Source organism: Carnobacterium sp. (genome assembly GCF_040274945.1).
GTDB lineage: Bacteria > Bacillota > Bacilli > Lactobacillales > Carnobacteriaceae > Carnobacterium_B.
In genome coordinates, this window is record NZ_JBEMAR010000005.1 from 1 (window position 1) to 57,671 (window position 57,671).

At 35.7% G+C, this 57,671-nt stretch carries 46 protein-coding genes, 7 tRNA genes, 1 rRNA gene, 2 pseudogenes and 1 riboswitch (1 of these 57 running past the window's edge); of the genes and pseudogenes, 50 read left to right on the forward strand and 6 right to left on the reverse strand.

All coding sequences use genetic code 11. The features are described 5' to 3' along the window. Window positions 1–90 precede the first annotated feature (90 nt). From ABS916_RS06250 to ABS916_RS06320, 15 genes are all read left to right on the forward strand, one after another. Window positions 91–163, forward strand: a tRNA-Thr gene (locus ABS916_RS06250). A 257-nt stretch (window positions 164–420) separates the two neighbouring features. Next, a complete protein-coding gene (locus tag ABS916_RS06255; protein ID WP_350451077.1) occupies window positions 421–1,416 on the forward strand; it encodes a zinc-dependent alcohol dehydrogenase family protein in 996 nt (331 codons plus the stop codon). A gap of 89 nt (window positions 1,417–1,505) precedes the next feature. Further along, a complete protein-coding gene (locus tag ABS916_RS06260) occupies window positions 1,506–1,784 on the forward strand; it encodes a GNAT family N-acetyltransferase (RefSeq protein WP_350451078.1) in 279 nt (92 codons plus the stop codon). 206 nt (window positions 1,785–1,990) lie between these two features. Further along, window positions 1,991–2,062: transfer RNA gene (locus ABS916_RS06265), tRNA-Glu, on the forward strand. A gap of 21 nt (window positions 2,063–2,083) precedes the next feature. Then, a tRNA-Thr gene (locus ABS916_RS06270) sits at window positions 2,084–2,157 on the forward strand. Between the two features lie 40 nt (window positions 2,158–2,197). Further along, a tRNA-Tyr gene (locus ABS916_RS06275) sits at window positions 2,198–2,281 on the forward strand. A gap of 4 nt (window positions 2,282–2,285) precedes the next feature. Next, window positions 2,286–2,357, forward strand: a tRNA-Gln gene (locus ABS916_RS06280). A gap of 38 nt (window positions 2,358–2,395) precedes the next feature. Then, a 5S ribosomal RNA gene (gene rrf, locus ABS916_RS06285) occupies window positions 2,396–2,511 on the forward strand. Between the two features lie 26 nt (window positions 2,512–2,537). Beyond that, window positions 2,538–2,613, forward strand: a tRNA-Val gene (locus tag ABS916_RS06290). Window position 2,614: 1 nt separating this feature from the next. Then, window positions 2,615–2,687: transfer RNA gene (locus ABS916_RS06295), tRNA-Lys, on the forward strand. 175 nt (window positions 2,688–2,862) lie between these two features. After that, on the forward strand, window positions 2,863–3,702 hold the full coding sequence (cdaA, locus tag ABS916_RS06300) for a diadenylate cyclase CdaA (RefSeq protein ID WP_350451079.1): 840 nt from the start codon (window positions 2,863–2,865) through the stop codon (window positions 3,700–3,702). Next, the gene (locus ABS916_RS06305; protein WP_350451080.1) at window positions 3,702–4,868 is read left to right on the forward strand and encodes a CdaR family protein; all 1,167 of its coding nucleotides are present in this window, start codon (window positions 3,702–3,704) and stop codon (window positions 4,866–4,868) included. The genes cdaA and ABS916_RS06305 overlap by 1 nt, the downstream gene beginning before the upstream one ends. Before the next feature lie 53 nt (window positions 4,869–4,921). Beyond that, entirely contained in the window at window positions 4,922–6,280 is a 1,359-nt protein-coding gene (gene glmM, locus ABS916_RS06310) for a phosphoglucosamine mutase (protein WP_350451081.1), read from the forward strand. 232 nt (window positions 6,281–6,512) lie between these two features. Then, window positions 6,513–7,199, forward strand: a complete 687-nt coding sequence (locus tag ABS916_RS06315) for a DUF554 domain-containing protein (RefSeq protein WP_350451082.1) — start codon at window positions 6,513–6,515, stop codon at window positions 7,197–7,199. Window positions 7,200–7,296: 97 nt separating this feature from the next. Further along, window positions 7,297–7,476: riboswitch (Lysine riboswitch) on the forward strand. A 99-nt stretch (window positions 7,477–7,575) separates the two neighbouring features. Beyond that, entirely contained in the window at window positions 7,576–9,318 is a 1,743-nt protein-coding gene (locus ABS916_RS06320; protein WP_350451083.1) for a Na+/H+ antiporter NhaC family protein, read from the forward strand. 59 nt (window positions 9,319–9,377) lie between these two features. Here ABS916_RS06320 and ABS916_RS06325 read toward each other — a convergent pair whose 3' ends face one another. Beyond that, window positions 9,378–10,067 (reverse strand): zinc metallopeptidase, encoded by a 690-nt coding sequence (locus tag ABS916_RS06325; protein ID WP_350451252.1) that lies wholly within the window; start codon window positions 10,065–10,067, stop codon window positions 9,378–9,380. A 237-nt stretch (window positions 10,068–10,304) separates the two neighbouring features. Here ABS916_RS06325 and ABS916_RS06330 point away from each other — a divergent pair, with 237 nt between their 5' ends. The 3 genes from ABS916_RS06330 to ABS916_RS06340 all read left to right on the forward strand — a co-directional run bounded on the left by ABS916_RS06330 (window position 10,305) and on the right by ABS916_RS06340 (window position 16,255). After that, window positions 10,305–12,977: a cation-translocating P-type ATPase gene (locus ABS916_RS06330; protein ID WP_350451084.1), complete on the forward strand. Its 2,673-nt coding sequence runs from the start codon at window positions 10,305–10,307 to the stop codon at window positions 12,975–12,977. Between the two features lie 202 nt (window positions 12,978–13,179). After that, window positions 13,180–14,535: a DUF1576 domain-containing protein gene (locus ABS916_RS06335; protein ID WP_350451085.1), complete on the forward strand. Its 1,356-nt coding sequence runs from the start codon at window positions 13,180–13,182 to the stop codon at window positions 14,533–14,535. 328 nt (window positions 14,536–14,863) lie between these two features. Continuing rightward, window positions 14,864–16,255: an L-cystine transporter gene (locus tag ABS916_RS06340; protein WP_350451086.1), complete on the forward strand. Its 1,392-nt coding sequence runs from the start codon at window positions 14,864–14,866 to the stop codon at window positions 16,253–16,255. 62 nt (window positions 16,256–16,317) lie between these two features. Here the strand turns inward: ABS916_RS06340 and ABS916_RS06345 are convergent, their stop codons facing one another. The 3 genes from ABS916_RS06345 to ABS916_RS06355 are packed head-to-tail and all read right to left on the reverse strand — an operon-like array spanning window position 16,318 to window position 19,126. After that, window positions 16,318–17,544: an ABC transporter permease gene (locus ABS916_RS06345; RefSeq protein WP_350451087.1), complete on the reverse strand. Its 1,227-nt coding sequence runs from the start codon at window positions 17,542–17,544 to the stop codon at window positions 16,318–16,320. A 14-nt stretch (window positions 17,545–17,558) separates the two neighbouring features. Then, a complete protein-coding gene (locus tag ABS916_RS06350) occupies window positions 17,559–18,248 on the reverse strand; it encodes an ABC transporter ATP-binding protein (RefSeq protein ID WP_350451088.1) in 690 nt (229 codons plus the stop codon). A 14-nt stretch (window positions 18,249–18,262) separates the two neighbouring features. Then, window positions 18,263–19,126 (reverse strand): efflux RND transporter periplasmic adaptor subunit, encoded by an 864-nt coding sequence (locus ABS916_RS06355; protein WP_350451089.1) that lies wholly within the window; start codon window positions 19,124–19,126, stop codon window positions 18,263–18,265. A gap of 193 nt (window positions 19,127–19,319) precedes the next feature. Between ABS916_RS06355 and ABS916_RS06360 the strand changes: the two genes are divergently transcribed. The 15 genes from ABS916_RS06360 to ABS916_RS06430 all read left to right on the forward strand — a co-directional run bounded on the left by ABS916_RS06360 (window position 19,320) and on the right by ABS916_RS06430 (window position 37,330). After that, complete coding sequence (locus ABS916_RS06360; RefSeq protein WP_350451253.1) at window positions 19,320–20,054, forward strand: metallophosphoesterase; 735 nt, start codon at window positions 19,320–19,322, stop codon at window positions 20,052–20,054. Between the two features lie 39 nt (window positions 20,055–20,093). Continuing rightward, window positions 20,094–21,071, forward strand: a complete 978-nt coding sequence (locus ABS916_RS06365; protein WP_350451090.1) for an ABC transporter ATP-binding protein — start codon at window positions 20,094–20,096, stop codon at window positions 21,069–21,071. Between the two features lies 1 nt (window position 21,072). Further along, window positions 21,073–22,590, forward strand: a complete 1,518-nt coding sequence (locus ABS916_RS06370) for an ABC transporter permease/substrate-binding protein (RefSeq protein ID WP_350451091.1) — start codon at window positions 21,073–21,075, stop codon at window positions 22,588–22,590. Window positions 22,591–22,659: 69 nt separating this feature from the next. After that, a complete protein-coding gene (locus ABS916_RS06375; protein ID WP_350451092.1) occupies window positions 22,660–23,496 on the forward strand; it encodes a metallophosphoesterase in 837 nt (278 codons plus the stop codon). Between the two features lie 155 nt (window positions 23,497–23,651). Then, the gene (locus ABS916_RS06380; protein WP_350451093.1) at window positions 23,652–25,829 is read left to right on the forward strand and encodes a Tex family protein; all 2,178 of its coding nucleotides are present in this window, start codon (window positions 23,652–23,654) and stop codon (window positions 25,827–25,829) included. A gap of 175 nt (window positions 25,830–26,004) precedes the next feature. Beyond that, a complete protein-coding gene (locus ABS916_RS06385; protein ID WP_350451094.1) occupies window positions 26,005–26,457 on the forward strand; it encodes a SprT family protein in 453 nt (150 codons plus the stop codon). A gap of 32 nt (window positions 26,458–26,489) precedes the next feature. Beyond that, window positions 26,490–27,911: a glycosyl hydrolase family 28-related protein gene (locus tag ABS916_RS06390; RefSeq protein WP_350451095.1), complete on the forward strand. Its 1,422-nt coding sequence runs from the start codon at window positions 26,490–26,492 to the stop codon at window positions 27,909–27,911. Between the two features lie 80 nt (window positions 27,912–27,991). Beyond that, window positions 27,992–29,470, forward strand: a complete 1,479-nt coding sequence (locus ABS916_RS06395) for a nicotinate phosphoribosyltransferase (RefSeq protein ID WP_350451096.1) — start codon at window positions 27,992–27,994, stop codon at window positions 29,468–29,470. A gap of 127 nt (window positions 29,471–29,597) precedes the next feature. After that, on the forward strand, window positions 29,598–30,425 hold the full coding sequence (nadE, locus tag ABS916_RS06400; protein ID WP_350451097.1) for an NAD(+) synthase: 828 nt from the start codon (window positions 29,598–29,600) through the stop codon (window positions 30,423–30,425). Between the two features lie 131 nt (window positions 30,426–30,556). Beyond that, window positions 30,557–31,501, forward strand: a complete 945-nt coding sequence (locus tag ABS916_RS06405) for a glycosyltransferase family 2 protein (protein WP_350451254.1) — start codon at window positions 30,557–30,559, stop codon at window positions 31,499–31,501. A gap of 37 nt (window positions 31,502–31,538) precedes the next feature. Continuing rightward, entirely contained in the window at window positions 31,539–33,437 is a 1,899-nt protein-coding gene (locus ABS916_RS06410) for an LTA synthase family protein (protein ID WP_350451098.1), read from the forward strand. 74 nt (window positions 33,438–33,511) lie between these two features. After that, window positions 33,512–34,642 carry an N-acetylglucosamine-6-phosphate deacetylase gene (gene nagA / locus ABS916_RS06415; RefSeq protein ID WP_350451099.1) on the forward strand — a complete coding sequence of 377 codons (1,131 nt, stop codon included), beginning with the start codon at window positions 33,512–33,514 and terminating at the stop codon, window positions 34,640–34,642. 33 nt (window positions 34,643–34,675) lie between these two features. Next, entirely contained in the window at window positions 34,676–35,383 is a 708-nt protein-coding gene (gene nagB, locus ABS916_RS06420; RefSeq protein WP_350451100.1) for a glucosamine-6-phosphate deaminase, read from the forward strand. A gap of 10 nt (window positions 35,384–35,393) precedes the next feature. Further along, window positions 35,394–36,110, forward strand: a complete 717-nt coding sequence (locus ABS916_RS06425) for a GntR family transcriptional regulator (protein WP_350451101.1) — start codon at window positions 35,394–35,396, stop codon at window positions 36,108–36,110. A gap of 140 nt (window positions 36,111–36,250) precedes the next feature. After that, on the forward strand, window positions 36,251–37,330 hold the full coding sequence (locus ABS916_RS06430) for a glycosyltransferase family 4 protein (protein WP_350451255.1): 1,080 nt from the start codon (window positions 36,251–36,253) through the stop codon (window positions 37,328–37,330). Between the two features lie 50 nt (window positions 37,331–37,380). On the opposite strand, the gene ABS916_RS06435 is transcribed toward ABS916_RS06430, so the two are convergent. Both ABS916_RS06435 and ABS916_RS06440 read right to left on the reverse strand, forming a co-directional pair. Continuing rightward, window positions 37,381–38,430 (reverse strand): LCP family protein, encoded by a 1,050-nt coding sequence (locus ABS916_RS06435; RefSeq protein ID WP_350451102.1) that lies wholly within the window; start codon window positions 38,428–38,430, stop codon window positions 37,381–37,383. A 153-nt stretch (window positions 38,431–38,583) separates the two neighbouring features. After that, window positions 38,584–39,222 carry a YigZ family protein gene (locus ABS916_RS06440; protein ID WP_350451256.1) on the reverse strand — a complete coding sequence of 213 codons (639 nt, stop codon included), beginning with the start codon at window positions 39,220–39,222 and terminating at the stop codon, window positions 38,584–38,586. A gap of 194 nt (window positions 39,223–39,416) precedes the next feature. On the opposite strand from ABS916_RS06440, the gene ABS916_RS06445 reads away from it, so the two are divergent. The 17 genes and pseudogenes from ABS916_RS06445 to pstB form a co-directional block, all read left to right on the forward strand. Continuing rightward, complete coding sequence (locus tag ABS916_RS06445) at window positions 39,417–40,268, forward strand: DegV family protein (RefSeq protein WP_350451103.1); 852 nt, start codon at window positions 39,417–39,419, stop codon at window positions 40,266–40,268. A gap of 130 nt (window positions 40,269–40,398) precedes the next feature. Further along, a complete protein-coding gene (locus ABS916_RS06450; protein ID WP_350451104.1) occupies window positions 40,399–41,748 on the forward strand; it encodes an ATP-dependent helicase ComFA in 1,350 nt (449 codons plus the stop codon). A gap of 110 nt (window positions 41,749–41,858) precedes the next feature. After that, entirely contained in the window at window positions 41,859–42,431 is a 573-nt protein-coding gene (locus ABS916_RS06455; RefSeq protein ID WP_350451105.1) for a ComF family protein, read from the forward strand. 136 nt (window positions 42,432–42,567) lie between these two features. Continuing rightward, window positions 42,568–43,110 carry a ribosome hibernation-promoting factor, HPF/YfiA family gene (gene hpf / locus ABS916_RS06460; protein WP_350451106.1) on the forward strand — a complete coding sequence of 181 codons (543 nt, stop codon included), beginning with the start codon at window positions 42,568–42,570 and terminating at the stop codon, window positions 43,108–43,110. 289 nt (window positions 43,111–43,399) lie between these two features. Beyond that, window positions 43,400–45,782 (forward strand): annotated as a pseudogene (gene secA / locus ABS916_RS06465) (preprotein translocase subunit SecA); the annotation flags it as partial. Window positions 45,783–45,847: 65 nt separating this feature from the next. Next, window positions 45,848–45,928: pseudogene (locus ABS916_RS12885) on the forward strand (SEC-C metal-binding domain-containing protein); the annotation flags it as partial. Window positions 45,929–46,037: 109 nt separating this feature from the next. Further along, a protein-coding gene (prfB, locus tag ABS916_RS06470) for a peptide chain release factor 2 (RefSeq protein WP_350451108.1) occupies window positions 46,038–47,151 on the forward strand; the annotation gives its coding sequence in 2 pieces (ribosomal slippage) (window positions 46,038–46,109 and window positions 46,111–47,151; 1,113 coding nt in all). A 368-nt stretch (window positions 47,152–47,519) separates the two neighbouring features. Then, on the forward strand, window positions 47,520–48,206 hold the full coding sequence (gene ftsE / locus ABS916_RS06475) for a cell division ATP-binding protein FtsE (RefSeq protein WP_035021387.1): 687 nt from the start codon (window positions 47,520–47,522) through the stop codon (window positions 48,204–48,206). Further along, complete coding sequence (gene ftsX, locus ABS916_RS06480; protein WP_350451109.1) at window positions 48,196–49,083, forward strand: permease-like cell division protein FtsX; 888 nt, start codon at window positions 48,196–48,198, stop codon at window positions 49,081–49,083. Before ftsE ends, ftsX begins: the two co-directional genes overlap by 11 nt. A 54-nt stretch (window positions 49,084–49,137) precedes the next feature. After that, on the forward strand, window positions 49,138–50,346 hold the full coding sequence (locus ABS916_RS06485) for a C40 family peptidase (protein WP_350451110.1): 1,209 nt from the start codon (window positions 49,138–49,140) through the stop codon (window positions 50,344–50,346). A gap of 228 nt (window positions 50,347–50,574) precedes the next feature. Further along, on the forward strand, window positions 50,575–51,753 hold the full coding sequence (locus tag ABS916_RS06490; RefSeq protein ID WP_350451111.1) for a PDZ domain-containing protein: 1,179 nt from the start codon (window positions 50,575–50,577) through the stop codon (window positions 51,751–51,753). Between the two features lie 48 nt (window positions 51,754–51,801). After that, the gene (locus ABS916_RS06495; RefSeq protein ID WP_350451112.1) at window positions 51,802–52,530 is read left to right on the forward strand and encodes a response regulator transcription factor; all 729 of its coding nucleotides are present in this window, start codon (window positions 51,802–51,804) and stop codon (window positions 52,528–52,530) included. Continuing rightward, window positions 52,527–54,302 (forward strand): two-component system histidine kinase PnpS, encoded by a 1,776-nt coding sequence (pnpS, locus tag ABS916_RS06500; RefSeq protein ID WP_350451113.1) that lies wholly within the window; start codon window positions 52,527–52,529, stop codon window positions 54,300–54,302. Before ABS916_RS06495 ends, pnpS begins: the two co-directional genes overlap by 4 nt. 302 nt (window positions 54,303–54,604) lie before the next feature. Further along, window positions 54,605–55,507: a substrate-binding domain-containing protein gene (locus tag ABS916_RS06505; protein WP_350451114.1), complete on the forward strand. Its 903-nt coding sequence runs from the start codon at window positions 54,605–54,607 to the stop codon at window positions 55,505–55,507. Between the two features lie 239 nt (window positions 55,508–55,746). Continuing rightward, complete coding sequence (gene pstC / locus ABS916_RS06510) at window positions 55,747–56,607, forward strand: phosphate ABC transporter permease subunit PstC (protein WP_350451115.1); 861 nt, start codon at window positions 55,747–55,749, stop codon at window positions 56,605–56,607. 2 nt (window positions 56,608–56,609) lie between these two features. Next, window positions 56,610–57,425, forward strand: coding sequence for a phosphate ABC transporter permease PstA (pstA, locus tag ABS916_RS06515; protein ID WP_350451116.1), 816 nt, complete (start codon window positions 56,610–56,612; stop codon window positions 57,423–57,425). Next, on the forward strand, window positions 57,425–57,671 hold the beginning of the coding sequence (gene pstB, locus ABS916_RS06520; protein WP_350451117.1) for a phosphate ABC transporter ATP-binding protein PstB. It continues 506 nt past the right edge of the window; the window shows 247 of its 753 coding nt (coding positions 1–247); the start codon lies at window positions 57,425–57,427; the stop codon falls past the right edge of the window. The genes pstA and pstB overlap by 1 nt, the downstream gene beginning before the upstream one ends.

The window sequence follows — 57,671 nt, forward strand, 5'->3', positions numbered from 1 at the left end:
TAGCGCATGACTGTTAATCATGATGTCGTAGGTTCGAGTCCTACTTGCGGAGTTCTTTTTTTTTGCAAATAAATACTATGATTTAGTAGTGCCGCTTTAGCTCAGTCGGTAGAGCGCTTCCATGGTAAGGAAGAGGTCGCCGGTTCGAATCCGGCAAGTGGCTTCATGTAACCAATAAAAATGGAAACCCTATGAATATTGGGTTTCTTTTTTTTATTTTTCAAACGTTTCAGGGTACTTGACAGTCCCGAAGACACTTTTTAAACCATCGTGAAGTAAGTTTAGTTTGAGGCTGCGCTAAAAATGAAAACGAATTCAAATAAACTTCTCGTATTTTAGCTATCACTCTCTTTGAGTCTAAAGGATGAGACTGTTATACTTAACCCATCATAAAATGAATTTAAAGAGAGGAAGAGAAATGTGAAAGCTTTAATCCATGAAACAGGCAATGGTATAAAAGGATTAAGAATAAAAGAAATTGAATCTAAAAAAATAGATAATAAAGAAGTTCGTATTAAAGTAAAAACAGTTGGGTTGAATCACCGTGATTTGGCAACTATTAATGGGCGTGATGAAACAAGCAACCCTTTAATAATTGGATCAGATTGTGCTGGTACTATAAGTGAAATAGGTAAAGAAGTGACAATGTTTAAGGTAGGGGATGATGTCATTGTAAATCCTAGTATAGGGTGGTTAAATAACACACCAGCGCCACCAGACAACTTTCAAATATTGGGAAATCCGATGCAGGGAACATTCTCAGAAGAATTTATCATTAATGAAAATTTCGTTGCGTTAAAACCAAGTTATCTGACATGGGAAGAAGCGGGAGTTCTTTCATTAGGGGCATTAACAGCATATAGGGCTCTCTTTACAAAAGGAGAAGTAAATGATCAGCAAACGATTTTAATCCCAGGAATCGGTGGAGGAGTGGCTACCAACTTGCTTCAATTCAGTAAAGCAGTGGGCGCAAAAGTTTATGTCACGTCACGTTCGGAAGAAAAATTAAATAAAGCAAAAAAAATCGGAGCAGCTAAAGGAATAAACAGTAAAAACGATTGGGAAAAAGAATTAAATGGTGAAAAAGTGGATGTAGTAATTGAATCAGTTGGAGCAGCAACCTTTAATCAATCATTGAAACAATTAAAAAAAGGCGGGAAATTAGTTTTATTCGGTTCTTCTACAGGCGATATTGTTGACTTGAATTTGAGAGAGTTCTTTTATGGTCAATATACATTGTTGGGAACCACGATGGGAAGCAGAGAAGAATATCTGGAAATGCTTAAATTTATTGAAAGTCACTCAATTAAACCAGTTGTTGATACTACTTATGATTTTGACGATTATGAAATGGCCTTTAATAGATTAGAAGCAGCAGAGCAAATGGGGAAAATAGGAATACGTATTAATAAATAAGACGGATTTTATTTTTTGTAAGGCTTTTCTTGGTATCTAATTTAATAAGTGTTAAACTTAATGAAGTAAATAAAAAAGGAAGTGTTAGTATGGAATTTGAAAAAAATGGAAATAGTTTTTTGAGAAATGATGAATCTGGGAAAATGATTGCGGAAGTAACCTATGTTCCTTCTGGTGAGGATAAAGTGATTTTAGACCATACTTTTGTTGATCCTTCTTTGAGAGGACAAGGAATCGCTGCCCAATTGGTTGATAAAGTTGTTGAAGAGATGGAAAAAGAAGGGAAAAAAATTGTCCCACTTTGTCCATATGCAAAAGAATTATTTGATAGAAAACCTGAAAAATATAAACATATTGAAGCCGAATAGGTATTATGTTATTGAAAAATCAGTCATTTATTGGTAAAGTGATTAAGAAGTGCCATAATTCTTAATCGCTTTTTATTAATTTGATCGATTTAAGATCTGTAAGATTATAAAATGATTAAAAATACAGAAAAATGAAAGAATTGTCTTTACTTTTCTGTGAATTATTTATATAATATTTCTTGTGCTTGAATATTTTCAAACATCATGGCCCGTTGGTCAAGCGGTTAAGACACCGCCCTTTCACGGCGGTATCACGGGTTCGATTCCCGTACGGGTCATATTCTTTTTTTATTAAATTTTGCCGGCTTAGCTCAGTTGGTAGAGCATCTGAATCGTAATCAGAGTGTCGAGGGTTCAACTCCTTTAGCCGCATGCGTTTAGTTGTTCATTTAATAGAAAAGATAATTTTATATGGAGGGGTAGCGAAGTGGCTAAACGCGGCGGACTGTAAATCCGCTCCTTCGGGTTCGGCAGTTCGAATCTGCCCCCCTCCACCATTTATGGGCTATAGCCAAGCGGTAAGGCAAGGGACTTTGACTCCCTCACGCGTTGGTTCGAATCCAGCTAGCCCAGTTGCATGAATATGCAAAAAACATACGAAATGAAAATTGTGTGGTGATGATGGCAAGAAGGTCACACCTGTTCCCATGCCGAACACAGAAGTTAAGCTTCTTAGCGCCGATGGTAGTGAAGGGATTCCCTTTGTGAGAGTAGGACGTTGCCACGCAAATTCAATTAAATTTTATATCCCATGGAGGTTTAGCTCAGCTGGGAGAGCATCTGCCTTACAAGCAGAGGGTCGGCGGTTCGATCCCGTCAACCTCCACCATGAGTCATTAGCTCAGTTGGTAGAGCATCTGACTTTTAATCAGAGGGTCGCAGGTTCGAATCCTGCATGACTCATAATAGTAACTTGCAACGTTAATCGTTGCAAGTTTTTTTTGTGTTAAAAATAGGAATTGATAGTTAATTAATAACACTAGCGTCTATTAATTGGGTGGATTAATGTTATTCATAGGAAATATTATGGTATAATACACAATGGGTGACAATCAGAAACATTATCGGAGGTGCGCATATGTCTATAGATTGGTCACAATTAGTAACGTGGCGAAATTTTCTTAACGTGGTAGATATATTAGTTGTTACATTCTTTATTTATCAGTTAATAAATATTTTACGTGGGACCAGAGCTGTTCAATTGCTAAAAGGAATCGCTGTTATCATGTTAATAAAAGTAGCTAGTTTTTTTCTGGAGTTGCAAACAGTTGATTGGATCGTTGATTTAGTTATTCAATGGAGTGTTCTTGCAATGATTATTATCTTCCAACCAGAAATGCGAAGAGGATTAGAACATCTTGGTCGAGGTTCCATTTTTAATCGAGCAAAGCGAAAAGTCAATCCTGGAGAAAATTTGGTCCAACAATTAGCAAAAGCTGTTCAATATATGGCGAAAAGAAGAATTGGAGCTTTGATTTCTATTCAAATGGATACAGAGTTAGATGAATTTATTGGAACAGGAATTCCACTAGATGCTGACATATCCAGTGAATTGTTGATTAATATTTTTATTCCTAATACACCATTGCATGATGGTGCAGTCATTATTAGAGATTATAAAATAGCCTCTGCTGCGAGTTATTTGCCCTTGTCAGAAAGTACACTTATTTCTAAAGAATTAGGAACAAGGCATCGTGCAGCTATTGGTTTAAGTGAAGTAACAGATGCCATAACAATTATTGTCTCTGAAGAAACTGGCGGAGTCAGTGTCTCCTATAAAGGTGAATTATTACGAGAATTATCCAAAGAGGATTTTGAAAAATTCTTAGCTAAAAACTTAATTGTTGTTGAAAAAGAAGAAAAGAAAAATTCTTTTCAAGAAATGGTGGATAGTTTTAAAAAGGGGGCTTCTAAATAATGGAGAAACTTTACAACAATCCATGGTTTATGAAGATCGTGGCACTCGCGTTTGCTATTCTTCTTTTTACTTATGTAAACAGCAGTAATAACCGGGTTCAAACAAGCAGCGGAATTGATGGATTAAGTGCATCGACAACAGAAACGATACTTGAAGTACCAATAGTAGTTGAAATTGATCAAGATAATTATTATGTAACTGGATTTCCAGAGACTGTTTCAGTAGAAATATCAGGTCCGTCAAGTATTGTGTTAAATACAAAAACGACTAAAAATTTTGATGTAGTAGCAACTGATCTAGACAGTTTAGGGGTTGGTACTCATACTATTGAACTAGTTGCGGAAGGACTTTCACCTCAGTTGGATTATCAAATCTTGCCTGAAGAAGTGACAATAACGATTGAAGAAAAAAAAGTTGAAACCTTTAGTGTCGATGTTGAATTTGATGAGTCGTTTATTAGTGATGAATTTGAGACAGGGACACCAAAAGTCAATTATGAAACGGTTGAACTGACAGGTACAGCTTCGACAATTGATCAAGTTGCAGATGTTAAAGTAGTTGTAGATAAAGAAGAAAATGTTACAGAAGATATTGTTCAAACACTTCCAGTTATCGTTACTGATGCTGAAGGGAATGAATTAGATGTTGATTTGAATCCTAGTGAGGTAACGGTGACTATACCTGTTGATCCAGTTGCGAAGGAAGTTCCTGTAGTACTAAATCAAACAGGCACACCCAGTGCTAACTTGAGTTATGAGTTAGGTATTAGTAATCAATCAGCCACAACTGTAGCAATACAAGGCGAAAATGAGTTGGTAAAGAATTTAAGCAGTTATCCAGTAGATGTTGATATCACGGATATAACTGAAACAACGACCCAAGCGATTGATCTGCCTTTACTTGAAGGAGTAACAAGTATAGACCCTGAAAAACTTGAAGTGACGATTACTGTTACTCAAAATTCGCAGGGTAATGGACAAAGTAACAACGAAACTAGTAATGAAAGTTCAAGCTCGAGTTCAAGTTCAAGTTCGAGCGAATCTAGCTCATCAAGTGAATCAACACCAAAAGAAAATGAATCATCAGAAAGTGACACTTCTTCTGAATCATCAAGTGAATCATCAGATGAGTTATCAAGCGAATCCAGTGAAGAAGTAAGTGAATAGAAATAACAAACCTAAATGGATAAGGTTTAAACTTTGAAAAGGGGCATGTTAGAATGGGAAAATATTTTGGAACAGATGGAGTAAGAGGAGTTGCTAATTCAGAATTAACACCAGAATTAGCTTTTAAATTAGGGAGATACGGTGGGTATGTATTAACTCAGCACGCTGAAGGCGAAGAACATCCACGTGTTTTAGTCGGAAGAGATACTCGTATTTCTGGTGAAATGCTAGAGTCTGCATTAATTGCGGGTCTTTTATCTGTTGGGATTGAAGTAATGAAACTAGGCGTTATCTCTACTCCTGGAGTAGCGTATTTAACTCGTGTTCAAGGCGCTGCAGCTGGTGTAATGATTTCAGCTTCACACAATCCTGCACCTGACAACGGTATTAAATTCTTTGGATCAGATGGGTTTAAATTATCTGATGATACTGAATTAGAAATTGAAGCATTATTAGATGAAGAGAAAGATGATTTGCCTCGTCCTAGTGCAAATGGATTGGGTACGGTTGATGAGTATCCAGAAGGTGCTTTAAAATACACTCAATTCTTACAACAAACAATTCCAAATGATTTAGCGGGATTGCAGGTTTGTTTAGATGGAGCAAACGGAGCTACAAGCCCTCTTCTTAATCGACTATTTGCAGATTTAGAAACAGAGTTCGATGTGATGGCATCAACACCAAATGGATTGAATATTAATGACGGTGTTGGTTCAACTCACCCTGAAGGTTTAGCTAAATTTGTAGTTGAAAAAGAAGCTGATGCTGGATTAGCATTTGATGGTGACGGCGATAGAGTAATTGCTGTTGATGAGTTAGGAAATATCATTGATGGAGATAAAATTATGTTTATCTGTGGCAAGTATTTGCAAGAAAAAGGCCGATTGAAAAAAGATACCATTGTTTCTACTGTGATGAGCAATTTAGGGTTCCATAAAGCGATTGAAGCTAACAATATGATTGCTCTTCAAACAAAAGTTGGAGATCGTTATGTAGTAGAAGAAATGCGTAAAAATGGTTATAACTTTGGTGGAGAACAATCAGGACACATGGTGTTCCTAGATTATAATACAACTGGCGATGGAATCTTATCAGGAATTCAATTGCTGAATGTTATGAAAGAAACTGGGAAAAAACTTTCAGAGCTAGCTGCAGAAGTTCAAACCTACCCGCAAAAATTAGTGAATATTCGTGTCAGTGATAAAAATGGCGCAATGGATGTTCCAGCAATAAAAGCGATCATCGAAGAAGTCGAGAGTGAAATGAATGGAGATGGACGTATTTTGGTTCGTCCTAGTGGAACTGAACCATTGTTGCGTGTAATGGCAGAAGCTCCAACACAAGAAAAAGTAGATCTTTATGTTGACCGAATTGCTTCAGTTGTAAAACAAGAAATTGGTTTAACTGAATAAAACTGACATGTTTAATCGTTATTTCTACAAATGAAAGCAACGAACTAAAGAGCTTTAGATCCTAATGTGTAAACATTGATCTAAAGCTCTTTTTTTAGATACTTTAAAGAATTTAAACTAGAACTTATTTATGAATAAAAATCAAGAACGTTAGAGGGCATTGACCTAAAGCTAAATGGATACTATACTTATTTTTAATTAGCATTTATTAAAGTAGTAAGGGGTAGATAAAGTGATTTTGTTTGGTTCAATTATTAATGGTTTAGCGGTGGTTCTTGGCGGCAGTATTGGATTAGTATTAAAAAAAGGACTATCAAAACGGATAGGTACAGCTATTATGAACAGTTTAGCGCTTTGTGTTTTGTACATTGGATTCAGCGGAGCGTTAGCTGGGGGAAATATACTTATTACAATAGGTTCAATGGTGATTGGGGTTATTATCGGTGAAGGGATGAATTTAGATGAGAAAGTAAATAACCTAGGAAACTTAATAGAAACTAAATTTCAAACTAAAGATGATACATTGTCTATTTCTAAAGGATTCATAACAGCGAGTTTATTGGTCTGTGTCGGGGCGATGTCAATCGTAGGGGCCTTGCAAAGCGGGTTGACTGGCAATCATGAAACATTACTAGCTAAATCGCTAATTGATGGTATAGCAGCCCTAGTGTTGGCTTCCAGCTTAGGTGTAGGTGTTTTACTAGCAGGAGGTTTAGTACTGATCTATGAAGGAAGTATTTCTTTGCTAGCTAGTGTAATAGCTCCTCTATTAACAGAAAGTGTGATTAGTGAAATGACATGTGTGGGTTCTCTGTTGATAATCGGTCTAGCGTTAAATATGTTGAAGATTACAGACTTGAAAATTATGAACTATGCTCCTGCGGCATTTATTCCAATCGTTTTTGGATTGTTTTATTAATCGAACTAAACAATTGTAAAAGAATTAAATGTGTTAGTGTTGCATCATAACCACTAATATAGTATATTTAAAAGCGTAATTTAATAGCGTAATTTAATAGCAAGATAGAGGCGCGATTTTTAAGAGTACAGTTATTTTAAAGGCACAAGCGAATAACTGGAAAGGAAAAATTGCCGAAGTGTAGAGTATTGCCAAATACTTTATGCTGGGGTTAAGTATAATATGCTTAACACTGTCGTAAATTTCAGTAAGAAATTTTCGGAGGGCTATCAACAAAAGGGTTAAAGGGACATTACATATGGAACTATTCTAGCACCTTGAGTTGTATAGCGCTCAAGGTGTTTTTTTGTGCGCAAAAAAAGAGAGGGAGTTTAAAATGAAAAAGAAAGTTATAATCGGTTTATTTATCGTTGCATTTATTTTATTTTCAATTAATGGAGAGTTTCGAGAGTCTACAGGTTCTACAGTCAATTTTGGTTGGTTTTCTTTAGTACCACCAGTGGTATCCATTATTTTAGCATTTATTTCAAAAGACGTTATCATCTCATTGTTTTTGGGCGTTTTTGCTGGAGCTTTTGTCTTACATTTGGTAGATGGGTCCATTTTATATGCCTTTATTCAATCCTTTTTAAGTATCGTAGATTATTCGTTATCTTCGTTAGCTGATCCTTGGAACGCAGGAATTATTTTACAAGTATTAACAATTGGCGGATTGATCGCGTTAATGACGAAAATGGGTGGAGCTAAAGCTGTTGCAAATGCATTATCAAAAAAAGCAAAGGGACCTATCAGTGCTCAAGTCATTACTTGGATTTTAGGTATTTTACTCTTTTTCGATGATTATGCAAATTCATTAATTGTAGGACCAGTTATGCGACCAGTTACGGATGAAAAGAAAATTTCTCGTGAAAAACTATCTTTTATTGTAGATGCAACTGCTGCTCCGATTGCTGGAATTGCACTGATTTCTACTTGGGTTGGGTATGAAGTAGGATTGATCAAAGATGGCTATGAAGCTATTGGCCAAGAGGTTAATGCTTACAGTATTTTTGTTGAAACAATCCCTTATCGTTTTTATAACATTTTAATGCTGTTGTTTGTATTATGTACAGCGGTATTTTTAAAAGAATTCGGTCCTATGTTGACAGCTGAAAGAAGAGCTAGAAAATACGATCAAACAAATAAAGAAGAAATCAACCCTGTTGCTTCAAAAGAAATGGAAGAAATGGAGCCGGTTGAAGGAGTTCATTTAAGTATATGGAATGCTATTATTCCTATTGGTACCTTAATCGTGTTTGCCATAGTTGGATTTTATGTTAATGGATACAATGCTATTTTAGCTGGAGAGAATACAGCAATTATTAATTTGTTAAAAGAAAATCCTTATTCATTCACAGCTATTCAAGAAGCTTTTGGAGCATCTGATGCGAGTATTGTATTGTTCCAAGCTGCCTTGTTCGCTAGTATTGTTGCTATGTTCATGGGAGTATCTCAAAAAACGTTTACATGGGGCCAAGCAGTAGAAACTTGGATCAATGGGATGAAATCACTTATTATTACGGGAGCTATTTTATTGTTAGCATGGTCTCTAAGTGAAGTCATCACTGATTTAGGAACAGCTCAATTTTTAGTTTCACTGTTATCTGATTCAATGCCGCCGTTCTTGCTTCCATCCATTATCTTTATACTAGGTTCAATCATTTCTTTTGCAACAGGAACCTCTTATGGAACGATGGGGATTTTAATGCCATTGGCTATACCGTTAGCAGCAGCGCTGTCTTCAGATCCAGAATTTATTGTTATATCTGCAGGTGCAGTCTTAACTGGAGCAATTTTTGGCGATCACTGTTCACCAATTTCGGACACTACCATTCTCTCTTCTATGGGAGCAGGTGTGAACCATATGGATCATGTTCGCACACAATTACCTTATGCTCTTTTAGTTGGTGTGATCACTGTTTTGTTTGGTTTTATTCCAGTTGGTTTAGGAATACCAATCTGGATCGTTCTTCCAGTTTCAATGATAGTCATCATTTTATCCGTTCAAGTATTCGGTAAGTCGATTGATGAAAAAGAAAATGATCTTAAATATACTAAGAGTAAAAAGGCTTTAAATTAAAGAGTTTGATTAAATAAAAAAGAGAATCCAGTTGGATTCTCTTTTTTTGGGTTATTGCTTCAGTTGTTTCTTCTACCACCAAATAGTAATACTAATCTTAGGACTTGCAAGAAGGAAGCTATGGCAGCTGCAACATAAGTAAGTGCTGCTGCATCTAAGACTTTTTTTGCTTGTGGAACCTCAGTAGAAGTTAAAATATGCTGATCTCTTAGAATGGCAATTGCACGGTTAGAAGCGTTAAATTCAACAGGCAAAGTGACCAACTGAAAAAGAAGCGCCACAGAAAAGAAAATGATCCCAAGATTGATCAGTGTTTGGTTGTAGCCGAAAATAACACCTAATAAAATCATTGGAAAAGAAAGTTTTTGACCAAAGTTTGTTGCTGGAACTAAAGCACTTCTTATTTTTAAAGGGACATAGCTCTTTTGATCTTGGATAGCATGGCCAACTTCATGAGCTGCAACTCCAATAGCTGCTACAGATCTTGAGTGACGTGTGGCATCTGAAAGACGCAAAATATCGGTACTTGAATCGTAATGATCGGTTAAATCTCCTTTGACAGCCTCGATTTTTACATGCTGTAGTCCTGCATTATCTAAAATAAGACGAGAAACCTCGCTAGCAGTATATCCTTTTGAATTCGTTACATTGCTATATTTTTCGTACGTACTTCTGACGTAGGAACTAGCAATTCCTGATAATATGACTCCAATAATAATTAAGAAATACGTTGGATCAAAGAAAAACATCATTGTTTCCACCTTTCTACAGTTCTTTTGATTAGTATAACATAAGCCGTTAATACAAGATGTTAAGATGTTTATAATAATCTACTGAATTAAAAAAGATCAGTGAATAAAAGAATGAAATAGAAAGCACATATACTTTGCTAAAAAAAATAGTGAAAGTTATAATCAATTTTATAAAGGCAAACAAGATTTTCTTATTTCTAGTAATCACTTCAAGTTGGAGAGGATGGATGAAAGATGGAGAGAAAGCAGCAACTTAAAGAATCTTTTTTTGCTCAAAATGAAGAAACGGTTTTGAGCAAATTGGAAACAACCGAAAAAGGCCTTACGTCGAGTGAAGCTGAAAAGCGACTAGCTGAATATGGACCAAATGAACTGGATCAAGGAAAATCTAAAAGTATCGTTGTCAAATTTCTAGAGCAATTCAAAGATTTTATGATAGTAGTCTTATTGGCGGCGGCTCTTATTTCTGCTATTTTTGGTGATGTTACAGATGCAATTATTATTTTAGTTGTTGTTGTTTTAAATGCTATATTAGGAGTTTATCAAGAGGCAAAAGCAGAAGAAGCTATTGATGCTTTGAAAAAGATGTCTTCACCAGAAGCACGCGTTAAGCGAGATGGCAATGTTGTTTTATTGAAAAGCCACTTATTAGTTCCAGGAGATATTTTGTTATTAGAAGCTGGTGACGTTGTAGCAGCAGATGTAAGGTTAATTGAGGTAGCTTCAATAAAAATAGAAGAATCAGCACTAACTGGAGAATCAGAAGCAGTAGAAAAAGATATCAAGGTGATCAAAGATGAGAAAGCTGGAATTGGGGATCGAGACAATATGGCTTTCATGAACAGCAATGTTACTTATGGACGAGGAGAAGGAATCGTTGTCGGAACCGGTATGAATACAGAAGTTGGGAAAATTGCGGATATGTTAGCCAGTTCTGAAGAAACCATTACGCCGTTGCAAGAAAACTTAAATCGTTTAGGGAAATACTTAACCATTGCGATTTTAATTGTTGCTGTCGTTATGTTTGGAGTAGGCATGTACAATGGACGTGAATGGTTAGAGATGTTGCTAACGTCGATTTCGTTAGCTGTAGCTGCGATACCTGAAGGCCTGCCAGCAATTGTAACCATTATTTTAGCCTTAGGAACTCAAAAAATGGCAAAACGCAAAGCTTTGATCCGAAATTTACCAGCAGTTGAGACATTAGGTAGTACAGATATTATTTGTACAGATAAAACGGGAACACTAACCATGAATAAAATGACGATTGAAAAAGTTTATGTCAATGAAGCAATTCAAACAGTTGGAGACGAGATTGATCTACGTACCCCACTTGTTCGAGTGATGACATATAGTAACGATACGCAAATCGCAAATGATGGAACTTTAGTTGGTGATCCAACCGAAACAGCAATGGTTCAATACGCTATTGATAAAGGGATGAACGTTAAAGAAGAGTTGGTTAAAGAACCACGAGTTGCTGAAGTTCCGTTTGAGTCAGATCGTAAATTAATGTCTACCATTCATCAGTTGCCAGATGGGAAATTCTTTATTGGAACAAAAGGAGCACCAGACGAACTGCTGAAAAGGTGTACAAAGATAGATAATAACGGAGAAATAACAGTGCTAAACGAAAAAACTAAGAATGTGCTGTTAGATATAAATCACGATTTAGCAACTCAAGCTTTAAGGGTGCTAGCGATGGCTTATAAAATTGTGGATCAAATGCCAACGAATTTAAACACACAGGAAGTTGAACAAGAACTCATTTTTGCTGGACTGACTGGAATGATTGATCCAGAAAGGGCAGAAGCTAAGGATGCTGTTAGAGTAGCAAGAGAAGCAGGAATCCGTCCTGTAATGATCACCGGAGATCATAGAGATACTGCAGAAGCGATTGCACGTCGTTTGGGTATTTTAAAGGAAGATCAACAAGGGGGTATATTGACGGGCGCTGAGTTAGATCAAATAGACGATACTGATTTTGCAACTAGAGTAAAAGATTATTCTGTATATGCCAGAGTATCGCCTGAACATAAAGTACGAATTGTTAAAGCTTGGCAAAAAGCAGGGAAGATAGTGGCTATGACAGGTGATGGCGTTAATGATGCACCGGCGCTTAAAACAGCTGATATCGGAATTGGAATGGGAATTACCGGTACAGAAGTTTCAAAAGGTGCAAGTGACATGGTTTTAGCAGATGATAATTTTTCAACTATTGTCGTTTCGGTAGAAGAAGGACGTAAGGTGTTCTCAAACATTCAAAAAGCGATTCAATTTTTACTATCGGCTAACTTGGGAGAAGTCCTTACGTTATTTATTGCTACATTACTAGGATGGAGTATCTTAGCTCCTGTTCATATTTTATGGATCAATCTTGTGACTGATACATTTCCAGCCATTGCATTAGGTTTAGAGCCTGCGGAAGCGGATGCGATGAAAAAACCACCAAGAGGAAGAAAAGCAACGTTCTTTTCAAATGGTGTTTTACCCAGCTTGATTTACCAAGGAATTTTTGAAGGTGGAATTACTTTATTTGTTTATTGGTGGGCAACGCATTACCCAGCACATCCCAATGATCTTGACTTGATTCATGCAGATGCGTTAACCATGGCATTCGCTACTTTAGGGTTGCTTCAATTGTTCCATGCATTTAATGTTAAATCAATTGAAAAATCGTTATTTACGGTTGGTTTTTTCAAAAATAAAACATTCAACTTGGCTATTTTAGTATCAGCAGCATTGTTAAGTGTAGTCATTTTGATCCCAGGCTTAAATGATGCGTTCAGTGTATCATCATTGAACGTTAATCAATGGCTGTTAGTTTTAGGAGCAGCTTTTTCAATTATTCCTTTAGTAGAAATAGTGAAATTCTTTATACGGAAGGTTGCTAATAATAAAAAGTAACGAACGATCATCAGTTGGACATTTTTGAAAGCATCCCTGAAGGCTGAGGGATGCTTTTTCTATATATTTGCTACTATTAAAAAAAATAAATTGTACTGAATAAAAAGTCGTGTTATTATTTTTTTAAATAGCAAGTACTCGCTTTATATGAAAATGAATTTTAAAGTCTAAATAGTTTAGTACGGAAATGAGGGTTATGCGTATGAAAAAAGTAAGGGTCTTACCTTTACAGGATGAAAATCCAATAGTAATGGAAAGAATAAAATACAGTATTGCTTTTTTATTCGCTCTTACACTAGTCGGACTAGCGCTAAATTTCAACACACTTGAAGAAATTTGGTATGGAAGTCTTAAAATTCTTATTTCTCCAGCTAATTTAGTAACGGACTATTTTAAACTCGCAAATGTTGGTGCTGCACTTATTAATGCAGCATTGATGATCATAAAAAGTTTGTTCATTATCCGTTCAACGAAAGTGTCGCTATCTGGTCCATTATTTGCTGCCATTTTTACGATAGCAGGATTTTCTCTATTTGGTAAAAATTTGTTTAATTCTATTCCGATTATTTTAGGTGTAGTATTGTATGCTAAACTGACCCGTACACCATTTAAAAATTATTTGTTATCTGCTTTATACGGGACTGCTTTAGGGCCATTAGTGAGTGAGGTAGCATTTAATAGCGGATTTTCATTTTTTACAGGAATTTTTTTAGGTTGTGTAGCAGGAGCCATAGTGGGTCTGATTTTACCTCCTCTATCACGTCATTTTGCTAGTTTTCACAAAGGGTTTAGTCTTTACAATATTGGATTTACGGCTGGAATTATTGGTATGGCTTTTATTGCATTTTTTAGAGCCTACGGAATAGAAGTGGATACGGTTCATTTAGTATCAAGTGGTTATAACCAACCTTTATCCATTTACCTTTATAGTCTATTTATTTTGTTATTCAGCCTCGGATTTTATTTTAATGGTGGTTCGTTTTCCGGATACGGTAGTTTTTTGAAAGAAGATGGAAAAGGCGGATCAGATTTTATAGAGCGCTATGGTTTAGGATTGACTTTAATAAATATGTCTTTGCTAGGTTTTCTGACCACTACGTTGGTATTAGTTGTCAGAGGAGAATTAAATGGACCAGTTATTGGAGGAATATTTACCGTAGTTGGTTTTGGAGCTTTTGGAAAACATGTGAAAAATGTTTTTCCTATTCTTTTAGGAGTATTGCTCGGAGGTTGGTTAACATCAACTGAATTAACAAGTACTAGTTTTTTACTTACCGCATTATTCGGAACAACTTTAGCACCTGTTAGCGGGCACTACGGAGTAATCGCAGGAGTTTTAGCAGGCAGTTTGCATATGGTTATTGTAACAAATATAAGTTATTTACATGCGGGTATGAACCTTTATAATAATGGATTTTCAGGAGGCTTTACAGCGGCTATAATCGTCCCTTTACTAGAAGTCGTTTTCTTCCATAAAAATAACCGGGAAAATACAGAACTGACAAAGCCTATAATTAATACTAAACCTGTTAAAGACATCGAAAAGACCAAGCAATAATTTAGAGAATACAATGTAAGTAAGTGAATGAAACGCTTCAAACTAATGAATCATTATTAGTTTGAAGCGTTTTATTTTGATAGTTTTTTTGTTTTTCTTCAAGATGAAATCATAGAGCATCAAGGACTTTTTAGCGTTATTTTTCTGAATATTAATTTTCACTTGATTTCCTTACAAAAGTAAAGTAAAATTTATAGGTCACTGAAAATGTAAGGAAATTCCTCATTTTTAGGGTAGTTACTTTGGACGGGGCTACTTGAGACCTTTAATCTTATGATGGATCTGTTTTCTTGAGTTTATTAAGGAAGCAAAAAAGGGAGGATTTATTATGACAAATCTTTATATAGGTATTGTATTGGTATTATTTATTGCTGTACTTATTGGATTCTGGCAATTACAAAAAAAACACATAAAATTTTCAACACGTGTTTTTATTGCTTTAGGATCAGGTGTTTTATTTGGAGCTATTTTACAAGTGATCTTTGGCTCTGGTAGTGAAGTAACAAACCAATCGATCGAATGGATCGATATTGTTGGATCTGGTTACGTTAAATTCCTACAAATGTTGATCATGCCATTGATTTTTGTATCCATTGTAGGAGCTTTTACAAAAATTGAAGGGTCTAAAAACCTTGGTAAAATCAGTTTTAACGTATTAGCAACATTACTTGCTACAACAGCAGTAGCTGCCTTAATAGGTATAGCTAGTGTAATGGTGTTTAATTTAGACGGAGCAGAATTTAGTCAAGGTACTGCTGAAACTGCACGTATTGCAGAATTAAGTGAAAGAGAAGCACAAGTAGCAGATTTAAGTATTCCTGAACAGATTTTAGAGTTTATCCCTGTTAATTTCTTTGCGGATCTATCTAATTCTCGTTCTACAAGTACGATTGCTGTTGTCATTTTTTCAGCTTTTGTCGGTGTAGCTTACTTAGGTGTTAATAAAAAAGATCCAGAAGCTGGCGCATTTTTCGCCAAGTTAATTAAAAGTTTGTATGCTATTGTCATGCGTATTGTTACGCTAGTATTGCGTTTAACGCCTTATGGAATTTTTGCATTGATGACTAAAGCATTAGCGACAAGTGATTTTAATGCATTGCTTAACCTAGGTGTATTTGTAATTGCTTCATATGCAGCAATTATTGTTATGTTCATCATTCACATGATTATTTTGATGGGTTTAAAAGTCAACCCAATTCAATACTTGAAAAAGACTTTTACAGTATTAAGTTTTGCATTTACTGCACGTTCTAGTGCGGGAGCATTACCATTAAATATTGAAACACAAACAAAAGCATTAGGCGTGGATGAAGCTTCTGCGAATTTCTCTGGAACGTTCGGCTTATCTATCGGTCAAAATGGTTGTGCAGGTATTTATCCAGCAATGTTGGCAGCTATTGTAGCACCAGCTGCCGGTATAGACGTTTTTAGTCCAGCGTATATTCTTACAATCATGGCTGTTGTTACAATAAGTTCTTTTGGTGTTGCTGGTGTAGGTGGCGGAGCAACATTTGCTGCGTTAATTGTATTAGGATCATTAAATTTACCTGTAGCAATTGTCGGATTAGTTATTTCCGTAGAGCCTCTTATTGACATGGGTCGTACTATGTTAAATGTAAATGACAGTATGATTGCTGGTATTGTTTCGTCTAAACGATTAAAAACTTTTGATGAAGCGATTTTCAATGATGACTCTGCAGTTGTAAAGTCTGATATCTAAAATTTAGAACAAACCAAAAAGCATCCAAGAATCCTCTTGGGTGCTTTTTGGTTCATATAAAATTATTCATATCTTAAGGCTTCTATTGGATCTAGCTTTGCTGCTTTTCGAGCAGGATAGATACCGAAGAAGATTCCAACAGCTGTAGAGAAAAGGAGTACTAAAAGAACAGAACCTAAAGTGATGTTAGGTACAATATTTAAGGCGTTGGAAATACCATTTGCAAGAAGTATACCTAAAACAAGCCCAATGATTCCACCAATCAAAGTTAAGATGACGGCTTCCATTAAGAATTGGAAAAGAATCGTATTGGTTGTAGCACCTAAAGCTTTTCTTGTTCCGATTTCACGTGTGCGTTCGGTCACGGATACCAGCATAATATTCATAACACCGATTCCGCCTACTAATAAAGCAATGGCTGCGACGGCGGCTATAAAGTTAACAAATAACCCTAATACAGAGTCAACTTGATCTAAAGCTTGTAAAAAATTAGTTGCTGTATAGTAATCATCACCTACAGAGTCATGTCTGGTTTCTAATAAACGTACCATACGATTAGAGACAGATTCTATTGCATCCTTATCCGTTACTTGAACCGTTAAATTATTGATAACAGCTACAGCAGGATTTAGTTTTTCCATGGTTGTAAGAGGAAGAGCTAAGGATAAAGGCATTTGACTTAGATCAAATGAACCTTGTAATTCTTGAAAAGTTCCTTCAACGATTCCAATAATTTTTAAGTTCAACACGTTGCCTGTATTTCCAATCAGCTGGATTGTTTCACCAATAACATCTTGGCGTCCATTGAATAAAGCCGTAGCGGTATCTTCGCTGATTACAACGACTCCTTTTGCATCATCATAATCATTTTGATTGAAATACCGACCAGCAACAATAGTGCTTTCCATTGACTGGTTTGTGTATTGTAAATCTGGGGTGCCACTAAAGGCTAAAGCTGAGCGGTTTTCAAAATCAGACCTTACAGTGGTATTCGCAGTATTGTCTGGAGAGATACGTGTGATTTCTGGAATGGAACTTTTTAGAGCTTCAATATCTGCATCTGTAATGGTTGCATCAAAAGATGCTTCATCGCTGACAGACAACGAAATAGTGGATGCGCCAAAATCATTAAATGTTTTGGTGATCTCTGAAGTTGCACCATTTCCTACAGCTAAGATAGCGATAACAGCAGCGATTCCTATAATAATACCTAACATCGTTAAAATAGAGCGCAATTTATTTGAAAAAATACTATCAACGGCCATTTTAAAATTTTCACGAATATTCATGCCTAAATTCCTTTCTACATTAATTTTTGCTGCTGTAGCTGATCGTTTACTAATGCGCCGTCTCTAAATGTAACAATTCGTTTAGTGTACAACGCTACTTCAGGTTCATGAGTGACCATCACGATAGTTGTTCCTTCAGCGTTCAACTCTTGAAAAATACGCATGATATCAACAGTCGTTTTAGAATCAAGATTTCCAGTGGGTTCATCCGCCATCAAAACAGAAGGCTCATTTACGATTGCTCGAGCAATCGCAACACGTTGTTTTTGACCACCAGAAATTTCGTTGGGTTTATGCTTGACGCGGTTACTTAAACCAACTCGTTCTAAAGCAGCTAAAGCACGTTCTTTTCTTTCTTTTGGCTTTACACCAGCATAAACTAAAGGCAGCGCAACATTTTCTAAAATGGACATCCTAGGCATTAAATTAAATGATTGAAAGACAAAACCAATTTCTTTGTTCCGAACCTTTGCACTTTCATTGTCGTTTAAATCGCTAACATTTTGTCCATTCAGTATATAAGTACCTAAATCAAAACGGTCTAATAATCCTAGTATGTTCATTAAAGTCGATTTGCCAGATCCACTAGGACCCATTATTGCAGTAAACTCACCAGACATTATTTCCAGGGAAATAGTGTCTAAAGCTACCAAAGTTTCAGAACCAGTTGTATAGGTCTTAAGGATATCTTTAACCTGAATCATAGCAGAACTCCTTTCTAGTCGATGGTCACTTTGGTACCATCTTGAAGCGTATCATCTGGTGATAACACAATGGTCTGATCTAAAGTCAATCCATCTTTTACTTCCACATGAGTAGTGGATTGAATACCTGTTTCTATTGTTGTAGTAGTGGCTTGTCCATTTTCTACAACGTAAACATAGGGTTTATTGTCTTCATCGTACATTAAAGATTCTACGGGAATGACCAAAACATTCTCTGCAGTATTGGTTATAATATCAACATCAATATCGAACCCTATAAATAAATTCTTTGGTGGTGTGTCAAAGGAAATAATGGATTTTAAAGTAGCAGCAGATGTACCCGTTTGATTGGTTACAGTAGTGGCGATAGGATCAATCTGAGAGACCGTTCCATTAAATACATCTTCTCCAGAAGTCAAAAGTGCAACTTGACCTTCTTTAATAAGTGGAGCATCTGATTTGCTGAGCTCAACCACAACTTGTAAATCAGCCAAATTAGCCAGTGAAATAGCTGGTTCACCACTTTGACTGCTAAGATCAACTTGGTTGTCCCGTGCATTGACGGATGTAACGGTTCCGTTGAATTCAGCCGTTTGATTTGTTCCATCGCTATATGAAATGAGGACATCACCCTCCTCAACAGCATCTCCAACACTTACAGAGACCTCTTGGACCATACCTTGGCCAAAGACAGATTGAGTTTGAGCAGATTCAATTAATCCAGTTGTGTTTAATCGTTCTTCAATTGTTTCTTGTGTTACTTTTGCTGTTTGTACCTGTATCGTTTCTTCTGTAGTATTGGATTCTGTAACACTGTAAATGATAAATGCTAAGACCGTGATTGACGCAACTATTCCAAGTCCTTTTTTCCAATTCATAGCCAGATGTCATCTCCTTCATAGTGTAATTTGTATTGATCATCTCTTGTTCATTTATAAGGATTATTATAAGGATTATTATTTTTATAGTCTAGACTAATGGCTTATATAGAAAAAGAGGGTAAATCATTATTTTATAAAAATAATCCGACAACTGTTATAATAATGAAAAGACCTAATGAGGTGTTGGATGATGAAAAGAGAACTGTTTGCAATTGGAGATGTTCACGGTCAAATTACACTGTTCAAACAAATGCTAACAAACTGGAATGAAGAAACGCAGCAGTTGCTTTTGATTGGTGATTTAGGAGATCGCGGAGAAAATCCAAAAGAATGTTTCTTATTAGCACAGTCACTCGTAGAAAAGAAAGCCGCCATTTACTTAAAAGGAAATCATGAAGACATGTTATTAGCTTTTTTGAAACATCCTGAACAGAACTATGATTTGTATTGTTTGAACGGTGGGATGAAAACACTTGAAACTTTCTTGCATCCGGGGTTAGATGCGGAGTATTCGCCTACAGAAATCGTGATGTTTTTAACGAGTCGATACCCTACCTTGCAACCATTCCTTGAGTCATTGCCTCTTTATTATGAATGGGGACATTTTTTATTTGTTCATGCAGGTGTTGACTTATCAAAGCATGATTGGCATCAAACATCTAGTGAAGATTATGTCTGGATTCGAGATGCGTTTCATGAAATGAAAAATACTACCGGAAAAATCATTGTATTTGGCCATACGATTACACCATTTTTATATGGAGATAATCAAACAACGGATTTATGGATAAAAGATAACAAAATTGGGATAGATGGAGGTGCAGTATACGGAGGTGCGCTTCATGGAGTACTATTTAATGAAAATGAGTTAATTAGAGACATTAAACTAGACAATAAGGGCTATGTTTGGGATGGATTGACATAACTCTAGACTAAACAAAATGGGGTTTAAAGGAGAGAGAAGATGATACTTTTTGAAAATGTTTCTAAAGAATATGAAAAAGGTAAACCAGTTGTATCAAATATCAATTTAGAAATAAAAGATGGGGAATTTTTTGTGTTTATTGGACCCAGCGGCAGCGGGAAAACAACGACATTAAAAATGATCAATCGATTGATTTCATTAACGTCAGGTTTTATTCGCATTGATGGTAAACCAATCAGTGATTATAATTTGCAAGAGTTGCGTTGGAATATTGGGTACGTATTGCAACAAATCGCTCTATTTCCAAATATGACGGTTGAAGAAAATATTACGATTGTACCAGAAATGAAAAAATGGTCTAAAGATGATATGAAAAATAGAGTGACAGAGCTTCTTGAAAGTGTCGGTCTAGAACCAGAAGCATATCGAAATCGTAAAACCTCGGAACTTTCAGGAGGAGAACAGCAAAGAATCGGTGTGATTAGAGCTTTAGCAGCTAACCCTGATATTATTCTAATGGATGAACCGTTTAGTGCTTTAGATCCTATCAGTAAACGTAATCTACAAAAAGATGTAGCTAAGTTGCAAAAAAAGTTGAACAAGACAATTGTTTTTGTAACGCATGATATGCAAGAAGCGTTAGCTTTGGGAGACCGCATTTGTTTAATGAATAATGGGAAAATAGAACAAATAGGAACGCCAGATGAAATTCAAAAACACCCAAAAAATGATTTTGTTCGAAACTTCTTACAAATGGGCATTAGTGAGTTGAAAGAGACGCCAACAATTCAACAACTTATAGAAACAGGACAACTAGAACTCAGTGAAATTGAAGATAGTGAGTCTTATCTAACTTCTGAAGATACGATTGATGCATTGGTTGTCGTTTTAGCTAAAGAAGAATTTGTAGTCATTAAAGAAAGTAACGGCCAAAAAATAGGAAAAATCACAAAACAGCAATTGCTGAATTATTTGGCACATGAAATTCAACGTGAACAAGAAAGTGTGGTGGTATAGAGTGAATGAATTTATTGCTACATTTCAAGAACGTAAAGGTGATTTATTAACAGCTTTGATTGAACATATGCAACTATCATTTATCTCACTATTTATAGCAGTAATCATCGCTGTTCCACTAGCGATTTACTTAACTAAACATAAAAAGTTAGCAACTGTTATGCTTCAAATAACGTCTATTTTTCAAACCATACCGTCTCTTGCTCTTTTAGGATTGATGATTCCTTTAGTAGGAATAGGATCTGTACCAGCTATTATAGCGTTGGTTCTGTATGCTTTGTTGCCTATTCTAAGAAATGCCTACACTGGAATAATGGAAGTAGATCCGTCGTTAAATGAAGCAGCAGATGCGATGGGAATGAATCAGTGGAGGAAACTTACTAAAGTGCAGATTCCGCTTGCTATGCCGATCATTATGGCAGGAATTCGCAACGCAATGGTGTTGATCATTGGGACTGGAACAATTGCGGCTTTAATTGGAGCCGGTGGATTAGGTAGCCTTATTTTATTAGGAATCGATCGCGGAAATAATTATTTGATTTTATTAGGAGCAATTCCAGCAGCATTGTTAGCAATTTTCTTTGATTATCTATTAAGCATATTTGAAAAAATTTCGTTTAAGAAAACGGTGATTACATTAGGAATACTCAGCGTTATTATTTTGGGCTTACTGATTGCACCATTTTTAATAAAAGACAAAGAAGAACTGGTTATTGCCGGGAAATTAGGCGCAGAACCTGAAATTATTATGAATATGTATAAATACTTGATTGAAGACGAAACAGATGTGGCTGTCACATTAGAGCCGAATATGGGGAAAACCACTTTTGTGTTCAATGCATTAGAATCAGGAGATATTGATATTTACACAGAATATACAGGAACAATTCTGGCAACATTTTTAAACGAAGAATTGACTTCAACAAATGAACAAGATGTTTACCAACAAGCTAGAGAGGGTTTAGCAGATCAGTATAATATGTCCTTATTGGAACCTATGGCATTTAATAATACGTATACGCTTGCGGTTACTTCAGAACTAGCAGAAGAATACCAGCTTGAAACCATTTCAGATTTGATTCCGATAGCAGATGAAATTAAAGCGGGCTTTACTTTAGAATTTTCTGATCGTCAAGATGGATACCTTGGGATCCAAGATTTATATGGACTAACTTTTGGTGATGTCCAAACAATGGAACCAAAACTTCGCTATTCAGCTATTGAAACTGGGGACATTAATTTAGTAGATGCGTATTCAACAGACAGCGAACTTGCTCAATATGATCTAGTTGTTTTGGAAGACGATCGTGGATTATTTCCACCTTACCAAGGAGCTCCGTTACTATTGAACGAAACGCTAGAGGAATTTCCGGAAATTGAAGATAGTTTAAATCAATTATCTGGAAAAATTACGGATGCTGAAATGCGAGAAATGAATTATGCTGTAAATGTAACTGGAGCTAGTGCAAGTGATGTTGCGCTAAAATTTTTAACTGAAAAAGGCCTGTTAAAAGACTAATAATGTTTTATACAAATAAGAAGAGAAACATAAAATAGTTTTATACAAGTTGCAATAAAGGAGATTTTTATGAAAATTGGTGTGCTATCAGATCTACACATTGATACCAATAAGAAAAAATTAAATGGAACAGAAACGTTTGCGAACATTATTGTCAAACAAATTAACCACCAAAACATCGATGTCCTATTAATTGCTGGGGATATTAGTAGCGATTATCTAGTATCTCAACAATTTATAGATGAAGTCACAGACAAAAGTGGTATTCCCATTTTATTTGTCCCAGGAAATCATGACTTTTGGTCATTAAGAAATGGAGAAACAGATACAAAAAAAATCTACCAGTTTTTTGAGAACCAACCTGATAGTTTATTGAACAAACCGTATATTTTGAATGACGAATGGGCAGTGGTTGGTAATGGTGGTTGGTATGATTACGGCTATGCGAATCAGGAAAAATACACTAAGTCAGAATTCGATGATATGAAATTGAGAGTTGGTGTATGGCAAGATAAACGTTATGTCCATTGGGGAAAAGGCAATAAGCAAGTTGCCCAATGGATGTTAGATAAGTTAGAAGCTGATCTTCAATCTATTGGAGACCGAAAAGTTATTTTAATGACTCATGTTGTTACCCATCCGAAATTTGTTGTGTCATTGCCACATAAAATATATGATTATTTTAATGCTTTTCTAGGAAGCTCTTCTTATGAAAAGCTGTATCAAGACTACCCAATTGTTTATAGTATTATGGGGCATGTCCATTTCAGAAAAACCTTAGTAGAGAACCAAGTGAATTATATTTGTGCTTGTTTGGGAGGCTCGAAACACTGGCTGACCAAAGATCCGGAAGCAGAAGTAATGAATGCACTACTGACATTTCACTTGCCAGAAAAAACGAAGTAACTAAAAGTGAGCTAAGTATGCAAAAAGATTAAACTCTTTTTGCATACTTTTTTGTTTAGTTAATAAATTACAGAGGTATTTAAGAGGAGTTTGGTTAGCCTCATATGTTTATGGTAAAATAGTTAAGTAAAGTGGAACGAGAGAGGAAGAAATACATGATGGAAACAAACGAATCAATTGTAATAGATTTATTGAAAAATGAATTAAAAAGCTACTCTAAAAAGCAAATAACAACAGTCTTAGATCTATTGGCTGAAGGGAATACAGTCCCATTTATAGCTCGATACCGGAAAGAAATGACCGACATATTGGATGAAGTCCAAATACGCGAAATAGAAGAGCGTCACCAATACTTAACAAATTTAGAAAAGCGTAAAAATGACGTTTTAAGAAGCATTGGAGAACAAGAAAAATTAACACCAGAACTTGAAGGTAAAATTAAAAAAGCGACAAAAATGCAGTTGGTGGAAGATTTGTATCGTCCATTCAAACAAAAACGACGTACAAAAGCCACGATAGCTAAAGAAAGCGGCTTAGAACCTCTAGCACAATGGTTGCTGTCATTTCCAACGACCGATGTGCAAGTGGAAGCTGAAAAATACATCAATGAAGAACACAAAATTGCTACAGGAGAAGAGGCATTAGCTGGGGCACACGAAATTATTGCTGAACGAATTGGGGATGAACCAACATACAGAACTTGGATTAGGGAATATAGTTCTAAAAATGGTGCAATCACAGCTAAAGTTAAAAATGCTGAAAAAGATGAAAAAGGAACTTTTGAAATGTACTATGACTATAGTGAACCGTTGACAAAAGTTGCATCTCATCGTATTTTAGCGATGAACCGTGGAGAAAAAGAAGATATCTTAAAAGTTTCTTTTGATTTGAACGAACAAAAAATTCATGAGTATTTGGAAAAACAATTAATTGAGCAGTCTAATTCCACTGCGGTTCCGTTTATAAAAGCGGCTTTTGAAGATAGTTACAAACGGTTCATCGGACCATCTATTGAACGTGAGATCCGTGCAGAATTAACAGAAAAGGCTGGGGAACAAGCCATTCATATTTTTGGAGAAAATTTACGCAATTTATTATTACAAGCTCCATTAAAAGGAAAAATTGTTTTAGGGTTAGATCCGGCTTATCGTACAGGATGTAAACTAGCGGTTATTGATCCTACAGGTAAGGTGCTAGCAATTGATGTGATTTATCCACATAAACCAGCGGGTGCATCTGCACGTGCTGAAGCAGCGGTAAAATTCAAACAATTAATTGACTCGTATCAAGTTGAAATGATCGCAATTGGAAATGGAACAGCTAGCCGTGAATCTGAAACGTTTGTTTCGGAAAACTTAAAAGAAATGGAACGACAAGTTTTCTACGTGATTGTAAATGAAGCGGGTGCATCTGTTTACTCAGCAAGTAAGACAGCTCGTGAAGAGTTCCCTGATCTGCAAGTTGAGCAAAGAAGTGCGGTTAGCATTGCCCGCAGATTGCAAGATCCGTTAGCTGAACTTGTAAAAATTGATCCTAAATCAGTTGGTGTTGGTCAATACCAACATGATGTCTCTCAAAAGCGCTTGGAAGAACGCTTAGATTTTGTCGTAGAAACAGCAGTTAACCAAGTGGGTGTAAATGTAAACACTGCAAGTGCACCTTTATTGCAACACGTTGCTGGATTGAATAAAACCACTGCTACCAATGTTGTGGCTTACCGTGAAGACAATGGTCGCTTTGAAAGTCGTGCTCAATTGAAAAAAGTTGCTCGCTTAGGCCCTAAAGCGTATGAACAATCTGTAGGATTCTTACGCATCATTGACGGAAAAAATGTCTTAGACAATACAGGTATTCATCCAGAAACCTATAAAGAGGCAAAACACATGTTAGAATTAGCTGGATTAACTTTATCAGATGTTGGGAGTCTAGAAGCCAAGAAAGTTTTGGAGAAAATGGACGTAGCAGCATTGGCTGAGCAAGTTGGTTTAGGTAAAGAAACTGTAAAAGATATGCTACAGGCATTGTCAAAACCTGGCCGCGACTTAAGAGATGAGCTATCAGCTCCGTTATTGCGTACAGATGTTTTAAGTATGGAAGATTTAATACCGGGCATGGAATTAGAAGGAACGGTTAGAAATGTGGTTGATTTTGGGGCATTTGTAGATGTTGGTGTTAAGCAAGATGGAATGGTTCATATTTCTAAATTAAGCAAAGGCTACATTCAACATCCAACAAATGTTGTTTCAGTAGGCGATGTTGTGACGGTTTGGGTCGATAATGTGGATCTGAAAAAAGGTCGAATCGCCTTAACAATGTTGAAACCAAAAGAGTAAGTGAGTTAGTTTCGCATAAGTATTTGTATATAGAAAAGAGGGTGGGATTTTTGTCCCATCCTCTTTTTCGTAACGGCTTTTAGTTGTGAGACAACCTATTAACTTGTAAAATAAATTATAAGTAAATAGATTAGAAAGTGAAATGAAAAATGAGTTTGGAAAAGGAAGAGTAGTTATGAATCAAGCGGAACTACAAACTTTAGTTGAAAAGACCTCGTGCGATTTTTTTGGGTTACCTTTTCAGCATGAAGCAGTATTTAACCCTCGTTTGCGTACAACAGGAGGACGCTATCATCTAAAATCCCATAATCTAGATTTTAATCCAAAGATTCTAGAAGCTTTTGGAGTGGAAGAATTTTTAGGAGTGATCAAACATGAATTGTGTCATTACCATCTGCATTTATCAGATGGTGGTTTTCAACATAAAGACAAAGAATTCAAACAATTATTAACAGCTGTTGGTGGATCAAGATTTGTAAAATCATTAAGTAAACCTCAACCAGTAAAGAAAAAACTACTTTACAAATGCCAAGGATGTTCTCAAGTAATTTATCGACAGCGCAAAGTCAATACACAGAAATACGTTTGTGGTCAATGTAGAGGTAAATTAGTGTACATTGAGATTTGATAGAAAACGAGCGGACCTTAGGAGGGAAGAGAATGAATCAAGAGCAAGTGATCCAGCAAAAATTAACGGCTATTTTTCCAATGTACGAAAATCCAATGCAAAAACAAGGAGCAATCAAGCAAACTGAAGACTTGTTTCGTACGTTAACTGGTAAATTAGCTGATACTAAAACGAGGAGGCTAATGATAAATGGACCAAGTAGAAATAAGACTGACTTTACTACAGAACGACCTGTCTTGGTCGATCAGGATGGAAAAGTTTCTCCGCTTTGGAAAATAGTATTAGATTATGAAATGACTTGGTTGGAAAATAAAATAACTACCGTTTCTGTAGTTGATTATGGGGCAATCGGAGACGGTAAATCAGATTGTACAAAAGCTTTTAAAAAAGCACTTTCCTCCGGGTATAGACGTGTCCTCGTACCACCAGGAAAATATGTCGTTAGAGGAATTGAACTCCCTTCTTGTACAGAAATGATTGGAAGTGGCATAGACGAGACTGTTCTCATTTTGCATAAATCTGCTCCAAAAAAGACACGATTGATCACGAATAAACACTATTTAAACGGAGATCATCATATTCGTATTGAAGGAATGAGTTTAGACTGGAACGTTGCAAGATTGAAAGGTCACGAAAAAACAGCTAGTGGTGGGACTTTTTCCAGCGGCATTACCTTAGCTCACGTTAAGTATGCACTCGTTCGTAATGTGAAAATCAGCGACCCAGGACTGCATGGCATTGATGTCACATCTCCAGTGTACAATTATCTTGGAGATGGACTTAGAGCAAGAGGAGGTAGTGAGTATATCTGGATAGACCAAATTGAAGCCAGTGGTTTTGGCGATGATGGGATAACGACTCACCATAGTGATTATATATTCATCTCTAACTCCTATGCCCATCATCCTAGTGGTCGTGCTCATAAAAATGGCTATTCAAACTCCAATGGAATTGAGATCGATGACGGTTCACAACATGTTACCTTGACGAATAACCATACGGCTTTTTGTTTTGGAGGAGTCGAAATAAAAGCACATGAAACAAGCTCTGCAGCCTCCGATATCCAAATCATTGGCCATTTTTCGGACCACGATAACCGTTCATACAATTTTAGACACATTGGTCACCACCAAGCAGAAGAAGAGTATTCTATGTCAGCATTTGGCATACGAGCAACCTTTCTTGCAGCTTGCTACCCTCAAGTGACAAAGTTGTATACAGCCTCAACCCCAAGAGCGCTAGTGGTATCAGCTTATCAAAAAGTAGCGATCCATCAATTTTTCGCAATAACAAAACCTGAAAAGCGTTTAGATAAAATTGCTATATCTGTTCAATACCGTGCAGGAGAAGTAGCCATCAAAGAAATTCGATTAAAAAGTTATGAAGGAGCTAGCAACCCTATTCGTCTCGGGAAAGAAACCGGACGAGTATATATAGATGAAGTAAATGAATGAGATAAAATGTTGAAACCATCTTTTTTTTCAAGCTTTTATGGTATGATAAAAAGGAAAAAATGAGAGTTAGGGGAAGAGTAATGAATACGATATATCCAGATGACAGTTGGGCATTACACACTGATTTATACCAAATCAATATGATGAAAACGTATTGGGAACTCGGAAAAGCAGACACACATGCGGTTTTTGAATCCTATTTTAGAAGCAATCCTTTTAATAGTGGGTATGCTGTTTTCGCTGGCTTAGAACGCATTGTACAGTATATTCAAAAATTAAAGTTTACACAAAGTGACATTGACTACTTAAGAAGTTTAAACACGTATCCAGAAGCATTTTTAGATTATTTAAAAGATTTTAAATTTAAAGGAACGATTCGTTCCATGGTTGAAGGAGAAGTTGTTTTTGCAGGGGAACCACTTATTCAAGTAGAAGGTCCGTTAGCAGATTGTCAACTAGTTGAAACAGCTATTTTAAATGTTTTAAATTATCAGACCTTGATTGCGACAAAAGCGTCTAATATCAAATCTATTGTAAAAGATGAGCCCGTTTTAGAATTTGGCACACGAAGAGCACAGGAAATGGATGCAGCTATCTGGGGAACAAGAGCTGCTTTTATTGGAGGGTGTGACGCTACCAGCAATACACGTGCAGGTAAAATATTTAATATACCGGTTAGCGGAACACATGCACATTCATTAGTACAAGTTTACCGAAATGATTATGATGCGTTCATAGCGTATGCTACGACACATAAAGATTGCGTTTTTCTCGTAGATACTTATGACACATTGAAATCGGGTGTGCCGAATGCTATACGAGTTGCAAGAGAACTTGGTGACAAAATCAACTTTTTAGGTGTGCGTATTGATAGTGGAGACATGGCATACATTTCAAAAAAAGTACGCCAACAACTGGATGATGCTGGATTTACTGAAGCAAAAATATATGCCTCAAATGATTTAGATGAAAAAACAATTTTAAATTTAAAAATGCAAGGTGCACGGATCGATGTTTGGGGTGTAGGAACCAAACTGATCACTGCTTATGATCAACCTGCTCTGGGAGCTGTTTACAAATTGGTTTCCATTGAAGACGAACAAGGCAATATGGTGGATACATTGAAACTTTCCAGTAATGCTGAAAAAGTTTCAACTCCTGGTAAAAAACAAGTATGGCGCATCACTAAGAATGATGATGGAAAGTCAGAAGGCGATTACATCACTCTTTGGGAAGAAAGACCCGACCAAAAAGAAGAATTGTTTATGTTCCATCCGGTACACACATATATTAATAAAACAGTAACGAATTTTAGTGCCAGACCATTGCTGAAAGAAATTTTTGTAGATGGAGAATTAGTGTATGATTTGCCAAAATTAACAGAAATTAAAACGTATGCTGAAGTCAGTCTAGGGATGCTTTGGGAAGAGTACAAACGCAGCTTGAATCCAGAAGCCTATCCAGTAGATCTATCACAATCAGCGTATCACCATAAAATCAAGTCCATTGAAAAAGCTCGTGATGACGTGAATAAATTGTCAAAAAAACAAATTATCTAATAGTAAAATAGCTTCAAAAAAAAGAATCAATTACTGATTCTTTTTTTTGAATTAGAAATATTAGAGTCGTAAAAAGAACTATGCTATACTACATTTAACGATTAATCAAAGAGAAGAGGCTACCGTTATGTCAGATTTAAAAAACCAAATTATTGAAGAAATGCGTGTTCATACATCTATTGATCCAAAGGTTGAAGTGCGAAAAAGTGTGGATTTTCTAAAAGACTATTTGAAGAAGCACTCATTTTTAAAAACACTAGTATTAGGTATTAGTGGAGGACAAGATTCTACATTAGTTGGGAAATTAAGCCAATTGGCTATGACTGAATTGCGCGAAGAGACTGGAGACAGCAGCTATCAATTTATTGCTGTACGACTTCCTTATGGCGAACAGGCAGACGAAAAAGACGCTATGGATGCAATAGCCTTTATCGAAGCGGATAAAGTAGTTAAAGTGAATGTAAAGCCTGGAGTAGATTCAACAGTAAAAACGCTAGAAGATAGTGGAACATTCGTGAGTGACTTTGTAAAAGGAAATATCAAAGCTCGTCAACGGATGATCATTCAATATGCGATAGCTGGAAGTCATAATGGGGCAGTAGTAGGTACGGATCATTCTGCAGAATCGGTTACGGGATTTTATACAAAATTTGGAGATGGTGGTACTGATATCAATCCTATCTTTAGATTAAATAAGCGTCAGGGGAAAGCTTTACTAAAAGAACTAGGGGCACCTGAACATCTTTACAAAAAAATTCCAACGGCTGATTTAGAAGAAAATAAACCTTCTTTACCAGATGAGAAAGCTTTGGGTGTCACTTACGATCAAATTGATGACTATTTAGAAGGTAAAGATGTACCCGAAGAAGCAGCACTGAAAATTGAAAACTGGTACATGAAAACAGAACACAAACGTCACCTTCCAATTACTATTTTTGATGATTTTTGGAAATGAAAATATTAGAATAGTTGGAGATAAGAGACACTCAAAGGCTGGGAAATTTATTCCAGCTTTTTTCTGTTATAGATAAATGGTCATTCATGTATGATTGCTCAAAATTAGGTAAAGAGGTGAGAGTAGTGAAAATGGAAAAATTGTCACTTGTGGTCCCTTGTTATAATGAGGAGCAAACGATTCCCCTTTTTTTTGCTGCAGTTGAAAAGATTCGGCCAACCTTAGCCAATATAAGTATTGAATATATTTTTGTTAACGACGGTTCGAAAGACCAGACATTAACTGTGTTGAGAGAAATGGCATTAAAATACCCTGATGCTATCCGATACTTATCCTTTTCAAGAAATTTTGGAAAAGAAGCAGCATTATTTGCAGGATTGGAACATGCTACGGGAGATTACGTAGCTGTAATGGATGTTGATTTGCAAGATCCTCCGGAACTATTGCCTCAGATGCTTCATCTTATACGGCAGGAAAAGTATGATTGTGTAGGAACAAGAAGAGTAAGTCGAAAAGGTGAACCGGCTATCCGGTCATTTTTAGCCAAAGAATTTTACCGGCTTATGAACCGCATTTCAGCAGTTGAGTTTGTAGATGGAGCGCGCGATTACAGGTTAATGACTCGTCAAATGGTCGAGGCCATTCTTTCTATGACGGAAGTTAACCGTTTTTCAAAAGGCATTTTTAGCTGGGTAGGGTTTGATACAACGTATTTAGAGTATGAAAACAAAGAGCGTGCTGCCGGGAAAACGTCTTGGTCATTATGGTCCTTATTTAAATATTCGCTGGATGCAATTGTTGATTTTTCCGATATTCCATTGGCCATTGCCTCTTTTGTAGGATTATTTTCTTTTTTAATTGCCCTTTTCTTTATGATCGTGATTGTCATCCGAACGGTTTTATTTGATGATCCAACAGCCGGCTGGCCTTCTTTAGTTACCATTATATTGGCCATTGGCGGATTGCAACTGTTTTGTTTAGGAATAGTAGGTAAATATTTAGGGAAAACCTATTTGGAATCAAAGAAAAGACCGATTTATATTTTGAAAGAAACCGATAGTGATAAAAAAAAGTAACAACAATTCAAGAATTTTTTTAGTGAAGGTGAATGAAATGAGAAAATTACATGGGAAACAAACGAATTCATCTACATATCGCTATCTAGCTATTTTTAAAGAGTATTTGAATGCGATCTTACTAGGTTTGATTGCTTCATTTATAGGGAATTTTGGACTGCAATTTTTTCAAAATCAATACAGTTTTTCTTTAGCTGTAAAATTTGCCTTTCAATGGCATACGGAAATGTTTTTAATAGGGGTATTTTTGCTGTTTACTATCTACTTATGGATAACAGCCATAAGTGGTTCGCGTTGGTTGAGTACCCTTATTCTGTCCGTTGGAGTAGTAGCAATAGGTATAACGACACAACAAAAAATGGCTTTACGTGGTGAACCTTTGTATCCATCTGATTTGACCATGATTAAAGAGTTGCCTTTTTTGATCCAAATGATCGATCGCAAGCTACTTTTAGTCATCAGTATTTTTCTAATCAGTACTATCATACTGAGCATATCTATTTTTATTAAGCATAAAAAAAGATCAAAATCCTTTACTGATTCTAAACAAAAAAAATGGAATTGGTTTGTAAGAGGCGGCACATTCATTGTGACAAGTGCTATTCTTTTTTATAGTCTAGGGTTTAATCAGCCGGGTAATTTGGTGAAATCTGCTTATGATCGACATGCTTACTGGATTCCTTACAGTCAGCAAATGAATTATTACAACAATGGTTTTATAGGTGGATTTTTATATAACCTTGGCGTAGAAGCTATGACCAAACCAGCAGGGTATTCAGAAGAACAACTAATAAAAGTAGTTCAAGAATATGAAGAAAAAGCAGTTAAAGTAAATCAGACAAGATTAGCATCAATAAAAGACGTAAATATTATTTATGTCATGAATGAAAGTTTTTCAGATCCCTCAGCTCTTGAAGGAGTTACCGTTTCAAAAGACCCGATTCCGAAGCTACGAGCATTAAAGGACACTGCCTTAAGTGGAACGATATTATCTCAAGGTTATGGAGGTGGAACAGCTAACATCGAATTCGAAGCTTTAACAGGCTTGTCAATGGAACCGATGACTGCTAGTTTAACAACTCCCTATACGCAATTGGTTTCTAGGATGAATGAGTTGCCGTCAGTTGTTTCTTATTTGAATCAGCAAGGACATGCCACAACGGCTATTCATCCGTATGATACAACGATGTATAAACGAAATGAAGTTTACCAAAAATTAGGGTTTACAACGTTTTTGACGGAAACAACTATGGAATTTGTGGGTAAAAAAGACCGGAATCCGTATATTTCAGATGAATCCGCTTATCAAGAAGTCTTGCAACAAATGAAAACAACACAAGAGCCTGATTTTATCCACTTGGTTACGATGCAGAACCATATGGTTTACAGCGGTAAATACCCTAAGACAAACTATTCTGCTCAAGGGACAGGAAATGCTAAAGAAGCAGCCAATTATCTACAAGATCTAGCGTATAGTGATGATGCATTGGCTGAATTTTTAAAAACAATAGGTCAATCAACTGAAAAAACGATCGTTGTTTTTTGGGGAGACCACCTGCCAAGTTTTTATAATGAGACTGTAGTCGAAACGAATGGACGTTTAAAAATGCACCAAACGCCATTGCTCATCTATTCTAATTTTGCTGAAAACTACGATACAATTGGAACCATTAGTCCTATTTATTATATGAATCATATTTTAGACATTGCAAATGCTCAAGTTACTCCTTACCATGCTTTTTTGATGGAGTTGGAAGAGGAATTGCCTGCTTTTGAAAAAGAGACATACCTTGAACGCGATTCAACAGTTGTAGCTGCCAAACGAGAAGATCTTTCAAAAACAACACAAGAGTTGCTAAAGGTATACGATATGATTCAATACGATGTAACAGTAGGTGAAAATTATAGTAAAGTACATGATTTTTTTGAAGATTAGGTGCTTTACTTTTTTGCTTGCTTTTTTGGTCTATACCATTTATAATGATAAAAAAGAGCAAAGGAGAATACAAAATGGCTAATGTACTAATAAATGCAACTATTTACACAGGAAAAGAAAAAGTTGAAAATGCGTTTATTCGCTTTTCTGAAGAAATTTTAGCTGTAGGAAAAATGAGTGATTATAAAAAAGAATCAACGGATCAAGAACAAGATGCTGCTGGAAAAATAGTTTTACCAGGTTTTATTGATGTTCACAGTCATGGTGGTTACAGCTATGACAACATGGACAGCAGTGCAGATGAAATCAATCAGATGCTTCAAGAAATGTATAAAGAAGGCATCACTTCTTACTTTGCAACAACAATGACACAGTCTTATGAAGCGATTGATAAAGCACTTATCACCATCAATGAAGCTGCTAGTAAAAACCCTGTGATTCAAGGAATTCATTTAGAAGGTCCTTTTGTATCAAAAGAGTTTAAAGGAGCACAACCAGAAGAATTCATTCGCATACCAGACGCAAAACAAATGGAAAAATGGAATAAGTTAAGTGGAAATCGTATTCGCTTAGTCACTTATGCTTCTGAAACAAGTGATGCGTCAGAATTTGAAGATTATTGTATGAGTCAAAACATTGTTCTTTCAATCGGTCACAGCAACGCAACTAGAGCCCAGTTGATGGACTCTAAAGCTTCACATATTACACATTTGTATAATGCACAAAGAGGGCTGCATCATCGCGAGCCAGGAGTAACAGGACATGCCTTTCTAGAAGACGCTATCTATACAGAAATGATTGTTGACGGCTATCATATTCATCCTGATATGGTCAACTTAGCGTATAAAATTAAAGGACCAGACCGGATTGAAGTCATCACGGATTCGATGCGTGCAAAAGGTTTGCCTGATGGTGAGAGCGAATTAGGTGGGCAAAAAGTCTTAGTAAAAAATAATCAAGCAAGATTAGAAGATGGAACGTTAGCAGGAAGTGTATTGACGTTTAATGATGCATTTAAAAACATTATGGCATTTACTGGTTGCTCCATTGAGGATGCTGTAAAAATGACTTCTGTCAATCAAGCAAGAGAATTCGGTTTAAATAAAAAAGGCAGTCTCGAAGCGGGTAAAGATGCCGATATGATCGTAATGAATAGTGAATTCGAAGTAGAGCATACATTTAGTTACGGAAAAATGGTTTACTAAACTAGAATCGAAAAGAAAAGGTGGAAATTAATAATGGAAATAATTATTGTGAAAGATAACGTAGAAGGCGGAAAAAAAGCATTTGAATTGATTAAAGAAGGTATGGATCAAGGAGCAAAAGTACTAGGTTTGGCTACGGGAAGTACACCTGTTTCGTTGTATCATGAAATGATCCAAAGTGACGTAGATTTTTCAGAAATGACGGCTCTTAATTTAGATGAGTATGTTGGACTTGCTCCTACAGATCCTCAAAGCTACCATTATTTTATGGAAGAACAGTTATTTTCTAAAAAACCATTCAAAGAAACATTTGTGCCCGATGGAATGGCTAAAGATGCAAAACAAGAATGCGAACGCTATGATCAAATTATTGAAACACACCCGATTGATATTCAAGTTTTAGGTATTGGAAGCAACGCACATATTGGATTTAATGAACCTGGAACTTCTTTTGATTTAACAACGCATAAAGTAGAATTATTGCCATCTACTATTGAAGCAAATAAACGCTTTTTTGATAATGCTGAAGATGTTCCGCGTTTAGCTTATTCAATGGGAATCAAGTCAATTATGAAATCTGAAAAAATTATTTTAATGGCTTATGGTGAAACAAAAGCAGAAGCTATTAAAAAAGCTGTAGAAGGACCTGTAACACAAGAAGTTCCGGCAAGCATCTTGCAAAATCATAAGAATGTGATTATGATTGTAGATGAAGCAGCAGCGAAATTAATGCAACGATAGGAGCGAAATCATGGCTAAGGCGACACCAATTTATATTCAAATTCATAATCAAATACGAAAAATGATAGAACAAGAAGTTTGGAAAATAGGAGAGCGTATTCCTTCTGAAAGAGATTTAGCTATCCATTTTAATGTCAGCCGAATGACCTTGAGGCAAGCCGTACAAACTCTGGTAGATGAAGGAATATTAGAGCGAAAAGTAGGCTCTGGCACCTATGTATCCAATAAAAAAGTACAAGAAAAAATGGCTGGTATTCAAAGTTTTACCGATATTATGACTTCACAAGGAAGAAAACCCACAAGTAAAACGATCTCCTATCATGTCAAGCCTGCGAGTGTAAGTGAAGCAGAAAATTTAAAGCTTGAACCAGAAGCAATGGTTTTAAGAATGGAACGTATTCGATATGCAGATGATATTCCTATTTGTTTTGAAGTGGCAACGATCCCGTATCACCTCGTTGAATCATTAGGAAAACAAGAAATTACTAAATCACTTTACAAAGTTTTAGAAGCGGAACAAGGCATCACGGTTAAACGAGCGGAACAAACGATTTCCGCTATGCGTGCTTCTGAAAAAATTGCGGAGTATTTATCTATAAAACGTGGCGAATCGATTCTTCAGTTGAAACAAATCAGTTACTCAGAAGAAAACTTACCATTTGAGTATGTCCGTACTCAATATGTTGGGGAAAGATTTGAATTTTATTTAGAAAAGGATTTACGCTAAGCAACAAGTAGCGTAAATCTTTTTTGCTGTTAAAGGGGCTTCAGTCCAGTCAAACTAAATTGCAATTGTATTTTAGCCATTAAATTTGTATAATGAGAGCAAGAATGGCTTTGAAAGTAGGTTTCTTTTTTATGTATGATATGTTTCAAGTATTGGTGTTCTGCTTATTAACGATCATAATCAGTTTTATGCTGACACCGCTAATAAAAAAATTGGCATTAAAAGTAAATGCTATAGACAAACCTGGCGAAAGACGAGTAAATGTAAAGGCGATGCCAACTTTAGGTGGATTGGCGATCTACTTGTCTTTTTATTTTTCCCTATTTTTTTTGCAGCCAATTCCATTTAAACAAGTTCTGCCGTTATTTGTTGCTTCTACTGTAATTATTATTACTGGAATGATTGATGATTTAATCGAGATCTCCCCAAAAATGAAATTATTGGGTATCCTAATAGCTGCACTAATTATTTACTATGTAGCTGATATACGAATGGATCTCGTTACCTTGCCATTAATTGGGAAGATACAGTTAGGAGTCTTTAGCTTACCCATTACATTAATATGGATATTAGCTATTACAAATGCAGTCAATTTAATAGATGGCTTAGATGGATTAGCAACAGGAGTTTCAATTATTGCTCTAACAACTATGGGTATTATTGGATTCTTCTTTTTAACAATTGCTGATGTGGCTGTTCCAATCATGATTTTTACTCTTGTTGCAGCAGCCATTGGATTTTTACCCTATAACTTTTTTCCAGCACGTATTTTTTTAGGTGACACAGGCGCTTTATTTTTAGGTTTTATGATATCTATTATGTCACTTCAAGGCCTAAAAAACGCAACGTTGATTACTGTTATCATACCGGTCGTCATACTAGGCATACCGATTACAGATACGGTTGCAGCCATATTGAGAAGACGATTAAATCGAACACCAATTTCGAGTGCAGATAAAATGCATTTGCACCATCGTTTAATGACGCTGGGATTGACCCATAGACAAACGGTGCTTGCTATTTATAGCATTGCCGCTATGTTTTCATTAATTGCATTGATGTATCCTTTATCTACTTTTTTGGGATCCATTATGTTAACAGTAGGCTTATTGCTTGGTCTAGAGTTGTTCATGGAATTAATTGGATTAGTCAGTGAAGAAAGAAGACCTTTATTATCAAAATTCAGACGTTTTGCAAAAAAATTAAATCGAAAAAGATAACTAAAACAAAAACGGGTACAAGACTGTTAAGTCTTGTACCCGTTTTTGTTTTAATAAGCGTAATTTGTTATGCCGTTTGTTTCAAATTCATAATCGTCAGCATCCCGTTCATCCAAAGAATCTAATCCAAGTGCTACTCGGAAACGGTGACTGACAAAGTCAACACTATCTGGATAAAGTTCAACCATGCTGGCGCCATTCAACATGAAATCTGTCCACTCAAAAGTATAAGAGTTAAAGGCATAAGAGCCCTCTAGTCCTGTTTGAGCTATTCCCAACATTTCATTGAAAGTTAAATCAGTACGCATGTTTGAGCCAACTGCTTCAATAACGTCTGTATATTTTGATATAGAACCAACACTTAAAGCTTTTTCAACAATGGCTTGTATCAACAATTGCTGTCTTTCTCCACGCATAACGTCATTATCAATTTTTCTTGTGCGAGCCAATGCTAAAGCTTCTTCGCCGTTCAAAGTTTGGTAACCTTCTTCTAAAGTAATTTGATTCATCTTACCATCAGAATTTTGTTCTGAGAAAGTTATTGGAACATCCATTTCAATACCGCCTAAAGCATCTATGATTTTCAAAAAGGCATCAAAATCAAAGGTCACATAATAATGAATAGGAACATCTAACAATTCTTCAACAGTTTCAATTGTTGCTTGTTCTTCTCCCTTAGCATAAGCTGAATTGATTTTATCTTCACGCAAATATTCTCCTTGATACATAATTGGAGTATAAGTGTCTCTAGGGATACTGATCATGTTAACTTCATGGTTATTTGGATCAATAGTCAAATAGATTAGCGAATCGGTTCTTGCACTTCCAAGATCGCGTTCTTCGGTATCATCAATACCCATGATTAAAATAGAAGTGGTTTCTTTAATTGGATCGACTTCAACTTCTTTACTACGGTCTAGTTCATGATAAGAATCGTCAATCGTTTTTTGAGCCGTTGCGTAAAGCTTAGCTGCATAAACCGCAGCTCCCAAAATGATAATCATAATTGGAATCAAGATACAAAGAATGATTGTATTCTTTCTTTTTTTTCGTTTATTAATATATGACGCACTTCTACTAGTATTAGAATGTTTCTTCACACTCATTCTCCTTCAGAAAAAATCATTTACTTTTGAATTGATCAAGGTGGCGCTTGTTATCTAGACAGATATAACCTAAAATATCTTGTTTATTCTATCACGAATAAAAACAAGTAGAAAGAATATTCGGAAAAAGTAATCATTTCTTAACATTTAATTTACAATTCTTTTGTCACAATAAACATCTTCTCCTAGTTTAAATGTTACTTGACCATTGAGCCACTCAATAACGTTAGCTTGGAAATCAGTTAATTGTTCGTGATCAATGAGACATAAAAAAGAAACAACATCAGAATAAAGAATATCCTTAATAGCGTAGTTCGCTTCACGAAGAGAGTTTTCCAATTTTCCTGAGGCTGGATAAGCAACGACAATCGTTACTTGAGTGTGCAAACGTCTTTCAACAATTCCAATCGCATTCAGACCTTCGCTGACAGTTTTTCCATAAGCACGTATCAAACCTCCTGCACCAAGTTTAATACCTCCAAAGTAACGTGTGACAACAACCACAACATTTTTAAGATTTCTTTTCTTTAGAACTTCTAACATAGGAACCCCAGCTGTACCAGAGGGTTCTCCGTCATCGTAAGCACGTTGAACTTCATTATGATCGCCAATTAAGTAAGCTACACAATTATGGTTGGCTTTGCTATGTTCTTTTTTTATAGAATGAACAAACTCTTGAGCTTCTAGTTCATCCGATACCTGTTTTAAGTGACAAATAAAACGAGATTTTTGTATTTCTAATTCAAAATGTCCATCTTTTTCGATAGTATAGTAATGAGTTAACATAATTTGTCCTTTCATCAAACTAAATAAATGCCTTATACAAATAGTGTACCTTTAGTGTAAGGGCTGAACAAGAACAATAGAAAGGAATAATGAAAAGTGTGCTACTAAAGAAGGAGTTTTAACAAAAAATAAAGTATGCTATAATTTTAACTTGGCCACTAGACTGTGGATAAACTTAATAGTGAGGCGATAAATTGAAGATTGCAGTGGTAACAGATAGTACAGCTTATTTAACCGATGAACAGTGTGAAATGTATTCCATTTATAGATTGCCTTTATCGGTCATAATGGAAAAAGAAATTATTGAAGAAACGAAAATAAATCCTATTACATTTTTTGAAAAAGTTAAAGTGATGGAAGCTTTACCGACAAGTTCACAACCACCTATAGGCCAAGCATCAGTGTTATTTAATGAATTATTTAAAACGTATGATGCTGTGATAAGTATTCACTTATCGAGTGAACTGAGTGGAACTTATAATACAATAAAAAGTTTAGCTGCCATCTATGAAGATTTTAAGATTTACCCTTATGATTCCGGAATTAGTTGTTCAGCACAAGGTTACTTTGTGTTAGAAGCAGCAAGAATGGCTAAAGAAGGGTTTACCGTTGAAGAAATTTTTCAGACATTCGAAAAGATACAACAAACCTTGCAGGCGTATTTTGTAGTAGATGATTTGAATCATTTGGTTCGCGGAGGACGACTTTCTAATGGTTCAGCCATGATTGGTTCGTTATTGAAGATAAAACCTATTTTGCATTTTGAAGATAAAAAAATTACGGTTTTTGAAAAAATAAGAACGAAGAAAAAGGCTCTTAAAAGAATCGAACAATTATTAGGTGAAGATGTTGCAAAAGGTTATCCGATTGTTACAACGATTATCCATGCCAATGCTGAGCAGGAAGCCTTAGCGTGGATGGAAGATTTAAAGCAGCAATACCCAACCTTACGTTATGAAATTAGTTGTTTTGGTCCAGTTATTGGCACACACTTAGGTGAAGGTGCTTTAGGCATGACGTGGGCAGAAGATCAGACAAGCAAATAAAGCTATTATACTATTTTATAGAAATACAAATGAATGACATTCTAGAACGAATAGTTGAATAGGTAAAGGTTTGGGATAAAGAGAATCCCGAACCTTTTTTGCGTATAGTAAAAAAGAGGTGATGGAAAAGATGAACCATTTTTTGATGGGAAGAGAGTTATTATTAAGTGAATTAAATGAAGATTTTCTTAAAGAAGGTAACGGTATAACTTCAAATGGTTTTATAGAAGTAGGCCAACAACAAACTTGCCGGCGCTGTGGGTCTAATCAACTAAAAGATCGACAAGCAGCTCCTTGTACCTGTGGGAAAAATTGTTTTTATTGCATTCGCTGTCTTCAGATGGGGAAAATTAAACGATGTAGTACACTTTATCATGTTCCTGAAAAAAATCAGTTCATCTCAATAAAAGAACCTATTTTGACTTGGCAAGGCCAACTATCGCAACAGCAAGCACTCGCATCTAAAGAAATTGAAACAACTATAAAAACTGGCCAAACAAGGCTGATATGGGCTGTGGCTGGTGCTGGGAAAACCGAAATACTTTTTAAAGGAATAGAATGGGCAATCAGAAGTGGAAAAAGAGTCTGCATAGCTTCTCCGAGAACAGATGTGTGTCTAGAATTAGCCCCCCGTCTAAAAAGCGCTTTTCAACAGGTAGAACAAATTACTCTTTATGGAGAGATGGAAGGAGGTTACAACTACACTCAATTAGTTATTGCAACTACTCATCAGCTTATGCGATTTAGAGAAGCTTTTGATGTCTTAATCATCGATGAAATTGACGCTTTTCCGTTTGATACAGATAAAGCTTTACAATTTGCTGCACAGAAAGCTAAAAAAACTACCGGAACCATTATTTATTTATCTGCTACCCCAAACAAACAAATGAGACAAGATATTGCACAAAAAAAATTAACTGCTTCAGTTTTACCAGCGCGCTATCATGGGTTTGCGCTACCTGAACCTAAAGCTATTTGGGCAGGTGACTGGCGCAAATCAATTCTGAAACGGCACAAAAAAGCTGTGATCTTCAAAGAGATCCAGCGTTTGTTACAAGCAAACCGTCGATTCCTAGTATTTGTTCCTAATATTGAATTGATGCTCGAATTTTCATGTTGCCTTACAGAGTTTTTTCCAAACTCTTCATTTACAAGCGTTTCTTCGGAGGATGAGCAGCGCAAAGAAAAAGTACAGAAGATGCGTGATGAAAGCTATCAGTTCATGTTGACAACAACTATTTTGGAGCGAGGTGTTACTTTTCGAGATATTGATGTCCTTGTGTTAGGTGCTGAAGATCGAACGTTCACAGAAGCTGCATTGATTCAAATTGCCGGTCGTGTGGGCAGACATCGTGATTTTCCAACAGGAGAAGTACGATATCTCCATTACGGACAAACAAAAGCTCTGAAAAATGCTATCACCCAAATAAAAAAAATGAACAAATTAGCTCGTGAAAGGGGATTGTTGATAGGGAAATGAAGTGTCTATGGTGTGGAAAGACAACTAAAGAAAGCATACAATTAAGAGAATTGGTGTCTTTTATTAGAGTTGAACCAAAGGTTAGATGTGATTCTTGTTCGAGTAAATTAGTGTCGTTACAAAATGTTCCTGTTTGTCGAGGGTGCAGTCGGCACTGGGAAGAAGAAGAACTCTGTCCAGATTGTCAAAAATGGAAAGCTGAATATCCAAGCTATGCCTTCAAACATACAGCACTATATCAATACAATACGTTCATAAAAGAATGGATAGAGGCTTACAAATATACGGGGGATTATCGGCTAGGTGAATTATTCAAAAAAGAAATTCAATCCTTTCTTTTAAAACAAAAGAAACAAGTTGTGCCCATACCGATAAGCGATAAAAGCAAACAATTAAGAGGGTTTAACCAAGTAGAAGGTTTGCTGGATTTTGCCGGAGTAGCTTACACATCCGTTTTAATTCATTGTGGGACTGGAGAGAAACAATCAAGTAAAGATCGGAAAATGCGAATGCTCTCTCCCCAACCGTTTGTGGTTGACAAGAGTCTTAAAATGAATATAAAAGGAAAACACCTAATCCTAGTAGACGATATCTATACGACAGGTCGAACCTTTTTTCATGCCGCCGACTGTTTGATGAGAAATGGGGCACAAAGTATCGAAACATTTTCTGTTTCTCGCTAAAGTTAGCCAAATGTAATCGATTTTATTTGCAATCTTTGGGTGTTGATATATAATTAATTTAAGCATATCATCATTTGAGTGGTCCAATTGATGATGCTGATTCTGATACACAATCAGATGAAAGGGGAGAGTGTTTATGTTTAAATATAATGTCCGTGGCGAAAATATTGAGGTAACTGCAGCTATTCGTAGTTATGTTGAAAAAAAAGTTGGGAAAGTTGAAAAATATTTTAATGATGTACCTGAAGCAACAGCCCACGTTAATTTAAAAACGTATTCCGATAAAACTGCTAAAGTGGAGGTAACGATTCCTTTACCTTATTTAGTTCTACGTGCGGAAGAAACCTCGCCTGATTTATATGGAAGTGTTGATTTGGTAACAGATAAACTTGAACGCCAAATGAGAAAATATAAAACTAAAGTTAACCGCAGATCTCGCGGATCCAACGTTGTTGTTCCACCTGTTTTACCAGGGGAAGAGGAAGAATTAATGGAAGATGAAGTGAATATCGTTAGAACGAAACGTTTATCATTGAAACCAATGGATAGTGAAGAAGCGGTGTTACAAATGGATATGTTAGGACATAATTTCTTCATTTTTGAAGATGCAGATACAAATGGTACAAGTATCGTATACCGTCGTAAAGATGGAAAATATGGATTAATTGAAACCGAATAACTTGAAGTACTGAAAATGAAAAAACTTCAAGGCAAGAGAAACTTCTTTCTTGCCTTGAAGTTTTTTGGATTTTCTTTTTTGCTGAAAGGCATCTAGATAAGGAATGCTTAATGTAGATAAAAAGGTTTCAATTGTGAATCAGTAATGATAGAATTAATAAGAATATTGACTATTGTCATAAAACTCGAAAGTTCTAACGTCAAGCTGAAGTCAACTTGTCTACTAACAAAATGAAATTTAACTTAAACTAAATAGAAATATAGATGAAGATAATAGGGGAGAAAGATTAATGGCTAATTTTTTACGTAACTTAATTGAGAACGATAAAAAAGAATTAAAAAGCTTAAGCAAAATTGCTAAGCAAGTTGAAGAACTTGCGGATGAAATGGCTAATTTGTCTGATGATGAATTAAAAGCAAAAACACCTGCATTTAGGAAAAGATACCAAGAGGGTGAAACGTTAGATGCTTTACTGCCTGAGGCTTTTGCGGTTGTTAGAGAAGCGGCTAAACGTGTACTAGGATTGTATCCCTACCACGTACAATTAATGGGTGGGGTCACATTGCATCGTGGAAACATTCCTGAGATGAAAACTGGTGAAGGTAAAACGTTAACAGCAACAATGCCTGTTTATTTAAATGCGTTAACAGGAGAAGGTGTGCACGTTGTAACCGTAAATGAATATTTATCTAGTCGTGACGCTACTGAAATGGGAGAGTTGTATGAATGGTTAGGCTTAACAGTAGGCTTAAACTTAAATTCAAAATCTTCAGAAGAAAAACGTGAAGCTTATCTAGCGGATGTTATGTACAGTACGAATAACGAATTAGGATTTGATTACCTTAGAGATAATATGGTTGTTTACAAAGAACAGATGGTTCAAAGGCCATTGAATTATGCGATTGTCGATGAAGTCGATTCTATTTTAATTGATGAAGCTAGAACACCATTGATCATTTCAGGTCAAGCAGCGAAATCGACAGCTCTATACAATCGAACAGATTTCTTTGTTAAAGGATTGAAAGAGGAAGAAGACTTCACAATTGACATTCCTTCTAAGACGATTGCTTTAACAGAAACTGGAATTGAGAAAGCTGAAAAAACGTTTAGAATAGATAATTTGTATGATGTGGAAAACCAGGCGTTGACACACCATATTGATCAAGCTTTGAGAGCTAACTTTATTATGCATCATGACGTAGATTATGTTATCCAAGACGGTAAAGTAATGATCGTAGACCAGTTTACTGGTCGTATTATGGAAGGTCGTCGCTATTCTGACGGCTTGCACCAAGCTATTGAAGCCAAAGAAAATGTAGAAATACAAAATGAATCAAAAACAATGGCGAATATAACGTTCCAAAACTACTTCCGTATGTATAGAAAATTAGCAGGTATGACAGGTACAGCTAAAACAGAAGAAGAAGAGTTTCGTGAAATTTACAACATTCACGTAGTATCTATACCAACAAATAAACCATTGATTCGTGATGATAAACCAGATTTACTTTACCCAACATTGGAAAGCAAATACCATGCTGTAGTTGAAGAAATTAAAGAACGACATGCTAATGGACAGCCAGTATTGGTAGGTACGGTAGCGGTTGAAACTTCTGAACTAATAGCTGGTTATTTAAGAAAAAATAATATTCCTCATCAAGTTTTGAATGCTAAAAATCACTTTAAAGAAGCTGAAATCATTACAAATGCTGGTCAAAAAGGCGCAGTCACCATTGCGACCAACATGGCTGGACGTGGGACAGATATTAAATTAGGTGCAGGCGTTCGTGAAGTAGGTGGACTATGTGTTATTGGTACAGAACGACACGAATCACGTCGTATTGATAATCAATTGCGTGGACGTTCTGGACGACAAGGAGATCCTGGTGTTACTCAATTTTATCTTTCATTAGAAGACGAATTAATGAAGAGGTTTGGTTCGGAACGTATCCAAGCTGTTCTTGAACGCCTTAAAGTGAGTGAAGAAGATGCTGTAATCCAAAGTAAAATGATTTCACGTCAAGTTGAATCTGCTCAAAAACGTGTGGAAGGAAACAACTATGATACACGTAAAAATGTTTTGCAGTATGATGATGTTATGCGTGAACAACGCGAAATTATGTACAATCAACGACTTGAAGTGATCATGGCTGAAGATTCATTGAAACATGTCACTGTTCCAATGATCCAACGCACAATAGCACGCATTGTACAAATCAATACCCAAGGACCAAAAGAAGAATGGAAATTACAAACTATTCTTGATTTTGCACAGGCTTCGCTGGTTCACCCAGACGACATTTCAATGAGTGATTTAGAAGGTAAAACAGTTGAAGAAATTGAAACAGTCTTACTGGAAGCTGCAAAATCAATCTATGCTGAAAAAGAGAAACAATTAAATGGTAAAGAACAAGTTCTAGAATTTGAAAAAGTTGTGATCTTACGTGTAGTGGATAGCAAATGGACAGAGCACATTGATACAATGGAACAACTGCGCCAAGGTATTGGTTTGCGTGCATATGGTCAAAGCAATCCCTTAGTTGAGTATCAAGCAGAAGGATTCAAATTGTTTGAAGAAATGATTGGTTCTATTGATTACGAAGTGACTCGTCTATTAATGAAATCACAAATTCGTCAAAACTTGCAAAGAGAACAAGTTGCCAAAGGAACAACGGCACGTTCAACAGGTGACGGACAAGTTGTTAAAGAAGCTCAAAAAAAACCAATGAAAATAGACAGTTCAAAAGTAGGACGTAATGATCCTTGTCCATGCGGAAGCGGTAAAAAATATAAAAATTGTCATGGAAAATTGGATTAAACACGCCATTAATGGTTCATTCAATTGCCACATCAACTAAAAAATATAATATAGGAAAGAACACGATTTGTAAGATGAGTCGTGTTCTTTCTAAATTGGAGTGAAGAAAATGGAATTAAGTGATATTAGAAATAATTTAGAAACTGCGGATAAAAAAATAAACGGTTTTGGGAGGTCTCTTTGACTTAGAAACATTAGAAAGAGACATTGCTGAATACAATGATAGGATGACAGAACCAACATTTTGGGATGACGCTCAAAAAGCTCAAGCGATTATCAATGAAGCAAATGAATTGAAAGAAAAATACAATCAATATAAAGACCTTTTAACTGAAAAAGAGGAATTAGACCTACTACTAGAGATGGTAAAAGAAGAAAATGATGAAGAACTAGTAAAAGAATTGGATAGTAAAATCAATCCCTTCCTAGATAAACTAGATCAATATGAGCTGGATTTACTATTGAGTGATCCATATGATAAGAATAATGCGATTATTGAACTACATCCAGGAGCAGGTGGAACTGAATCACAAGATTGGGGCAATATGCTGCTTAGAATGTACACACGCTGGGCTGAAAAAAAAGGATTTAAGATTGAGACGCTAGATTACCAAGCAGGTGATGAGGCTGGAATTAAAAGTGTAACATTGCTTATTAAAGGAATGAATGCTTATGGTTATTTGAAAGCTGAAAAAGGCGTTCATCGTTTAGTCCGAATTTCCCCATTTGATTCTGCAGGGCGCAGACATACCTCATTTGTTTCAATTGATGTTGTGCCAGAGCTAGATGACAGTGTGGATATAAAAATCAATTCGGATGATTTAAAAGTGGATACCTATCGGGCAAGTGGAGCAGGTGGACAGCACATTAATACAACAGATTCAGCTGTTCGAATCACTCATATGCCAACTGGAGTTGTAGTGGCTAGTCAAGCACAACGTTCACAATTAAAAAATAGAGAACAAGCAATGAGTATGTTAAAAGCAAAATTATACCAACTTGAAGTAGAAGAACATGAAAAAGAGATGGCCGCTATTAGGGGTGAACAATTAGAAATTGGTTGGGGCTCACAAATTAGATCTTATGTCTTCCATCCCTATTCAATGGTGAAAGATCATCGTACAAATTATGAAACAGGCAATGTCAGTCAGGTTATGGACGGTGGAATTGATCCATTTATACAGACTTATCTGAGAAGTAAAATCTCAACAACTGAAGAATAATGAAGAAAAGTCAAAATTCCGACAAATTTAGCCAAGTTGTCAGAATTTTGGTTTTTTTGTTTGTAATAAAAGAAATCTATTGAATCCCAAAATAAGAGCTGAATAAAAGGCTAAGTGGTAGATTTCATCCTTAATAAAGCGGATTTTATAATTTTTTTTAAAAAAAAGGCTGAAAATCGTTCAACACATGCAAATAAGACAGTAACGTTACAAAAAGAATACAGAATGAAATAAATTTGTAAAGTAAATACAACTGACAGAATTTTTTATAATGCTATAATGATTAAGCATTGAGGCAAAATACCCATGGCGGTAGAATAAACACCTGAATTGTGTGTTAGAAACTAAAAAAGTTAGGTGATAAAAAAATGATTGAAATGCAAAACGTCTACAAGAAGTATCCTAACGGGATTACAGCAATTAATGGTTTATCTGTTCGTATAGAGCCAGGTGAATTTGTATATGTTGTCGGACCTAGTGGAGCTGGTAAATCAACTTTTATAAAAATGATTTATCGTGAAGAAAAAGCAACTAAAGGAACAATTAAAGTCGGAGATTTTGATTTAATGACGATTAAAGAAAAAAACATTCCTTTTTTAAGACGTTATGTTGGAGTTGTTTTTCAAGATTTTAAATTACTTCCAAAGTTAACAGTTTATGAAAACATTGCCTATGCAATGGAAGTTGTCGAAAAAAATCCTAAAGCTATTCAAAAAAGAGTATTAGAAGTTCTCGAACTAGTCGGTTTAAAACACAAGGTGCGTATGTTTCCTAATGAATTATCGGGTGGAGAGCAACAGCGAATTGCCATCGCAAGAGCCATTGCAAATACTCCTCATATCTTAATTGCAGATGAGCCAACAGGGAACCTTGATCCAGATACATCATGGGAAATCATGAAAATTTTGGAAGAAATCAGCAATCAAGGAACAACCGTGATTATGGCAACTCATAATAGTCAAATCGTTAACGTTGTTAAACACCGTGTACTTGCGGTTGAGAATGGACGTATTGTCCGAGATCAATTGGAAGGAGATTACGGTTATGAAGCCTAGAACAGCAAAAAGACATGTTATTGATAGTTTTAAAAGTTTGAAAAGAAATGGTTGGATGTCACTTGCAGCTATTAGTGCTGTAACAGTAACTCTACTATTAGTTGGATCATTTATTGCTATGTTGATGAACGTAAACAAGCTAGCTACTGATATTGAAAATGATGTAAGTGTTAGAGTGTATATTGATTTAGCCGCAAATGAAGAACAACAAAAACAATTACAATCAGAATTAGAAACGCTTGATAATGTGGAGTCGGTTGAATTTTCAAGTCGTGAAGATGAATTAGAGCAAGTAGTCGGCAGTTATGGTGATGAATTTAATTTATTTGATGGAGACGATAATCCTTTATATGATGTATATATTGTGAATACAGATGCTCCAGAAAATACAGCACCTGTTGCAAAACAGATTGAAGAGTTAGATTATGTCACTCAAGTCAATTATGGTGGAGCAACTGCAGATAACTTATTTAAAACGATGAATACGGTTCGTAATGTTGGAGCGGTGGTCATTGTAGCTTTGATCCTGACAGCTGTATTTTTAATTTCAAATACGATTCGAATTACGATTTTTTCACGCCGTACTGAGATTGAAATTATGAAATTAGTCGGTGCAACAAATTGGTATATCAGATGGCCTTTCTTAATAGAAGGAGCTTTAATAGGACTGATTGGTGCAATCATACCAGTAACGATTTTGAGTTTTGTATACATTGCATCATTTGATGTATTAACAGATTTCTTAGCTGGTACGTACTTTGCACTTCTAACACCAAATCCATTCTTATACCAAGTTGGCGGATTAATGTTGGCAATTGGAATTATTATCGGTGCAATCGGATCATTCATGTCAATTAGAAAATTCTTGAAAGTATAATTATTTTAACTAAAGACAAAAACTAAACTATTTGGGAAAACGGGGGATACAAAATTGAATAAAAAGTTCATTAATATAGCATTAGTTGCAGCATTGGGTTTTTCAACCTATGTTGCACCTATGACAGCATTTGCAAGTACAGATGAGGATATCCAAACATCTACAGAAAAATTGGTTGATCTTGAAAAGAAAGAAGCTTCAGCAGAATCTCAATTAGCAACCATTACAGCAACCATCACTGATAACGAAAATAATGCGGAATCATTGATGGCTGAAATGAAAGAAACACAAACAAGTTTAAAAGAATTGGAAACGGAAGTTTCTGATTTGACTACTGCTATTGAGCAACGCGAAGCTAAATTACAAGATCAAGTACGCTCTGTACAAGTTGATGGAGATAATCAAAATTATGTGGATTTTGTACTAAATGCTGACTCAATTGCTGATATTATTGGACGCGCTGATGTCGTTTCCCAAATTGTATCTGCAAATCAAGATTTAGTAAAAGCTCAAGCAACTGATAAAGAAGCTGTAGCTTCAAAACAAAAAGAGACTGAAAAAAAAGCTGAAGAGCAAACTTTATTGGCTGCAAAATTAGAGGCTTCTAAGACTGATTTGGAACAACAAAAATTAGAAAAAGAAGCAGTTGTTGCATCTATTGCTGCTGAAAAATCTATTGTTACAAATGAAAAAGAAAAATTTCTAGCTGTTAAAGCAGCAGCTGAAAAAGGTGCAGAAGAACTAGCACTTGTTAAAACAACGTCTTCTGTTAAAAATACTAATTCAGAAACAGTTGAACTAGTAAGTTCTGAAAGCAAAGCAAATGAAGCTTCAGAATTAACAGCTAAACCAGTTGAAACAAAAAAAGCAGCTTCAACAACCGCTGCAACTTCTTCAAATGGTTCATGGGCAACAATCAAAAATGCAGCCTATGGGGTTCTTGGAACACCGTATCTTTATGGTGGAACAACTACCAGCGGTTTTGACTGTTCTGGTTTTACTAGCTATGCATTTGCAGCAGCTGGTATCAATCTTCCACGTACAGCAGGTGCTCAATATGCAGCTTCAACAAAGATTTCGCAATCTGAAGCACAACCTGGTGATTTAGTATTCTTTAACCAAACAGGAAGTATTGATCATGTAGCTATCTATCTTGGAAACAATCAATTCATTGGTTCACAATCTTCAAAAGGTGTTTCAGTTGCAACGATTAGTCAAGCTTATTGGGCTCAATACCTAGTTGGTTTTGGCCGTATAAACTAATCACTTAATAAAATACAGAATTTTATTCTGACCGTTTCCCAAAAACGTTTTAAACCAATCGCTAACATCGTGTTAGTGATTGGTTTTTTTTTAGATAAAAAAAGAAATATAGGGTATAAACTGCTTTTTATTGTAAAAATCATGTAAACTATATTTAGAAATAGATAAATTCATGATTATATTGATTTAGTTTGATAAAATAGAAAAGAAGAGAAGGAGTAGATGCAAATGGCAGCAAATTTTTTAATTGCGCTAGTGCTGTTTTTTATCCAACCTACATTTTTAGTGGGTTTAGTTTTTGCAATTTGGACAAGTCACCGTCGGATCAACCATGAAAGAAGTAATCATCGTGTAGCTGTTTATAATACATTGTACGAAATTAAAAATTATTTACTTTTAGGGCTTCTTTCTGGGTTGATTGGTTCAATACTTTTAACCGTTGTTGGTATTCCAGTTACAATGGACTGGATTATTGTGTATCAAATTGTAACAATTCTGAGCTTGGTTGTTGGTTATCGATTTGTTCATCCGATATTTACAGTTTCAATAAGTTCATTAATTCTTTTAGGACTACCATTAGTTTTAGACAGTCTTGATTTTTCTTTTATACCGAATAACTGGTACCAGCCTTTAAGTCAAAGCGAATTTATTGGTATGCCATTATTTATGAATAGCTTTATTATTCTTATTCTTTTATTAGGGGCTTCTATTGTTACCATTAAAAGAAAAGCGAATACTCATTTATCTGCCCGCTTTTTAAAAACAAAACGCGGAAAACGGATTGCGAAATATCCGATAAAACCTTTTTGGGTCATGCCATTGTTATTAGTTGTTCCAGGTGAAGGTTTTCAAGCATTCTTTAGCTGGTGGCCAGTCTTTTCAATCGGAAACGAATTGTATTCTTTCTTTTGGTTGCCGATTTTAATTGGTTTTCAATTCACTATCCAATCTCAAGTGCCAAAAGCTGCTGTTTCCAAGTTAGTTAATGATTTAGTAGTCATAACAGGAGTGGCAGTAATGATTGCCATAGCTTCCATTTGGATTCCTTATGCTCCAATTTTTGGATTTGTGTTCTTGATTATTGGTGGAGGGATTGTATTATATCGTCATCGTAAACGAGAAAAAAATTGGAGTGTCCTTTTTGGACCAGCTGAAAATGGGATAAAAATTATTGGTATTCGTCCAGATACGCCAGCGGAAAAAATGAATTTAGTCGTTGGAGACACAATTGTTTATTGCAACAATTTGCCTATTGAAACTGAATCTGACTTTTATCAAGCATTATCAAAGAACAGTGTCTATTGTCATTTGAAAGTTAGAGGTGTAGATGGTGAACTTCGTTTAACTGAAACAGCTATTTATGCAGACTCTCCTCATGAAATTGGCGTAGTGATCTTAGAAAAGTAGGTTAAAGCACGAGGGGAAAATTAAAAATATCAATATAGGCGGGATAAAATGAAAAAAGTATTAATTGTCGATGATGAACAATCTATTTTAACATTGTTAGCTTTTAATCTGGAAAAAGAGGGTTATCAAGTAGATACAGCTTTGGATGGTTTAGAAGGATACGAAATGGCTGTAGCTCACCCGTATGATTTTATTATTTTAGATTTAATGCTTCCGTCAATGGGCGGAATGGATATCTGCAAAAAATTGCGACAAGAAAAAATTGAAGCGCCAATTATGATGCTAACAGCTAAAGATGATGAACTTGAAAAAATTATCGGTCTTGAATTAGGTGCAGATGATTATATGACCAAACCATTTAGTCCGCGTGAAGTACTTGCAAGAATGAAAGCTATTATGAGACGAATGAGCAGTAAGAGCAATGTGGAAGAAGCTTTAAAAGAAGCTAATAATACAGCAGAACAGGATGAATTGATTAAAGTAGGAGATATCCAAATAGATCCTAGCCAGTATGAAGTGATTGTAAGAGGAGAAAAGATAGATGTTACTCCTAAAGAATTTGAATTACTGATGTATATGATCAAACGAATCAATCGGATTCTCAGCAGAGAACAATTGTTGGATGCAATATGGAACTTTGATTATGCAGGTGAAACCCGAATTGTTGATGTTCACATTAGTCACTTAAGAGAAAAAATAGAAGTAGACACAAAAAATCCTGCTTATATTCGAACAGTAAGAGGTTTTGGCTATAAATTTGAGGCTCCAAAAAAATGAGGAAACTTCAATTTCGAATCTTAGCTATATTCATTGCGATATTCACTATTTTTAGTTTATCTATTGGTCTTTTCTCGATTAATTTACTACAAGATTATGCTAGTAACAGTCAAGAAGAAGAGTTAATCAAACAAGCTAAAACAATAGCAAGCTTACTTCCTATGAATGCTGATGATCCAACAAATTTGGAAGCTGCAACAAATGAGGCAACAGCACTTGAGAAGCAGTCAGATGAAAGATTAACGATCATTGATCTTTCTGGTGTTGTCGTCTTTGATTCAGCAACAAATAAAGAAACGTTGGAAAATCATAGTAATCGTGAGGAATTTAAAGCGGTGTTAGCTGGAGATGAAGTAGGTGTTTCAGCCAGGAATAGTGAAAGTACCAATGAAACGTTGTATTATGTTGCAGTACCTTTGCTGAGCGAACAGAATGAATTAGTAGGGGTCTTGCGTTTATCTAGACCAGTAGCTGAAATCAATCAAATTAGTGAACAAATAAAAAATTCTCTGTTGCTGTTTAGTTTATTAGCTCTTATTTTAACGACCTTGATTACACTAATTATAACAAAACGTATAGCAAAACCCATTAATGATATTATGACTGTTGCTAAAAGTCTTTCAGATAAACAGTATGAAGTCAGATATAATGGGAATGCATATGGTGAGGTGGCCGATTTAGGGCAAACGATAAATGAACTAGCAACAAGTTTAGAAGAACAAACACAAGAAATCGAGCAAAATGACAAAAGACTTTATGAATTGATCAATCATTTGGTTATTGGTGTGATGCTGATAGATGAACATCGAACCATAAAAATGGTGAATCCTGCTATGAGTGTTATTCTAGGGGAAGATGTCACTAAACTTGTTGGAAATTCTTATGTTGAAGCAACGAAAAGCTATGGATTAAGCCACTTGATTGAAATAGCTTATCAGCAAAATGAAAAACAAAATGATGAAATTTACTTTTACTATCCCAAAGATAAAATTGTTGACGCAAATATTGTTCCAATTGACGGGAAAGAACCAGGAGAGCAAAATTTAATTGTTTTATTGTATGACATTACAGAAATTAGAAGGCTTGAAAAAGTCCGGACAGATTTTGTAACCAATGCTTCACATGAATTAAAGACTCCTGTTACAGCCCTTAAAGGTTTCTCAGAAACATTGTTGGACGGAGCAATGGAAGACAAAGAAGTATTGAAACAATTTTTAGAAATTATGCTGGCTGAAAGTAGTCGTTTAGATTTTTTAGTAAACGATATTCTAGAGTTGTCGAAACTGGAACAAAAACAAGTTCCTATGAACATGCAAGAAGTCAATCTTACCGAAGCAGTCTTATCTACCTTTCAACTCGTGAAACAAACAGCAGATGAAAAAGAGATGAAACTAAACTTAGTTGAAGAAGACACTTTATTTATTACAGTAGACAGTAGTCGATTAAAGCAAATATTGGCTAATCTCATTAATAATGCAGTTGTTTATACTCAAGAGAGCGGAGAAGTAACGGTTACTATAAGAAAAGAAAAGAATCAAGCGGTTATCTTGGTTTCAGATAATGGAATAGGAATACCTGAAGATGAACAAGATCGAATCTTTGAACGCTTTTATCGAGTGGATAAAGCTCGTAGTCGTAATTCTGGCGGAACAGGACTAGGATTATCGATCGTGAAGTATTTAGTGGAGAACTTGAATGGATCGATTACTGTTAAAAGCAAACTTGGGTTAGGAACAACATTCATTGTGAGACTGCCTATCCAACCAAAATAACTAGTTACATGCAATGGACAATGCATCATTAAATTAAATGGTAGTAAAAAAAGCCTTGAGTAAATCTCGAGGCTTTTTTACTTGTTTAACAAATGTTTGAACGAATTTCAACAACCACTAATAAAAGTAGAGACCTTATATCGATAGGCAGAGAAAGCGAACTTTACACAAAGTTAATACTCTTTACAATAATCTACAAAAACATTACATAAAGCGAGATTAAAATTAATATTCATTCGTTAAGATATGTATGTGGACGAGGGGTATGGATGTCCAACACTAATACTAAAAGGATGGGTAAAATGACTATTACAAAACTATCAAAAATAACTTTAACTTTAGGCCTAGGCTTAACATTAGCAGCTTGTGGAGCAGAATCAGATTCTGCAGGTTCATCAGAAAACACGGAAGAATTTGACACAACTCAGACAATCAATGTTATTTCACGTGAAGATGGTTCTGGTACTCGTGGAGCATTTACTGAAATCACAGGTGTACTAGTTGAAGATGGCGATACTGAAACAGATAACACGTATTCTGGAGCGACTATTCAAAATAGTACGAGTGGTGTTATGACAACAGTAGCTGGAGACCCAGCATCAATCGGGTACATCTCTTTAGGGTCATTAGATGACAGTATTAAAGGTGTGAACATTGAAGGCGTAGAAGCAACTCCTGAAACCGTACAAGATGGTTCATATGCTATTTCTCGTCCATTCAATATTGCTTACAATGGAGAATTAAGTGAAGTTGCTCAAGATTTCTGGACATACATTATGAGTGCTGAAGGACAAGAAATTGTTGTAGGTGAAGGATACGTTGAAGCAGTAACAGATGCGCCAGCATATGAAGCAGCTGAAGATATGACTGGAAATATCAGTATTGTTGGTTCAACTTCAGTAACACCAGTAATGGAAGTTCTAGTTGAAGAATATACAGCTCTTAACCCAGAAGTTACAATCGATGTTACATCAAACGGTTCTTCTGCTGGTATGACTGCTGCAATGGACGGGTCGGCTGATATTGGAATGGCTTCTCGCGAATTAAAAGATGAAGAATTAGAAGTTCTAACAGCTGAACCACTTGCTATTGATGGTATCGCTGTAATTGTTAACAATGAAAATTCTGTGGAAGATTTAACAATGGAACAAGTAAAACAGATCTTTACAGGCGAAGTAACAACTTGGGATGAAATTGCTAAATAATAACTAGGTAAAACATAAAAATAACCAGAGAGATTCTGGTTATTTTTATGAAGTGAGTTTCAGTCAATTGGGAAATTGACAAATGAATCCAGCCTATCAGCTTGTATCCATCAAGATAGGCTGGTTTTTCATATATGGGGATAAAAGTAGGTAAAAAAATTTACAATTATCCATAAATACAATTGAAAAAGAATGTGTTTATGGATGATTTATTCTGTTTTAAGTTAAAGGAGATCAATATGAAGACGAAAAAACTAGATGGATTTATGAAAGGTGTCTTTTTTGTATCTGCACTGACATCAGTCTTAGCTATCATTTTAATCTGTATCTTTATTTTTGCAGGCGGTGTCCCATTCATGGTTGAATATGGAGTTTTTGATTTCTTATTTGGTCAAAAATGGGCACCTTCTAATACCCCTGCCTCATTTGGGATATTGCCAATGATCATGGGATCTTTAGCTGTAACAGCCGGAGCAATCATTGTTGGGGTACCAATTGGAATTTTAACGTCTATCTTTATGGCAAAGTTTTGTCCAGCTTGGTTGTACAAAATTCTAAAGCCGGCTGTTAACTTAATGGCAGCTATTCCTTCTATCGTTTATGGATTCTTTGCATTACAAGCTATTGTACCAATCATGCGTAATCTAGTTGGCGGTACGGGTATGAACATGCTGACAGCTATCATTTTGCTTGGAATCATGATTTTACCAACGATTATCGGGTTGTCAGAATCATCTATACGAGCTGTTCCTGGAAGCTATTATACTGGGAGTATGGCTTTAGGCGCAACGCACGAACGCTCAGTTATGAAAGTAGTTGTACCTGCTGCTAAGTCTGGAATCATTTCCTCAGTTATTTTAGGAATTGGACGTGCAATTGGAGAGACTATGGCTGTCGTTTTAATCGCTGGAAACCAACCCATTATGCCAGAAAGTTTAACATTAGGTGTTCGTACATTAACAACGAACATTGTATTGGAAATGGCCTACGCGAGTGGTTCGCACAGAGAAGCACTTATTGCAACGGCAGTAGTATTGTTTGTGTTTATTTTAATCATTAATGGCACTTTCTTAATCATTAAGAAAAAGGGGGCTAGATAATCATGGCCAGTAAATTAATGAGAGGTTTAATTTATTTAGCAGCAGCCATAACCTTTGGTTCCCTGTTTTACATCGTAGCATTCATTTTAGCCAAAGGGATACCGTATATCACTCCGGAAATGTTTGCTTGGAAATACACAACAGATAATGTTTCATTGATGCCGTCTCTAATTACAACTCTTATTGTAGTGGGTATGACTCTATTGATTGCTACTCCTCTGGGTGTGTTTACAGGGTTTTATTTAGTAGAATATGCTCAAAAAGGAAATAAAGTCGTTGAAGTTATTCGTATTGCAACGGATACTTTAGCAGCTGTTCCGTCAATTGTATATGGTCTTTTTGGAATGTTATTTTTTGTTACTTTCTTAAATTTTCAATATTCCGTTTTAGCAGGTGTGCTAACTTCGGTAATAATGGTTTTACCATTGATTATTCGTTCCACGGAAGAAGCACTGCTATCAGTAAATGACTCTTTACGAGAAGCGAGCTTTGCTTTAGGAGCAGGAAAATTAAGAACCATTTTTAGAGTGATATTACCCGTTTCAATGCCTGGAATTTTATCAGGAGTTATACTTGCAAGCGGACGAGTTGTTGGTGAAACAGCTGCATTATTGTATACGCTCGGAAGCTCAACAAATTTACCAGACAGCTTATTTTCATCAGGAAGAACATTGGCTTTGCACATGTATGTTCTATCAAGTGAAGGAATGCATGTAAATGAATCCTATGCAACAGGAGTTGTTCTGATCTTATTTGTTTTAATTATTAATGGTTTGTCAACATTTTTGAGTAATAGACTGACAAAGGGGACAAAATAATGAGTAAATTAAGTATTAAAAACATGGATTTATTTTATGGTGAGTTTCAAGCCTTGCACAATGTGAATTTAGAAATTCCTAAAAATCAAATTACAGCTTTCATCGGGCCGTCTGGATGTGGCAAATCAACATTGATCAAGAGTTTAAATCGAATGAATGATTTGATTGAGGGTTGTAAGATAGAAGGGTCAATCTTATTAGATGAAGAAAACATCTATAAAAAAGACTTTGATGTCAATGAGTTGC

Coding starts and splice junctions, on each gene's coding strand:
- ABS916_RS06260 (WP_350451078.1), top strand. CDS start 1,506: ATGGAATTTGAAAAAAATGGAAATAGTTTTTTGAGAAATGATGAATCT.
- cdaA (WP_350451079.1), top strand. CDS start 2,863: ATGTCTATAGATTGGTCACAATTAGTAACGTGGCGAAATTTTCTTAAC.
- ABS916_RS06305 (WP_350451080.1), top strand. CDS start 3,702: ATGGAGAAACTTTACAACAATCCATGGTTTATGAAGATCGTGGCACTC.
- glmM (WP_350451081.1), top strand. CDS start 4,922: ATGGGAAAATATTTTGGAACAGATGGAGTAAGAGGAGTTGCTAATTCA.
- ABS916_RS06320 (WP_350451083.1), top strand. CDS start 7,576: ATGAAAAAGAAAGTTATAATCGGTTTATTTATCGTTGCATTTATTTTA.
- ABS916_RS06325 (WP_350451252.1), bottom strand. CDS start 10,067: ATGTTTTTCTTTGATCCAACGTATTTCTTAATTATTATTGGAGTCATA.
- ABS916_RS06330 (WP_350451084.1), top strand. CDS start 10,305: ATGGAGAGAAAGCAGCAACTTAAAGAATCTTTTTTTGCTCAAAATGAA.
- ABS916_RS06335 (WP_350451085.1), top strand. CDS start 13,180: ATGAAAAAAGTAAGGGTCTTACCTTTACAGGATGAAAATCCAATAGTA.
- ABS916_RS06340 (WP_350451086.1), top strand. CDS start 14,864: ATGACAAATCTTTATATAGGTATTGTATTGGTATTATTTATTGCTGTA.
- ABS916_RS06345 (WP_350451087.1), bottom strand. CDS start 17,544: ATGAATATTCGTGAAAATTTTAAAATGGCCGTTGATAGTATTTTTTCA.
- ABS916_RS06350 (WP_350451088.1), bottom strand. CDS start 18,248: ATGATTCAGGTTAAAGATATCCTTAAGACCTATACAACTGGTTCTGAA.
- ABS916_RS06355 (WP_350451089.1), bottom strand. CDS start 19,126: ATGAATTGGAAAAAAGGACTTGGAATAGTTGCGTCAATCACGGTCTTA.
- ABS916_RS06360 (WP_350451253.1), top strand. CDS start 19,320: ATGAAAAGAGAACTGTTTGCAATTGGAGATGTTCACGGTCAAATTACA.
- ABS916_RS06365 (WP_350451090.1), top strand. CDS start 20,094: ATGATACTTTTTGAAAATGTTTCTAAAGAATATGAAAAAGGTAAACCA.
- ABS916_RS06375 (WP_350451092.1), top strand. CDS start 22,660: ATGAAAATTGGTGTGCTATCAGATCTACACATTGATACCAATAAGAAA.
- ABS916_RS06380 (WP_350451093.1), top strand. CDS start 23,652: ATGATGGAAACAAACGAATCAATTGTAATAGATTTATTGAAAAATGAA.
- ABS916_RS06385 (WP_350451094.1), top strand. CDS start 26,005: ATGAATCAAGCGGAACTACAAACTTTAGTTGAAAAGACCTCGTGCGAT.
- ABS916_RS06390 (WP_350451095.1), top strand. CDS start 26,490: ATGAATCAAGAGCAAGTGATCCAGCAAAAATTAACGGCTATTTTTCCA.
- ABS916_RS06395 (WP_350451096.1), top strand. CDS start 27,992: ATGAATACGATATATCCAGATGACAGTTGGGCATTACACACTGATTTA.
- nadE (WP_350451097.1), top strand. CDS start 29,598: ATGTCAGATTTAAAAAACCAAATTATTGAAGAAATGCGTGTTCATACA.
- ABS916_RS06405 (WP_350451254.1), top strand. CDS start 30,557: ATGGAAAAATTGTCACTTGTGGTCCCTTGTTATAATGAGGAGCAAACG.
- ABS916_RS06410 (WP_350451098.1), top strand. CDS start 31,539: ATGAGAAAATTACATGGGAAACAAACGAATTCATCTACATATCGCTAT.
- nagA (WP_350451099.1), top strand. CDS start 33,512: ATGGCTAATGTACTAATAAATGCAACTATTTACACAGGAAAAGAAAAA.
- nagB (WP_350451100.1), top strand. CDS start 34,676: ATGGAAATAATTATTGTGAAAGATAACGTAGAAGGCGGAAAAAAAGCA.
- ABS916_RS06425 (WP_350451101.1), top strand. CDS start 35,394: ATGGCTAAGGCGACACCAATTTATATTCAAATTCATAATCAAATACGA.
- ABS916_RS06430 (WP_350451255.1), top strand. CDS start 36,251: ATGTTTCAAGTATTGGTGTTCTGCTTATTAACGATCATAATCAGTTTT.
- ABS916_RS06440 (WP_350451256.1), bottom strand. CDS start 39,222: ATGTTAACTCATTACTATACTATCGAAAAAGATGGACATTTTGAATTA.
- ABS916_RS06450 (WP_350451104.1), top strand. CDS start 40,399: ATGAACCATTTTTTGATGGGAAGAGAGTTATTATTAAGTGAATTAAAT.
- hpf (WP_350451106.1), top strand. CDS start 42,568: ATGTTTAAATATAATGTCCGTGGCGAAAATATTGAGGTAACTGCAGCT.
- ftsE (WP_035021387.1), top strand. CDS start 47,520: ATGATTGAAATGCAAAACGTCTACAAGAAGTATCCTAACGGGATTACA.
- ftsX (WP_350451109.1), top strand. CDS start 48,196: ATGAAGCCTAGAACAGCAAAAAGACATGTTATTGATAGTTTTAAAAGT.
- ABS916_RS06490 (WP_350451111.1), top strand. CDS start 50,575: ATGGCAGCAAATTTTTTAATTGCGCTAGTGCTGTTTTTTATCCAACCT.
- ABS916_RS06495 (WP_350451112.1), top strand. CDS start 51,802: ATGAAAAAAGTATTAATTGTCGATGATGAACAATCTATTTTAACATTG.
- pnpS (WP_350451113.1), top strand. CDS start 52,527: ATGAGGAAACTTCAATTTCGAATCTTAGCTATATTCATTGCGATATTC.
- ABS916_RS06505 (WP_350451114.1), top strand. CDS start 54,605: ATGACTATTACAAAACTATCAAAAATAACTTTAACTTTAGGCCTAGGC.
- pstC (WP_350451115.1), top strand. CDS start 55,747: ATGAAGACGAAAAAACTAGATGGATTTATGAAAGGTGTCTTTTTTGTA.
- pstA (WP_350451116.1), top strand. CDS start 56,610: ATGGCCAGTAAATTAATGAGAGGTTTAATTTATTTAGCAGCAGCCATA.